55 protein-coding genes and 1 other annotated feature (1 of these 56 running past the window's edge) are annotated in these 57,671 nt (G+C 40.3%); of the genes, 38 read left to right on the forward strand and 17 right to left on the reverse strand.

Features of this window, described 5'->3' with window-relative positions:
* Positions 1–75: 75 nt before the first annotated feature.
* Genes CS060_RS04630 through CS060_RS04640 form a run of 3 tightly spaced genes read left to right on the forward strand, consistent with a single transcriptional unit; the run spans position 76 to position 2,113 of the window.
* On the forward strand, positions 76–453 hold the full coding sequence (locus CS060_RS04630) for a CidA/LrgA family protein (RefSeq protein WP_035048790.1): 378 nt from the start codon (positions 76–78) through the stop codon (positions 451–453).
* The gene (locus CS060_RS04635) at positions 450–1,121 is read left to right on the forward strand and encodes an LrgB family protein (protein WP_035048789.1); all 672 of its coding nucleotides are present in this window, start codon (positions 450–452) and stop codon (positions 1,119–1,121) included. Before CS060_RS04630 ends, CS060_RS04635 begins: the two co-directional genes overlap by 4 nt.
* Before the next feature lie 35 nt (positions 1,122–1,156).
* Positions 1,157–2,113: a glucanohydrolase gene (locus CS060_RS04640; RefSeq protein WP_099668730.1), complete on the forward strand. Its 957-nt coding sequence runs from the start codon at positions 1,157–1,159 to the stop codon at positions 2,111–2,113.
* A gap of 14 nt (positions 2,114–2,127) precedes the next feature.
* Here CS060_RS04640 and CS060_RS04645 read toward each other — a convergent pair whose 3' ends face one another.
* Complete coding sequence (locus CS060_RS04645) at positions 2,128–3,066, reverse strand: EAL domain-containing protein (protein ID WP_099668731.1); 939 nt, start codon at positions 3,064–3,066, stop codon at positions 2,128–2,130.
* An 80-nt stretch (positions 3,067–3,146) separates the two neighbouring features.
* Between CS060_RS04645 and pulA the strand changes: the two genes are divergently transcribed.
* Together pulA and CS060_RS04655 are read left to right on the forward strand one after the other, a co-directional pair.
* Complete coding sequence (gene pulA, locus CS060_RS04650; protein ID WP_035048787.1) at positions 3,147–5,267, forward strand: type I pullulanase; 2,121 nt, start codon at positions 3,147–3,149, stop codon at positions 5,265–5,267.
* Positions 5,268–5,348: 81 nt separating this feature from the next.
* Entirely contained in the window at positions 5,349–6,125 is a 777-nt protein-coding gene (locus tag CS060_RS04655) for a phosphotransferase family protein (RefSeq protein WP_035047497.1), read from the forward strand.
* Here the strand turns inward: CS060_RS04655 and CS060_RS04660 are convergent.
* A complete protein-coding gene (locus CS060_RS04660; protein ID WP_035047499.1) occupies positions 6,117–6,386 on the reverse strand; it encodes a YtzH-like family protein in 270 nt (89 codons plus the stop codon). The two genes, CS060_RS04655 and CS060_RS04660, sit on opposite strands and share 9 nt — an antisense overlap.
* 72 nt (positions 6,387–6,458) lie before the next feature.
* On the opposite strand from CS060_RS04660, the gene trmB reads away from it, so the two are divergent.
* Together trmB and CS060_RS04670 are read left to right on the forward strand one after the other, a co-directional pair.
* On the forward strand, positions 6,459–7,109 hold the full coding sequence (trmB, locus tag CS060_RS04665; RefSeq protein ID WP_035047501.1) for a tRNA (guanosine(46)-N7)-methyltransferase TrmB: 651 nt from the start codon (positions 6,459–6,461) through the stop codon (positions 7,107–7,109).
* A 79-nt stretch (positions 7,110–7,188) separates the two neighbouring features.
* A complete protein-coding gene (locus CS060_RS04670) occupies positions 7,189–8,028 on the forward strand; it encodes a YtnP family quorum-quenching lactonase (RefSeq protein ID WP_035047503.1) in 840 nt (279 codons plus the stop codon).
* A 24-nt stretch (positions 8,029–8,052) separates the two neighbouring features.
* On the opposite strand, the gene CS060_RS04675 is transcribed toward CS060_RS04670, so the two are convergent.
* The gene (locus CS060_RS04675) at positions 8,053–8,349 is read right to left on the reverse strand and encodes a PepSY domain-containing protein (RefSeq protein WP_035047505.1); all 297 of its coding nucleotides are present in this window, start codon (positions 8,347–8,349) and stop codon (positions 8,053–8,055) included.
* 107 nt (positions 8,350–8,456) lie between these two features.
* On the opposite strand from CS060_RS04675, the gene CS060_RS04680 reads away from it, so the two are divergent.
* The 8 genes from CS060_RS04680 (at position 8,457) to murC (ending at position 16,672) form a co-directional block, all read left to right on the forward strand.
* Positions 8,457–9,524 carry a M42 family metallopeptidase gene (locus tag CS060_RS04680; RefSeq protein ID WP_035047507.1) on the forward strand — a complete coding sequence of 356 codons (1,068 nt, stop codon included), beginning with the start codon at positions 8,457–8,459 and terminating at the stop codon, positions 9,522–9,524.
* Positions 9,525–9,536: 12 nt separating this feature from the next.
* Entirely contained in the window at positions 9,537–10,064 is a 528-nt protein-coding gene (locus CS060_RS04685) for a DUF84 family protein (RefSeq protein WP_035047509.1), read from the forward strand.
* A complete protein-coding gene (locus tag CS060_RS04690; protein WP_035047511.1) occupies positions 10,061–10,387 on the forward strand; it encodes a thioredoxin family protein in 327 nt (108 codons plus the stop codon). Before CS060_RS04685 ends, CS060_RS04690 begins: the two co-directional genes overlap by 4 nt.
* Positions 10,380–11,186: a DUF1444 domain-containing protein gene (locus CS060_RS04695; protein ID WP_035047514.1), complete on the forward strand. Its 807-nt coding sequence runs from the start codon at positions 10,380–10,382 to the stop codon at positions 11,184–11,186. The genes CS060_RS04690 and CS060_RS04695 overlap by 8 nt, the downstream gene beginning before the upstream one ends.
* Positions 11,183–11,788, forward strand: a complete 606-nt coding sequence (ytpR, locus tag CS060_RS04700) for a YtpR family tRNA-binding protein (RefSeq protein WP_035047517.1) — start codon at positions 11,183–11,185, stop codon at positions 11,786–11,788. The genes CS060_RS04695 and ytpR overlap by 4 nt, the downstream gene beginning before the upstream one ends.
* Positions 11,789–11,859: 71 nt before the next feature.
* A complete protein-coding gene (locus CS060_RS04705; RefSeq protein ID WP_035047520.1) occupies positions 11,860–14,028 on the forward strand; it encodes a DNA translocase FtsK in 2,169 nt (722 codons plus the stop codon).
* 71 nt (positions 14,029–14,099) lie between these two features.
* A complete protein-coding gene (locus CS060_RS04710; RefSeq protein WP_035047524.1) occupies positions 14,100–15,209 on the forward strand; it encodes a nicotinate phosphoribosyltransferase in 1,110 nt (369 codons plus the stop codon).
* A 161-nt stretch (positions 15,210–15,370) separates the two neighbouring features.
* Positions 15,371–16,672 carry a UDP-N-acetylmuramate--L-alanine ligase gene (gene murC / locus CS060_RS04715; protein ID WP_035047527.1) on the forward strand — a complete coding sequence of 434 codons (1,302 nt, stop codon included), beginning with the start codon at positions 15,371–15,373 and terminating at the stop codon, positions 16,670–16,672.
* Between the two features lie 11 nt (positions 16,673–16,683).
* Here the strand turns inward: murC and ytxJ are convergent, their stop codons facing one another.
* The 3 genes from ytxJ to CS060_RS04730 are packed head-to-tail and all read right to left on the reverse strand — an operon-like array spanning position 16,684 to position 17,755.
* On the reverse strand, positions 16,684–17,013 hold the full coding sequence (gene ytxJ, locus CS060_RS04720; RefSeq protein ID WP_099668732.1) for a bacillithiol system redox-active protein YtxJ: 330 nt from the start codon (positions 17,011–17,013) through the stop codon (positions 16,684–16,686).
* Complete coding sequence (locus tag CS060_RS04725) at positions 17,000–17,350, reverse strand: hypothetical protein (protein WP_035047530.1); 351 nt, start codon at positions 17,348–17,350, stop codon at positions 17,000–17,002. The genes ytxJ and CS060_RS04725 overlap by 14 nt, the downstream gene beginning before the upstream one ends.
* A 12-nt stretch (positions 17,351–17,362) precedes the next feature.
* Entirely contained in the window at positions 17,363–17,755 is a 393-nt protein-coding gene (locus CS060_RS04730) for a DUF948 domain-containing protein (RefSeq protein ID WP_099668733.1), read from the reverse strand.
* Between the two features lie 130 nt (positions 17,756–17,885).
* Here CS060_RS04730 and CS060_RS04735 point away from each other — a divergent pair, with 130 nt between their 5' ends.
* Positions 17,886–19,001, forward strand: coding sequence for an aminopeptidase (locus tag CS060_RS04735; RefSeq protein ID WP_035047534.1), 1,116 nt, complete (start codon positions 17,886–17,888; stop codon positions 18,999–19,001).
* Between the two features lie 23 nt (positions 19,002–19,024).
* Here CS060_RS04735 and CS060_RS04740 read toward each other — a convergent pair whose 3' ends face one another.
* The gene (locus CS060_RS04740) at positions 19,025–21,181 is read right to left on the reverse strand and encodes a cell division protein FtsA (RefSeq protein ID WP_035047538.1); all 2,157 of its coding nucleotides are present in this window, start codon (positions 21,179–21,181) and stop codon (positions 19,025–19,027) included.
* Between the two features lie 150 nt (positions 21,182–21,331).
* Between CS060_RS04740 and CS060_RS04745 the strand changes: the two genes are divergently transcribed.
* Both CS060_RS04745 and ccpA read left to right on the forward strand, forming a co-directional pair.
* The gene (locus CS060_RS04745; RefSeq protein WP_035047540.1) at positions 21,332–22,414 is read left to right on the forward strand and encodes a bifunctional 3-deoxy-7-phosphoheptulonate synthase/chorismate mutase; all 1,083 of its coding nucleotides are present in this window, start codon (positions 21,332–21,334) and stop codon (positions 22,412–22,414) included.
* A 150-nt stretch (positions 22,415–22,564) separates the two neighbouring features.
* Positions 22,565–23,563 (forward strand): catabolite control protein A, encoded by a 999-nt coding sequence (gene ccpA, locus CS060_RS04750; RefSeq protein WP_099668734.1) that lies wholly within the window; start codon positions 22,565–22,567, stop codon positions 23,561–23,563.
* A gap of 106 nt (positions 23,564–23,669) precedes the next feature.
* Here the strand turns inward: ccpA and CS060_RS04755 are convergent, their stop codons facing one another.
* From CS060_RS04755 to CS060_RS04765, 3 genes are read right to left on the reverse strand one after another with little or no spacing between them, the layout of a single operon-like run.
* On the reverse strand, positions 23,670–24,842 hold the full coding sequence (locus tag CS060_RS04755) for an acetoin utilization protein AcuC (RefSeq protein ID WP_035047544.1): 1,173 nt from the start codon (positions 24,840–24,842) through the stop codon (positions 23,670–23,672).
* The gene (locus tag CS060_RS04760; RefSeq protein WP_035047548.1) at positions 24,839–25,483 is read right to left on the reverse strand and encodes an acetoin utilization AcuB family protein; all 645 of its coding nucleotides are present in this window, start codon (positions 25,481–25,483) and stop codon (positions 24,839–24,841) included. Before CS060_RS04760 ends, CS060_RS04755 begins: the two co-directional genes overlap by 4 nt.
* A gap of 19 nt (positions 25,484–25,502) precedes the next feature.
* The gene (locus tag CS060_RS04765) at positions 25,503–26,135 is read right to left on the reverse strand and encodes a GNAT family N-acetyltransferase (protein WP_003398366.1); all 633 of its coding nucleotides are present in this window, start codon (positions 26,133–26,135) and stop codon (positions 25,503–25,505) included.
* A gap of 167 nt (positions 26,136–26,302) precedes the next feature.
* On the opposite strand from CS060_RS04765, the gene acsA reads away from it, so the two are divergent.
* A complete protein-coding gene (gene acsA, locus CS060_RS04770) occupies positions 26,303–28,021 on the forward strand; it encodes an acetate--CoA ligase (RefSeq protein ID WP_035047563.1) in 1,719 nt (572 codons plus the stop codon).
* A gap of 25 nt (positions 28,022–28,046) precedes the next feature.
* Here acsA and CS060_RS04775 read toward each other — a convergent pair whose 3' ends face one another.
* Positions 28,047–30,833, reverse strand: coding sequence for a transglycosylase domain-containing protein (locus CS060_RS04775; protein WP_099668735.1), 2,787 nt, complete (start codon positions 30,831–30,833; stop codon positions 28,047–28,049).
* Between the two features lie 138 nt (positions 30,834–30,971).
* Positions 30,972–31,197 (forward strand) — a binding site (T-box leader).
* Between the two features lie 51 nt (positions 31,198–31,248).
* Here CS060_RS04775 and tyrS point away from each other — a divergent pair.
* On the forward strand, positions 31,249–32,508 hold the full coding sequence (tyrS, locus tag CS060_RS04780; RefSeq protein WP_099668747.1) for a tyrosine--tRNA ligase: 1,260 nt from the start codon (positions 31,249–31,251) through the stop codon (positions 32,506–32,508).
* Between the two features lie 37 nt (positions 32,509–32,545).
* Here tyrS and rpsD read toward each other — a convergent pair whose 3' ends face one another.
* Positions 32,546–33,148 carry a 30S ribosomal protein S4 gene (gene rpsD / locus CS060_RS04785; protein ID WP_035047556.1) on the reverse strand — a complete coding sequence of 201 codons (603 nt, stop codon included), beginning with the start codon at positions 33,146–33,148 and terminating at the stop codon, positions 32,546–32,548.
* Positions 33,149–33,534: 386 nt separating this feature from the next.
* On the opposite strand from rpsD, the gene CS060_RS04790 reads away from it, so the two are divergent.
* Positions 33,535–35,382 carry a sensor domain-containing diguanylate cyclase gene (locus CS060_RS04790; protein WP_257211120.1) on the forward strand — a complete coding sequence of 616 codons (1,848 nt, stop codon included), beginning with the start codon at positions 33,535–33,537 and terminating at the stop codon, positions 35,380–35,382.
* A 26-nt stretch (positions 35,383–35,408) separates the two neighbouring features.
* Here the strand turns inward: CS060_RS04790 and msrC are convergent, their stop codons facing one another.
* Both msrC and hisJ read right to left on the reverse strand, forming a co-directional pair.
* Complete coding sequence (gene msrC, locus CS060_RS04795) at positions 35,409–35,894, reverse strand: free L-methionine (R)-S-oxide reductase MsrC (RefSeq protein WP_035047559.1); 486 nt, start codon at positions 35,892–35,894, stop codon at positions 35,409–35,411.
* A gap of 13 nt (positions 35,895–35,907) precedes the next feature.
* A complete protein-coding gene (gene hisJ / locus CS060_RS04800) occupies positions 35,908–36,696 on the reverse strand; it encodes a histidinol-phosphatase HisJ (RefSeq protein WP_099668737.1) in 789 nt (262 codons plus the stop codon).
* A gap of 163 nt (positions 36,697–36,859) precedes the next feature.
* On the opposite strand from hisJ, the gene ezrA reads away from it, so the two are divergent.
* Positions 36,860–38,551 carry a septation ring formation regulator EzrA gene (ezrA, locus tag CS060_RS04805; RefSeq protein WP_035050594.1) on the forward strand — a complete coding sequence of 564 codons (1,692 nt, stop codon included), beginning with the start codon at positions 36,860–36,862 and terminating at the stop codon, positions 38,549–38,551.
* A gap of 21 nt (positions 38,552–38,572) precedes the next feature.
* On the opposite strand, the gene brnQ is transcribed toward ezrA, so the two are convergent.
* On the reverse strand, positions 38,573–39,901 hold the full coding sequence (brnQ, locus tag CS060_RS04810) for a branched-chain amino acid transport system II carrier protein (protein WP_035050595.1): 1,329 nt from the start codon (positions 39,899–39,901) through the stop codon (positions 38,573–38,575).
* A 177-nt stretch (positions 39,902–40,078) separates the two neighbouring features.
* Between brnQ and CS060_RS04815 the strand changes: the two genes are divergently transcribed.
* The 11 genes from CS060_RS04815 to CS060_RS04865 all read left to right on the forward strand — a co-directional run bounded on the left by CS060_RS04815 (position 40,079) and on the right by CS060_RS04865 (position 52,494).
* Entirely contained in the window at positions 40,079–41,230 is a 1,152-nt protein-coding gene (locus tag CS060_RS04815; RefSeq protein WP_035050597.1) for a cysteine desulfurase family protein, read from the forward strand.
* Positions 41,227–42,420, forward strand: coding sequence for a tRNA uracil 4-sulfurtransferase ThiI (thiI, locus tag CS060_RS04820; RefSeq protein WP_099668738.1), 1,194 nt, complete (start codon positions 41,227–41,229; stop codon positions 42,418–42,420). The genes CS060_RS04815 and thiI overlap by 4 nt, the downstream gene beginning before the upstream one ends.
* 59 nt (positions 42,421–42,479) lie before the next feature.
* Positions 42,480–42,671, forward strand: coding sequence for an alpha/beta-type small acid-soluble spore protein (locus CS060_RS04825; RefSeq protein ID WP_006320794.1), 192 nt, complete (start codon positions 42,480–42,482; stop codon positions 42,669–42,671).
* A 133-nt stretch (positions 42,672–42,804) separates the two neighbouring features.
* Positions 42,805–44,379 carry an acyl-CoA synthetase MbcS gene (gene mbcS, locus CS060_RS04830; RefSeq protein WP_035050598.1) on the forward strand — a complete coding sequence of 525 codons (1,575 nt, stop codon included), beginning with the start codon at positions 42,805–42,807 and terminating at the stop codon, positions 44,377–44,379.
* 225 nt (positions 44,380–44,604) lie between these two features.
* A complete protein-coding gene (locus CS060_RS04835; RefSeq protein WP_035050600.1) occupies positions 44,605–45,375 on the forward strand; it encodes an ABC transporter ATP-binding protein in 771 nt (256 codons plus the stop codon).
* Positions 45,376–45,387: 12 nt separating this feature from the next.
* Complete coding sequence (locus tag CS060_RS04840; RefSeq protein ID WP_099668739.1) at positions 45,388–47,298, forward strand: AMP-binding protein; 1,911 nt, start codon at positions 45,388–45,390, stop codon at positions 47,296–47,298.
* Positions 47,299–48,183: a branched-chain amino acid ABC transporter permease gene (locus CS060_RS04845; RefSeq protein ID WP_035050602.1), complete on the forward strand. Its 885-nt coding sequence runs from the start codon at positions 47,299–47,301 to the stop codon at positions 48,181–48,183.
* A 3-nt stretch (positions 48,184–48,186) separates the two neighbouring features.
* A complete protein-coding gene (locus CS060_RS04850; protein WP_180271057.1) occupies positions 48,187–49,257 on the forward strand; it encodes a branched-chain amino acid ABC transporter permease in 1,071 nt (356 codons plus the stop codon).
* A gap of 57 nt (positions 49,258–49,314) precedes the next feature.
* A complete protein-coding gene (locus CS060_RS04855; protein WP_099668740.1) occupies positions 49,315–50,514 on the forward strand; it encodes an ABC transporter substrate-binding protein in 1,200 nt (399 codons plus the stop codon).
* A 61-nt stretch (positions 50,515–50,575) separates the two neighbouring features.
* Entirely contained in the window at positions 50,576–51,364 is a 789-nt protein-coding gene (locus tag CS060_RS04860; RefSeq protein WP_035050603.1) for an ABC transporter ATP-binding protein, read from the forward strand.
* A complete protein-coding gene (locus CS060_RS04865; protein ID WP_035050605.1) occupies positions 51,364–52,494 on the forward strand; it encodes a phenylacetate--CoA ligase family protein in 1,131 nt (376 codons plus the stop codon). The genes CS060_RS04860 and CS060_RS04865 overlap by 1 nt, the downstream gene beginning before the upstream one ends.
* A gap of 21 nt (positions 52,495–52,515) precedes the next feature.
* On the opposite strand, the gene CS060_RS04870 is transcribed toward CS060_RS04865, so the two are convergent.
* Complete coding sequence (locus tag CS060_RS04870) at positions 52,516–53,319, reverse strand: NAD kinase (RefSeq protein ID WP_035050608.1); 804 nt, start codon at positions 53,317–53,319, stop codon at positions 52,516–52,518.
* Between the two features lie 125 nt (positions 53,320–53,444).
* Between CS060_RS04870 and CS060_RS04875 the strand changes: the two genes are divergently transcribed.
* The 5 genes from CS060_RS04875 to CS060_RS04895 all read left to right on the forward strand — a co-directional run bounded on the left by CS060_RS04875 (position 53,445) and on the right by CS060_RS04895 (position 57,499).
* Positions 53,445–54,095, forward strand: coding sequence for a DUF2953 domain-containing protein (locus CS060_RS04875; protein ID WP_035050609.1), 651 nt, complete (start codon positions 53,445–53,447; stop codon positions 54,093–54,095).
* Complete coding sequence (ytfJ, locus tag CS060_RS04880) at positions 54,076–54,504, forward strand: GerW family sporulation protein (RefSeq protein WP_035050612.1); 429 nt, start codon at positions 54,076–54,078, stop codon at positions 54,502–54,504. The genes CS060_RS04875 and ytfJ overlap by 20 nt, the downstream gene beginning before the upstream one ends.
* A gap of 77 nt (positions 54,505–54,581) precedes the next feature.
* Positions 54,582–55,088 (forward strand): thiol peroxidase, encoded by a 507-nt coding sequence (gene tpx, locus CS060_RS04885; protein ID WP_035050613.1) that lies wholly within the window; start codon positions 54,582–54,584, stop codon positions 55,086–55,088.
* Between the two features lie 85 nt (positions 55,089–55,173).
* Complete coding sequence (locus CS060_RS04890) at positions 55,174–56,148, forward strand: class I SAM-dependent methyltransferase (RefSeq protein WP_035050614.1); 975 nt, start codon at positions 55,174–55,176, stop codon at positions 56,146–56,148.
* Between the two features lie 157 nt (positions 56,149–56,305).
* Entirely contained in the window at positions 56,306–57,499 is a 1,194-nt protein-coding gene (locus CS060_RS04895) for an acetate kinase (protein WP_035050616.1), read from the forward strand.
* Between the two features lie 28 nt (positions 57,500–57,527).
* Here the strand turns inward: CS060_RS04895 and CS060_RS04900 are convergent, their stop codons facing one another.
* Positions 57,528–57,671, reverse strand: the 3' end of a protein-coding gene (locus CS060_RS04900; protein ID WP_035050618.1) for a hypothetical protein. It continues 171 nt past the right edge of the window; the window shows 144 of its 315 coding nt (coding positions 172–315); the start codon falls outside the window, past its right edge — the gene reads right to left on this strand; the stop codon is at positions 57,528–57,530.

Here is a 57,671-nt window from a genome sequence, read left to right on the forward strand (position 1 = left end):
GCATAAAATCAATAAAAACTTAGGGTATGTCTTTAAAACTTTTGACAATACCATCGGACAAGAGGGGGAGAAGAGATGGGGATTACGATCATTCAAATTGGGGGATTATATATGTTGTATATGGTCGGTTCATTTATTCAGCAACTGTTACATATCCCCATTCCAGGAAGTATGATAGGGATGTTGATACTATTTTTATTGTTAATGACCGGAATAGTGAAGGAAGAGTGGATTTCCCAGGGGGCTAACATGCTTTTGTCTCATTTAACACTTCTGTTTATTCCGGCAACTGTTGGTATTATAGATTATGTTGAACTTTTTTCAGGAAAAGGGATATGGTCTATTTTCGTTGTCATCGTGAGCACAATGATCGTCATGTTGTTTGCTGGTTTCATCGGTCAGTGGGCACAAACACGTGAACAAAAGCGAGTGCGTGAGGTGAAAGGAGCATGATTGGCGCAAGTATGCTTTTGTGGACGATTGTCGTGTATATAGCGATGCGCAAATTGTATGCTCGCTTTTATTTTCCATTGCTTGTTCCAATTGCAACGAGCACAGTCGTTATTATTATTACATTATCACTTTTTCATTTATCGTATGAGCAATATATGCTTGGAGGAAAATGGCTTGTTCATTTGCTAGGTCCTGCGGTTGTCGCACTAGCTTTGCCACTTTATCAACATCGTCATACGCTCAAACAGTTTTTATGGCCGTTATTATGTAGCACCTTTTTCGGTACGATCATTGGGATGGGGAGCGGCTTATTATTGGCACGTCTTTTTCATTTACCTGAACAAGTTGTTCGATCAATTATTCCGAAATCGGTCACTTCGCCCGTTGCAATGGATATTGCAGCGCTCATTGGCGGCATACCGACACTTGCGGCTGTATATGTTATGGTTGCAGGGATTTTCGGAGCTATGTTTGGACCAACTATTTTTCAACGCTTGCGCCTGACCACAGCTTTAGGGGTCGGAAGCGGACTTGGGGCGGCTTCACACGGCATTGGTACTGCTAAAGCGCTTGAAATGGGTAAAAAAGAAGCAGCGATTAGCTCGGTAGCGATGACATTAAGTGCGATTTTTGCTTCCCTTCTTTGCCCGCTGTTGCTTTTGTTGTAGAATAAAGGTAACAATTGATTGCTGGAGGTTAAGGCGTGGGACAGCTCATTAAGCTTCAAGACTATATTTCGCGCTACGAGCTAGATATGTATCATTATCCAAGCGAGTTTATTCGTTTAAAGAAGAAGCAATGGGAACGAATGAAATATGCATGGGAGACGGGGCAACTTGCTACAAGGGTAGAATCACATGCATACGAATCATGGAAATGGCTTGAGGAAGAGCCGTCTCTTTTTGATAAAATTAAACGAATGTGGAAGAGAAAGAAAGTGGAAGATGTGACGGACGAAGATGAACAGTCGCAAGAAGAGGAAGACTTTATGTTTTCTATTACTTCTGAGCCGAAAACGCTTGAAGAATTAAAAATATTATTTTTAGAAAAACTGTTTCAACTGCAAATTCGTTGGGCCAGTTCAACGTTAACCGAAGAATCCATTATTGATCCGAAATATTATTATGATGTATATTTAAAATATTTTTTGCAACGTTTTCCAGATACATACTTATGCATGTATAAACCTGTGTTTTTATTAAAAAAAGCTCCCGTCGAGCTAAATACGATTTTAATTAGTCCAACGACAACGTGGTGCATTGCGTTTACAGAAGAACGAAAAAATAACATTGTCGTCGGTTCAGCTGAGCGGTTTTGGACGGAGATTGTCGATGATGTGGAGCGAAAAATCGTCAACCCGATGATTTCCCTTCATCGAACAGAAAAAGTTGTTCAAACGATTTATAAACAATTTGCAGTCTATATGCCGATAAAAAAAGTGTTAATCAATCGAGAAGGATATATTGATTATCGTTACGCACCAAGCGATCTTGAAATCATTGATCGGCGACATTATGAGGCATGGTTTATGTCGCTAAGACAATTGACGATGCCGCTGAAGCATATGCAGTTGAAGGCAGCTCAATCATTGCTGACATATTGTGATGCACGTTACTACGATCCGCTCGTTGTAGAACAATTTGAAGAGGCTGATGAGTAACGGTCAGCCTCTTTTTATAGCGGATCTGGACTCGGTTTGCCGATATAGTAGCCTTGGGCAAACGGAATACCAATTTCCCGGCAGTAGTCCAACTCCTCTTTTCGTTCAATTCCTTCAGCAAGTACGTGAATGCCGAGCGTGTGGGCGATTCGAGTTACTTCTTTTAAAAACGCTTGTTTCTCTTTTACTTGGTCGCAATGTTGAATGTAGTGGCGGTCAATTTTTACATAATCAGGTTGTAATAGCGTGAGCATATCGATTGTTGAAAAGCCGGCACCAACATCATCTAAAGCTACTTTCATTCCTGATCGTTTATATGTGGCAAATACGTTCTTTAAATGGTCGATATCCATAATTTTTTCGGTCTCGACAACTTCAAATACGAGATCTTCCGGTGCTACTTCATATTGTTCGACGATGGAAAACGTATGGCGAAGACAAAATTCGGGATTATAAATCGTTGATGGTAAAAAGTTAATGAAACTTTTTACCCCTTTTTTTATTTTTGTGCGTGCTCGAATGGCTTCTTCGCGTGCTCGTCGATCTAAAAATGTATGCAAACCTGTTTGTTGTGCAACAGAAAAAAGCTGTTTCGGTGAAAAGTGTTGTGAGCGCAATAAACATTCATAGCCGAAAATGTCGCCTGTTTTTGTATGAATAATTGGTTGTAAATAACTTGTGAGCGGTCCGTTTGTTATGCATTGGACAACATCTTCATGCTTAATTCGCATGCTTAACTCATGGAGTGGAACGAATGCTCCCGGTGAATCGGGATTTTTGCATAAAGCTGCTAATGCTTTTTCTTTTGGATCGATTGTTTCTAAATATGTAGCTAATTGTTGCAACGAATCATACGAATAACATAAATACTTTTTTTGTCCTTCTTGCATAATAAGTAAGTAACCAGATTGTAAAAGTGGAAATGGAACGTTACATGAGATGCATGAGTGCATCATTTCTCCCCCCTTTTTTTATCTTCATCCATTTTACAACAAAAATAATTGACTTCAAAATTGGAAGTTGGTGACGAATAATGATGACAAAACAACACACGTTTGAAGCCTATTTAGATGAATTGACGTTAATTACTGTTTTGGTACCGAACGATGTTGTTCACGAGCGTGCACCAATATTTTTTTTATGCGATGAAGAACAAACAGCATACCGTTTAACAGTTCGTTCAAGTGAGAAACAACACTTATTTACAAAATATGAGTGTCTCGCCCCTTTTATCGTTCCGTTAGGGAAACGATATGTCGTTTATACCGAAGAAGGATGGCAAACGCCTTTACAAGTCGGGGCAGTGATGCGAACAAAAGCGTTCGATGATTTATATGCATATGACGGAAACGATCTCGGTGCTACGTACAAACCGGAAAAAACGACGTTTAAAGTGTGGGCGCCGACGGCCACAAAGGTGTTATTAAAGCTTATTCATCCAAAGACGAAAGAAGAAACGACTTATGCCATGGTACGAGAACAAAAAGGAATATGGACATATACCGTTTATGAAAATATAGAATATTTCTTGTATACGTATAAGACATATATCAATTTTGTTTGGCGGGAAGCCGTGGATCCTTATGCAAAAGCAGTTTCAGTAAACGGCGCACACGGTGTTATCGTTGATCTGACGAAAACAAACATACCTAAACCAACGATGCCTCCGTTTATTTCTATGACAGACGCGATTATTTATGAAATGCATGTGCGAGATTTTACGATTCATCCTAAAAGTGGTGTGGAACATAAAGGGAAATATCTCGGTTTAACGGAGCAGGATACATTCGGACCGAACGAAACGGTGACAGGTCTTTCGTACGTAAAACAGCTCGGTGTTACGCATGTTCAACTCATGCCTGTCCAAGATTTTGAAGGAGTCAATGAGCTCGAGCCAGTTGAATATAACTGGGGATATAACACGGTGCATTACAATGCTCCAGAAGGAAGTTATGCAACCGATCCAATAGATCCATATGCGCGTATCATCGAACTAAAGCAGGCGATTCGGGCGTTTCAAAAAGAAGGAATTCGTGTCATTTTAGACGTCGTATATAATCATGTATATATTCGAGAAGCATCGTCGTTTGAACATCTTGTTCCTGGCTATTATTTTCGATACGAATCAAACGGTTATCCGTCAAACGGAACAGGAGTTGGGAATGATTTAGCATCCGAGCGGAAAATGGTACGAAAATTTATCGTTGATTCGGTGACATATTGGCTAAGTGAATATGGTGTCGATGGATTTCGTTTCGATTTAATGGGCATTTTAGATATAGATACAATGAGTGATGTTCGCCGTGCCATTGATGCAATTGATCCCACCGTTCTTGTTCTTGGTGAAGGATGGGAGTTAGCTACTCCATTACCTCAAGAAAAAAAGACAACGATTGCAAACGCGAAACATACGCCTCGTATTGCTTATTTTAACGATCGGTTTCGAGATTATGTAAAAGGAAGTACGTTTCAAGTGCGCGATCGAGGATTTGCGTTAGGAGATTGCTCATATAAGCAAGCGGTAATGGAAGTTATTCGAGGAAGCATTCATCTATTTTTTTCGCCAAGGCAAAGTGTCAATTATGTCGAATGCCACGATAACCATACATTATGGGATAAAATGATGATTGCCAATTCGCATGAGAGCGAATATATTCGTCGAAAACGTCAGAAGCTAGCTACAGCTATCGTTTTATTGTCTCAAGGTATTCCTTTTTTGCACAGCGGTCAAGAGTTTTATCGAACAAAACAAGGGATTGAAAATAGCTATAACGCTCCTGATGAAGTGAATCGAATCGATTGGGAGCGAAAAAGTGAATGGGAAGAAGATATTCGAGAGATGATAGCTCTCATTGCGCTTCGTAAAAAACATGGTGCGTTTCGTTTTTTTACTGCCGATCAAGTTCGGCGTCACATCAAATTTTATGATACACACCCATCTGTTATTGCTTATCAACTCGTTGACGTTGGTGCGTATGGTTCATGGGAGCAAATTGTTGTTGTTCATCATAATGAGGAGAAAAAAACGACATTGCCTCTTTCTGAAGGGAAATGGGAAATTGTATTTAGTTCAAATCAAGAAGGAATAGGAAAAATAAGTGAACAGTACATTGAAATAAATGGAATTGGTACGTGGGTATTAATTGAATGTTGACGGGGAAACGATGGGAAAGATAAAATCTAGTAAGATGACAATTGCAATTTTTATTTTGACTAAGTCGAAAGGTGAGCTCACTTGGAACAGTTACTAGGTAAGGAGTGGGAAATTTCCCCGGCAGGTGGTGCGACAGGGGATGCATATATTGCGGAGCACGATGGGAAGAAATTGTTTTTGAAGCGCAATTCTTCTCCATTTTTAGCTGTTTTATCAGCGGAAGGAATCGTCCCAAAATTAGTATGGACGAAACGAATGGAAAATGGGGACGTAATTACTGCTCAACAATTTTTACAAGCGCGCGAATTAAAGCCGCACGATATGACTAGCAAACAAGTTGCCCAATTGCTTCGAAAAATTCATCGCTCGAAAGAATTGTTGGGGATGATGGAGCGTCTTGGTAAAAAGCCTTTAGTACCTCATCGTTTGCTAGAGGAAGTCAAGCAGAATGAATATGTCGAGTTAAAAGCGCACTCGACTGTTCGGGACGCGTTTGCATTTTTAGAGCGACGTGTAGATGACGTGTATTGTACGGATTATGTTGTTTGTCATTGCGATATGAATCATAACAATTGGCTGTTAACAGAAGATAATCAACTATATTTAATTGACTGGGATAGTGCAATGATTGCGGATCCGGCGATTGATATCGGAATGTTGTTATATGCTTACATTCCAAGAGAACAGTGGGCGAGTTGGTTAGAAGAATACGGTATGGAGTTCGATGAACAATTACAGTTACGTATGAAATGGTATACTGTCGCTCAAACGGTTGTGTTGCTCGCATGGCATAAAGGGCGAAATAATGAAAAGGAAATGCAACGACTGTTGCACTTCCTTGAACATGTGCTACGTTAATTGGTCCATCCAATGAGCAAGTTGTTGTTCGTGTTGATCGATATGCGAAGAAAGGTCGGCCGCATTTTTGCCGTTTTGACTATACGTGTAAATATGGGACAATGTTTGTTTCAGTTCAGAATGGACAGCATCGTTCGTCATTAACGATTTGGCGAGCCGCTCAATTTGTTCACATTCTGCAACGGTTCCAGAACGGTCAAGTTGATGTTCCGATAAAATATCTTTTAATACAGTTAATTGATGTTCATGATTAATGGCCATGTTCATCCCCCTATTCGTTTATTAATATGGCCATTTTTATCTTTTTATATGCAAAGAAACGGAGGATGGGACGTGCGTTTAAGAAATAAGCCTTGGGCGAAAGAAAAAATTGTGGCATATCCACAATACATTATCCAGCAACCAGAACAATACAAAGGGCGTTGGCGTGAATTGTTTTCAAACGACCATCCGATCCATATCGAAATTGGTACAGGAAAAGGTCGTTTTATTACGGAAATGGCAAAAATGCATCCTCATATTAACTATATTGGAATTGAGTTGTATGAGAGCGTCATCGTATGTGCGCTTGACAAGTTAATTGAAAATGATTTGCCCAATTTGCGCTTATTAAATGTCAATGCGAAAGATTTAACAAATATTTTTGCCAAAGGAGAGGTTGAACGTATTTATTTGAACTTCTCCGATCCGTGGCCAAAAAAGCGACATGAAAAACGTCGCTTAACGTATCGCTCGTTTTTGGAGTTATACGAAAACATTTTAGTTGATGAGGGAGAAATTCATTTTAAAACGGATAACCGTGGATTGTTTGAATATTCTCTTGTCAGCTTCTCGCAATATGGTTTAGTTCTTCAATATGTCAGTCTTGATCTTCATCGGAGTGATTTTGAAGGAAATGTCATGACCGAATATGAACAAAAGTTTTCAGAAAAAGGAAATCCGATTTACCGTTGTGAAGTGAAGTATGGAAAGCCTATGTCATAATTAGACGTAGGTTTTTTTCTTTTCTGAATATTTTTGTAATGTTAAAATGGATCATGAGAGAGGACAAGGGGGAGAAAAGATGGAGAAATTAACGATTGGTCAAATAACAATGACGTGGCTCAATGGTGGGATCACACATTTAGATGGGGGAGCAATGTTTGGTGTCGTACCCAAACCGCTTTGGATGAAAAAATATCCATGCAACGAACAAAATCAAATTCCACTCCGAACGGATCCTATCTTACTGCAAGTAGACGGAAAAAACATACTTATTGAATCAGGTATTGGACGTGGAAAGCTGAATGAGAAGCAAAAACGAAACTTTGGGGTAACAGAAGAATCTTCTTTAACGGAGCAATTGGCGGTTCTTTCTTTAACACCTGAAGACATTGACATTGTATTAATGACACATTTACATTTTGATCATGCCAGCGGCTTAACAAAATGGGAAGAAAATAAACTCGTTCCCACGTTTCCACGTGCGCGCATTATTACGTCAGCGGTAGAGTGGGCGGAGATGAAAGAGCCAAACATTCGCTCGCGCAACACGTATTGGAAAGAAAACTGGGAAGCCATTATTGATCAAGTCGATACGTTTGCGGAACAGTTGGAAGTTGTTTCGGGTGTGACGATGATTCATACAGGCGGTCATAGTGACGGGCATGCCATTATTATTATTACATCTGAAGGAGAAACAGCCGTTCATCTCGGTGATTTAATGCCGACGCATGCACATCAAAATCCGCTTTGGGTGATGGCGTATGATGATTATCCGATGACGTCCATTTTCGCTAAACAAAAATGGCTCGCCTATGGAATGGAAAACGGTGCATGGTTTACGTTTTATCACGATGCGTATTACCGTGCTGTCCGTTGGAATGACGAGTTTCAAATCGTTGAATCGATTAAACGTCAATAAAAACCCAAGCGGCTTGCTTGGGTTTTACAATTTTCGTGCTTCAATAATTGTTCCTGTTTTTGCATCAATGAGACACTCATATGCACCAGTTGGACGAGTAATGCCACCTCGATAGACGTTGTAGCGTAGCCCATTTTTTTCAATTGTTTCAACGGTCGTTTGGATCCACGATCCTGTAATGTCACCCGTTTGTTGAAACGCTTCTTTCGCCTTTTGAAGCGCTTGTTCAGATGAAATAAAACGTTGATGTTGCCACTCATTCCATATGTATGCTGCCGTTGCACCGACAACGATCCCAGTAAGAAACGTTTTGACGCGCATAATCCATTCCTCCACTTTTTCTTTTAGTATACCGAATTGTTCGAGTGGAAACTACATGTAAAATTCGCTACAATGACAAATAGCGAGCAAAGAAAGGGGAAAAAACGATGGATTTGCAGTTATTTCAAACGTTAACCGAATTGCCGGGGGCACCGGGGAATGAACATGCGGTGCGTGCCTTTATGCGTGAACAGTTACAAAAATATGCTGATGATATTGTGCAAGATCGGCTTGGGAGCATTTTTGGAGTGAAGCGCGGAACAGAAAATGGTCCAGTCGTGATGGTTGCAGGGCATATGGATGAAGTAGGTTTTATGGTCACCGCCATTACAGAACAAGGAATGATTCGTTTTCAGCCGCTTGGAGGTTGGTGGAATCAAGTATTGTTAGCACAACGTGTACAAATTATAACAGATCGCGGTCCGATTGTTGGAGTCATCGGCTCGATACCGCCCCACCTGCTTGATGAAGAGCAACGAAAAAAGCCGATGGATATGAAAAATATGCTGATTGACGTTGGAGCAGATGACCGTAACGATGCAGAACGCATGGGCATTCGCCCGGGGCAACAAATTGTGCCTATTTGTCCGTTTACACCGATGGCAAACGAGAAAAAAATTATGGCGAAAGCATGGGACAATCGTTACGGCTGTGGTTTAGCCATTGAGTTGTTAAAAGAGTTAAAAGATGAAACGATACCGAATGTATTATATTCTGGAGCAACGGTCCAAGAAGAAGTCGGGCTTCGTGGGGCGCAAACGGCAGCAACAATGATCAAACCAGATATTTTCTTTGCGTTAGATGCAAGCCCGGCGAACGATATGACAGGAGACGAAAAAGAGTTTGGGCATCTCGGCAAAGGTGCACTTGTACGCATTTACGATCGTACAATGATTACGCATCGCGGCATGCGTGAATTTATTTTAGATATCGCAGAAACGAACAACATTCCATACCAATATTTTATTTCACCAGGCGGTGGAACGGATGCAGGAAGAGTACATATCGCCAATAGCGGCGTCCCTTCAGCTGTCATTGGCATTTGTGCACGCTATATTCATACACATGCTTCCATCATTCATGTGGATGACTATGAAGCGGCAAAACAATTATTAGTCGCTCTTGTGAAACGATGTGACCGCGCGACAGTAGACGCGATTCGTCATAACGCTTAAGGAGATCGAGAGATGAACATAGCTGTTGGAACGAAAAATAATACGAAAGTGAAAGCGGTAAAGGCTGTGTTTCATGAGGCACACTATACGATTATTTCGAGTGATGTGCAACCGAGCGTGTCAAAACAGCCGTTTTCCGATGAAGAAACGTTGCAAGGTGCGATTGAGCGAGCGACGTTAGCTGTTTGTGATCAACAAGCTGATGTCGGGATTGGATTAGAAGGTGGTGTATTTGTTGCACAAGATAGGACGATTTGGTTATGCAATTGGGGGGCGCTCGTTGATCGTGATGGAGCTGTCGTGGTTGCCGGAGGGGCGCGCATTCCGCTCCCCGCTGAAATCAGTGAACAGCTAAGACGTGGAAAAGAATTAGCTGAAGTGATAGATGAATACGCCAATCGTGGTGATGTTCGTTCAAATGAAGGAGCAATTGGCATTTTGACGAACGGAGCAGTCGACCGAACAACGATGTATACACATATCGTTCATATGTTAAAAGGGCAATATGAACATCAAAAGAAAGGATGGAGAAATGAATGAAAGCGATTGAACGGATTGAACAATATAACGACGCAATTCAGCATGGGAAAGTCATCATGATGTTTACGGCTGATTGGTGTCCGGATTGTCAAGTTATTAAGCCAATTTTACCAGAAATTGAAGCGCAGTTTTCGGATTATACGTTTTATGCAGTTGATCGAGATCAATTGCTTGACTTGCTTGCTGAGCATAACGTTTTTGGTATTCCGAGTTTTATTGCATATGAAAATGGGCAAGAACGTGGACGATTTGTCAGCAAAGATCGGAAAACGAAAGAAGAAATCGTTGCTTTTATTCAAAGCTTAGGTGAGCGTGATGAATAGTAAACAAATAAGTGAACATATTCAACAGCGGTTATCTCATTATCCATGGGAATTTCAATGGGATCGAAAAAAAGATACACTTCGTATTGAACATCGCGACACGAAAAAAGGGGTGACGATCTCGTTACCCCCTATTATCGCCAAATGGGAGGTTGAGAAAGAGCGTGCCATTGACGAAGTCGTTTATTATGTCGAACAAACGTTAACGGCATTACATGATGATTCGTCGTTACATGGAAAAGAAAAATATATATATCCGGTTATCCGCTCTACCTCATTCCCGACAAAAACGAATGAAGGCGCTATGTTTATTTATGACGAACATACAGCAGAAACACGCATTTATTATGCGCTTGATTTAGGGACAACGTATCGGCTTATTGATGAACGTTTAGTTAAATCGGAGCGTTGGGATGTGCAGCAATTAAAAGAGATTGCTCGCTTTAACGTTCGGTCGTTACCTACAACAGTGAAAGAGGACCGTGTAGCTGGCAATACGTTTTATTTTTTGAATACAAACGATGGATATGATGCAAGTCGCATATTGAATGATTCTTTTTTGAAAAGTTTTTCTAAACAAATAAAGGGAACGATGTTGCTTGCAGTTCCCCATCAAGATGTACTCATTATTGCTGACATTGAAAACGAAATCGGCTATGATGTACTTGCGCAGTTAACGATGAGTTTTTTTGCAAGTGGTAGAGTGCCTATTACTGCGCTTTCATTTTTATATGAAGATGGGCAACTTCAACCGATTTTTATTCTTGGAAAAAATCGTCGAAAGGATGAGAAAAAATGAATGTATTTTACAATCGAGAAGGCATTGGTGACACGTTGCTTATTACATTAAAGGCTGTTGATCCGCAAGTGCGAGCTTTTGAGAAAAAAGGAGATGTCGTGCGCATTTTCAATGAGCAAACAGGTGAGACAGTCGGTTACAATATTTTTCACGCGTCTACATACGGCACATTTGAAGGAAATGGAGTCGTTGAACTAACGGAACAAGTCATTGCGACAATTAATGACGTGTTGCGAAAAAATGGTATTAATGAACAAGTAACTGCTGATTTTTCACCAAAGTTTGTTGTCGGTTACGTGAAAGAAAAAGAAAAGCACCCGAATGCTGATAAATTAAGTGTTTGTCAAGTAGATGTTGGTACAGAAACGTTGCAAATTGTATGTGGGGCTCCAAACGTAGAAGCGGGACAAAAAGTCGTTGTCGCAAGAGTCGGAGCGGTCATGCCAAGCGGTCTAGTCATTCAGGAAGCAGAGCTTCGTGGCGTAAAATCTTACGGAATGATTTGTTCTGCCCGCGAACTAAACTTGCCAAACGCTCCTCAAGAGAAAGGAATTCTCGTTTTACAAGATGAGTACGAAGTAGGTCAACCATTTTTCAGCTGACTTCCGTTGCGGCAGTCAGCTTTTTTTGTGGTAAAATAAAACCGAATGTACAAAGAAAGAGTGAGGATCGAATGGGTTGGTTAAAGGCATTATTTCGTTATTTATTTGGGGAGAACGATGAGATAAAAGAGACGCGCAGACGACCTCCGGCACCAAAAAACGAATATAAACATGTGGAGGCAAAAGTCGTTTATGAATATCCGAAAGGGAAGTTTCGCTTTCCATTAATCCCAGATGAACCGAAGGAAAGACAAAAAGTACAAACAAATGAACAAAAACGTTCTTCGCTACAAATCGTTTCCTTTGAGAAAAAAACAGAGCGCATAGAGCGTACAGTAAACGAGTCACGTACGTTTCGCCCGACAGATGTGCCATCGCCTGTATTTGGTTATAAACGAATGGAGCGTGTCGAGCGAAAAAAAGAACATGATGCGGTTGTTGAATTTGAACTTTCGATTGCTGAAAAAGTCGAAACAAACGAACATGTGTATACACAAGTAGATGAGTCAGTAGGGAGACAGCCCGTTGATGAAACAAACGAACATGTGTATACACAAGTAGATGAGTTAGTAGGAAGACAGTCCGTTGATGAAACAAACGAACATGTACAGATGCCAGTAAGTGAGCCACTTCATCATGAAGAGCAAGATGTTGCTCATGAGAAGGAAGCTGCCGAAGAACATATGGAGCAAAATGAGGAGGAAGAAACGAAAGAGCAGGAACGAGAAGAAGAAAAAACACGACAACGAAGCGGAGTACCGTACAATGTCATCATGTTAAAACAAGATCGAGAAAAATGGAAACAACGGCAAGAAAAGCGATCCTATGCGTTCCCATCATTATCGTTATTGCGTGCTCCAACGATTCAGCATGAAGGCGATGAAACATGGTTAAAAGAACAAACAGATCGATTAAATGAGACGTTTAAAAATTTCAATGTTGGAGCAACAGTCGTTCATGTGACTCAAGGTCCGACGGTTACTCGTTTTGAAGTGCAACCAGAACTTGGCGTGAAAGTGAATAAAATTACGAATTTAGCGGATGATATTAAATTAAATTTAGCGGCCGTGGATATTCGTATCGAAGCGCCTATTCCGGGAAAAAACACGATCGGAATTGAAGTACCTAACCGATCAAGCCGCCCTGTTTTTATTCGTGAAGTATTACAAAGCGATGAGTTTCAGCAATCAGACTCCCCGTTAACCGTCGCTTTAGGACTAGATATTTCAGGAAAACCGATTGTAACTGATTTAAAAAAGATGCCGCACGGGTTGATTGCGGGGGCAACTGGATCAGGAAAAAGCGTATGTATGAATGCAATGTTAGTGAGCTTGTTATATAAAGCAACCCCACACGAAGTGAAGTTGTTATTAATTGATCCGAAAATGGTCGAACTTGCACCATACAACCATATTCCACATTTAGTTAGTCCCGTCATTACGGATGCAAAAGCAGCAACAGCAGCGTTAAAATGGGCTGTATCTGAAATGGAGCGACGATACGAACTATTCGCACATACTGGTGTACGTGATATTGTTCGTTATAATGGGTTAGTGCGAAAAGCACAAAAGCCGGAACAACATTTACCATATATCGTCATTGTTATTGATGAGCTTGCAGATTTAATGATGGTTGCGCCAGCTGATGTGGAAGAAGCGATTTGTCGTATTGCTCAAAAAGCGCGCGCATGTGGTATTCATTTGCTTGTTGCTACACAACGCCCATCTGTTGACGTCATTACAGGTTTAATTAAGGCAAATATCCCAACGCGTATTGCCTTTTCTGTATCGTCGCAAATTGATTCACGTACAATCATTGATATAAACGGTGCCGAAAAATTACTTGGACGAGGCGATATGTTATTTTTAGAAAATGGAAAAGCGAAACCGATTCGTTTACAAGGTAACTTCGTATCGGATGAAGAAATAGAGCGTGTCGTCGCCCATGTACGACAGCAAATGGAACCGTCCTATTTATTTCAACATGATGAGTTGTTGCAACAACATGTACAAGCTGATGAAGATGATGAGTTGTTTTATGAGGCATGTGAATTTGTTGTTCAACAAGGCGGTGCCTCAACATCAAGCTTACAACGTCGTTTTCGCATTGGCTATAATCGGGCGGCGCGCTTAATTGAGATGATGGAGCAACGTGGCATCGTATCGGCGCCAAAAGGAAGCAAGCCACGCGATGTTTTAATTGATGAACAAGATCTTGAACAACTACAAGACACAATTTAGATGGAGTAGTCGTGAAATAGAAAACATGCTATGCTAAATAAGTGAAAACGATGGCTGAAGGGGAAAGAAAAATGAAGGAAATCGAGTTGAAACTACAAGGGAAAATTAAACGATTAACAAATAAAACGTTTAAATTTGATGAGCGTGTGAGAGATGGCTGGTTTTCAGCCGTATATTTTTTAAAAACGCGTGAAATCGTTAAGGAATTTCGTCCGAATAATATTGTTACGATGCAATTTTTTCAAAAAGAACATGCTGTCTTATGTGGGACGGATGAAGTGATTGCCTTATTGCATACGTTTGCTGATGAGCCGGAAAAATTAGAAATTTATTCATTGAAAGACGGCGATAAAATTAGCCCATTCGAGACGGTGTTGACCATCACAGGCCCGTATCAAAATTTCGGGTATTTAGAAGGTATTATTGATGGGATTTTGGCGCGCCGAACATCTGTAGCAACAAACGTATATAACGTTGTCAAAGCGGCTGCATTATCTGGTGTGCAAAAGCCGGTCATTTTCATGGGAGATCGTGATGATCATTTTATGATGCAAGCTGGTGATGGATACGCAGCCTTTATTGGTGGTTCGACTGCTCAAGCGACACATGCGATGAACGAATGGTGGGGAAAACAAGGCATGGGAACGATGCCGCATGCGCTCATTCAATTGTTTGATGGGGATGTTGTTGCGGCGGCAAAGGCGTATCACGAAAAATATCCAGACGATGATTTAATTGTTCTTGTTGATTATAACAATGACTGTATTACAGATGCGCTGAAAGTGGCGCGAGAGTTTGGTGATAAGTTAAAGGCTGTTCGCGTTGATACGTCTCGAACAATGATCGACCAATATTTTATTCGCCATCCAGAAGTGCTCGGTACTTTTGATCCGCGTGGCGTGAATCCACCACTTATTTTCGCTTTGCGTGAGGCACTTGATCGCGAAGGATTTGAGCATGTGAAAATCGTTGTTAGCGGTGGATTCAACGAACAGCGCATTATTGAGTTCGAAAAGCAAGGTGTGCCGGTTGATATGTACGGTGTAGGAAGTAGTTTGTTAAAAGTACATATCGGTTTTACTGGTGATAACGTGTTATTAAACGGAAAACATCAAGCGAAAGCAGGGCGCCGTTATCGTCCAAATCCACGTCTCGAAAAAGTGGAGTATACTGGTCAGTAACACGGAAAAACTGATAGAAGAATGATGCTTCTATCAGTTTTTCTTATCATTGCTCGCAAACGATGGTATAATGAAGTTTGTTACATAAGATGAAAATAGCAAAACGGAATTTGTGTCATATACTGCTATATAGATCAACGATAGTTGGTGGAGGTTTTTTTATGACTACTTACCATTTTGTCGGCATTAAAGGTACTGGAATGAGCGCACTTGCTCAAGTGTTACATGATATGAAATGTGCTGTGCAAGGTTCAGATTACGATAAGCGGTTTTTTACGCAAGAAGCTTTAGAAGAACGAGGAATTCCCATTCTTCCATTTCGGGCGGAAAATATTCAAAAAAATATGGTTGTGATTGCTGGAAACGCCTTTCCTGATACACACGAAGAAATTATAGCCGCTCGCGAACTCGGCGTACCAGTCATTCGTTATCATCAGTTTTTAGGTGAATTTTTGCAGAAATTTACTAGTATCGCTGTGACTGGCGCCCATGGGAAGACATCAACAACAGGATTGCTCGCTCATGTGATGCAAGGAGCGCAACCAACGTCATATTTAATCGGAGATGGTTCCGGAAAGGGAAGAGAAGGGAGTAAATATTTTGTATTTGAAGCGTGCGAATATCGCCGTCATTTTTTAGCATATTGCCCGGATTATGCGATTATGACAAATATTGATTTCGATCATCCAGATTATTTTGCAAATATTGAAGATGTGTTTTCTGCATTTCAACAAATGGCGTGGCAAGTGAAAAAAGGAATTATTGCTTGCGGGGATGATGAATATTTACAAAAAATTCAAGCAAAAGTTCCTGTTGTTTTTTATGGGTTTGCTGAAGATAATGATTTTCAAGCACGAAATATTGTGAAAACATCAGAAGGGACATCGTTTGATGTGTTTGTGCGCCATACGTTCTTTGCTTCTTTCCATATTCCTCGATATGGCGATCATAATGTGCTTAACGCGCTCGCTGTCATTGCGCTTTGCCATTACGAAGGGATTGATGTGAGTATTATTCAAGAACGATTAAAAACGTTTCCTGGGGTGAAACGTCGTTTCCATGAGAAACCGTTTGGTTCACAAGTGCTTATTGATGATTATGCCCATCATCCGACGGAAATACGGGCAACGATCGAGGCGGCAAGACAAAAGTATCCAGATCGTCAAATTGTTGCGATTTTTCAACCGCACACATATACACGGACGCAAACATTTTTACAAGAATTTGCTGAAAGTTTATCGCTTGCTGATGCGGTATATTTGTGCGATATTTTTGGCTCAGCGCGCGAGCACCAAGGGAAATTATCCATCGAGGATTTGCGTGCAAAAATTGATGGGGCAAAACTGTTGCATGAGGAACAAGTTGACGTGTTAAAACACCATGATCACGCTGTCCTTATTTTTATGGGAGCAGGCGATATTCAAAAATTTCAAGAGAAATACGAACAATCGGTTCACGTATAAGCAAAAAGCAACTATGATTCGCTCATAGTTGCTTTTTTCATTTGGTCATATGTGACGTTCCAATGGGAAGCATGCCACGCCACCCCGTTATCAGTCACCCATAATACTTGAGGAGATTCGTGTTTAACATGAAACGTTTCTGCAATATGTTGCGACAATGGGCGTGCGTGTTGTACATGTAAATAATAGGCATGAATGTGTGGAAAATCTTTTACAAAACGTTCGAACTCCACCCATGCCCGATGGCTGATTGGACATGTCAGACTATGTTTCATCAATAAAAATGGACGGTGGGATGAATAAATTTGTTCAAATTGTTCAATTGTCTCAACTTTCTTCATGTGCATCAATTCCTTTATTCAAACGTTTTTCGACATCATGAACCGCTTGTTCGGTTTCTTTTAATAACTGTTCCACATCTGATGAAGGAAGGGGAATCGGGATAGATGAAATGGAATGCGATTTCTCTTGTTCGCTTTTTATCGGTTCTTCTTTTTCTTCACTTTTTCTCCATTCATTTATATTGCTTTCTTTGAAATCATTCAACAGTTGTTTTCCCTGTTGTGTTGATTCTGCTAATAATTGTTTTCCGCGTTCGCTCGACAAAAAGAGTGCTGCTGCTGCACCTGCAATTCCCCCAACAATTGCCCCGAGTAGAAAAGAACCATTTTTCGCCATATGAATGCCTCCTTACTTTCGTTTCTCTTTCCATTTTGTCCATATTTCAATGAGTGTTTGTCCCCACTGAATCGCCTGCGCAATTTTTTTTTCGTTTGTTGTTAACGTTTTAGAAATCGAGTCGCTAAATGTTTGAACGGTAACACCTACTTGTTTTACTGCATCGAATACGCTTTGCAAGCTTTCTGCTTTTTTATGCACGTCATCTGCAAGCGCGTTCGTCTTATGTAGTAATTGTGCCGTTTCTTTCCCAATTTCATGCATTTGTTTTTCAACTTCTTCTACTGTTTTTGCAACGTGTTGCAACGTTGCTTGAAGTGTTTTTAATGTTTGGACGACATAAATAACTAAAATGAGAAAAGCGATGGCGATGAGTGCAATGCTGCCATATAAAACAATGCTCATTGTAAAAACTCCTTTCTGTCTATCCTACGACTTTTTCGACAAAAAGAGAAAAAATCCTGCAAAAAACTCCAAATTTTTTGTAGATCGGTTACAATATACATGTACATACGATGGAATGGAGGAATACAAAATGAAAGATCCGCGCATTGAAAAATTAGCGAAAAATTTAATTCATTACTCGCTTCGCCTACAAAAAGGGGAGAAAGTATTAATCGAAAACTTCGGTTTGCAACGAGAGCTCGTCATTGCACTTGTGCGTGAAGCGTACGCTGTAGGAGCGTATCCGTTTGTTTCATTAAAAGATCATCAAGTCGATCGTGCGCTTCTGCTTGGTGCACAAGAAGAGCAGTTTCACATGATGGCTGAATTTGAAGCAAACGTCATGAAAGAAATGGATGCTTACATCGGCTTACGTGCAGGGGATAACATTAATGAGTTTGCGGATGTGCCAGCGGACAAAATGAAAATTCATGGGAAAACGATTATGCAAAGAGTGCATCGTGACATTCGCGTACCGAAAACGAAATGGGTCGTGCTCCGCTATCCGAATCCGTCTATGGCACAGCTTGCAAAAATGAGTACAGAGGCGTTTGAAGATTTTTATTTCAACGTATGTAACTTAGACTACGGCAAAATGGATAAAGCGATGGATGCCCTTGTTGAGTTGATGAATAAAACAGACGAAGTGCGCATTACAGGACCGGGGACAGATTTAACGTTCTCCATTAAAGATATTCCTGCTGTAAAATGTTCAGGTCAAATGAACATTCCTGATGGAGAAGTGTATACGGCTCCTGTTCGCGATTCGGTTAACGGTACTATTACATTTAATACGCCTTCACCTTATCAAGGATTTACGTTTGAAAATGTGAAATTAACGTTTAAAGACGGAAAAATTATTGAAGCAACAGCAAATGATACAGAACGTATTAATCAAATTTTTGATACAGATGAAGGGGCGCGTTATATCGGGGAATTTGCGATTGGGGTCAACCCATATATTCAACATCCGATGCAAGACATTTTGTTTGATGAAAAAATCGATGGCAGTTTCCATTTTACACCAGGGCAATGTTATGACGAAGCATACAACGGCAACCATTCAAACATCCATTGGGATATGGTTATGATTCAGCGTCCGGAATATGGTGGCGGTGAAATATATTTTGATGGTGTACTCGTTCGCAAAGATGGGCGTTTTGTCCTCCCAGAGTTAGAGCCGTTAAATCCAGAAAACTTAAAATAAAAGAAAAAGCAACTATGGCTTATTCATAGTTGCTTTTTCTTATGCCAAATAATTTCAAGCTGATCCCCTGGAGTAAGTGGTTCATAAAATGTTGTCGGTTCTCCGTTTTTCAGTAATGTAAATGTTGTTGACGCTCCTTGAGGAATATCAACTTGGACGTATTGAAATATATCTTGAAAAATAAACGGCTCGATTTTTCGCTCGCTAAATTGAAGTTCGTCTCCATGTTGAACGAGATCGTCCTCATGAAGCTGTTCACCGTTACGATAAAACGTACCAATTTGTTTTGTTAATGTTAACGTTTCACCGTTAAACATAATTGGAAGTGAGTAATGAATGTTCAACTGTCTTGCTTCAGCGATTTGGGCGATTGTCCGTTGCTTTTGTTCATGAACAATAATATGATCGCCGTCTTCAAACGTTGTATAACGTTGGCACTCAATCCCATTTCGATACATTGTTCCGCACCATTCAGGAAATTTTATTTTTTTCCCATTTAACGTGATTGTAAACGGTTCGAGCTGTTTGAGTAGATGATCGTTTTTTGTTGCTTGTAAAAGCTGTTCTATCGTTTCAGGCATATGAATGACAATATCATCACGATCACATAAAACAGCATCGAGAGAAACGTGCTCCCCATTCCGTAATACAATCGGTTCAATCGTGTATTGTTGTCCGTTGATTGTTACATGTTTGATCGGCAATGATTCGAGCAAATCACGAAGTTGAATAGTTGCTTGCTGCCCATCTTTTCCTTTTTCAATAACAATCTCGTCATGATTTTTAATTGGTGTATCAAATGTCGCTAGCTCACCATTTTTTATAATTGTTGGTGGTTTCCCATGTGTTCCAGGAACTGTAATAGTATGTCCATTCAATGTGACGACACAAGCTAAGCCCGGTTTCCCATATAGCTTATGTAATTGAATGCCAGCAGCTAGTAAGGCATCACCGATTGTCAGTTGTTTCATATCAAATAAGCGAATTGTTTGTCCATTTACATAAACTGTCACGTATTGGATCGGTGTTTGCTTTGCAGCGATCGCAATGCCAATTGGGGTGACGAGTTCAGGACGATGCTTCATTTCTTCTTGATCGATATGCAATTTTTGAATGGCATCAATGCCACGAATAGCGACGCGATTTTCAGGAAGATGGAGTTTTTGGGCAAGCCGTTTTGGCAGTTCAGGCGTCAAACTTCCTCCCCCAACAAGCATGACCGCTTTTGGAGATTGATGATTATTTAATCGTAAAATTTCTTTGCTGATTGCATCAGCAAGTCGATCAATTGCATCTGAAATCATTGCGATCATTTGTTCGCGAGGTACTTCTGTTTCAAAACCGAGAATGTCTGTAATTGTTATCGTTTCTTTTGCATGTAAGTCACGCTTCGCTTGTTCAGCGAGAGGAAAATCAAGTAAGTATGCGTCTGAAAGCGCTTCAGTAATTTCATCTCCTGCCATCGGTACCATTCCGTAGGCAATGACTGTACCGAGATCCGTAATAGCAATGTCAGACGTTCCTGCACCAATATCCACAAGCGCAACATTTAATCGTCGCATTGTTGGAGGAATAAGCACGTTTAATGCAGCGATCGGTTCAAGTGTTAGCGCCTCCATTTCTAAATGAGCACGTTGTAATGCTGCAAGAAGTGATTCAACGACAAGTTTCGGTAAAAATGTGGCGATCACTTCAACGCTTGCTTCATCTCCTTGTTGATCAATTAAGTTACCAATTTCCTCTCCATCAATTTCATAGCGCGTTACCGAATAGCCGACACAATAGTAGTGATGGCTTTTTTCGTTGGATGATTGTTCAGCCAACGTCATTTGGGCTTGTTGAACTGCAGCAAGTTCTAAGTATGTCACGTCTTCATGTGTGAGTAGAGGCTTTCCCTTAATGGAGATATTTGCTCTTCCTTTTTCTGTTTTTAATGAACGTCCTGCGGCTGCAACGCATACGCGCGTTAGAGGTCCGTGTCTCTCCTCTAACGTTTTTTTTATGTCGAGAATGACGTTAGAAACAGCCAGCACGTCGTGAATTTGCCCATCAAGCATCGCCCGTTCTTCATGTTCTTTTATGACAATGTCTTCAACTTGATATTGTCCGTTTGTTTCCTTTAAAATAATCCCAACTACTGAACGCGTACCAATGTCTAGTGCAAAAATCAAGCTTCCCACCTTCTTTTTCGAAAATTAAAAAATTCTTTATTGCTTAAACGCGTTTTATAAATAAAGGGGTGACAACTTTATCCACTTCGTTTATAATAATCTCTAATTATATAGAAATGTATCATATTTTTTAGCTTATATAAAGAAAGGATGAGATGTATGAGTAACGAACGATTAGATGAGCTGAGAGCAAAGGTTGATGAGTTAAATTTACAGTTGTTAAAGTTAATCAATGAACGCGGGCGTGTTGTTCAAGAAATTGGGAAAATTAAAGATGCTCAAGGGACGTATTTTTATGACCCTGTTCGTGAAAGAAAAATGTTAGATTTAATTTTAGAACATAACGACGGACCGTTTGATACGGCGACGTTAAAACATATTTTTAAAGAAATTTTTAAAGCAGGTCTCGATTTGCAAGAAGACGATCATAAAAAGGCATTGCTTGTCTCAAGAAAGAAAAAGCCAGAAAATACGATTGTCGATGTAAAAGGAGAAAAAATCGGCGACGGTAATCAATATTTCGTTATGGGACCATGTGCTGTTGAAAGCTATGAACAAGTGGCGGAAGTGGCGCAAGCGATCAAACGACACGGACTAAAATTATTGCGCGGTGGTGCTTACAAACCACGTACTTCACCATATGACTTCCAGGGACTTGGCGTAGAAGGATTGAAAATTTTAAAACGTGTAGCAGATGAGTTTGATTTAGCAGTGATTAGTGAAATTGTAACGCCAGCAGATATTGAAACAGCGCTCGATTATATTGACGTTATTCAAATCGGAGCGCGCAATATGCAAAACTTTGAGTTGTTAAAAGCGGCTGGTCAAGTAAATAAACCGGTATTGTTAAAACGGGGATTAGCTGCAACGATTGAAGAATTTATTCATGCTGCTGAGTACATTATGTCGCAAGGCAACGGACAAATCATTTTATGTGAGCGAGGCATTCGCACATATGAAAAGGCAACGCGTAACACGCTTGATATTTCAGCCGTACCGATTTTGAAAAAGGAAACGCATTTACCTGTTTTTGTCGATGTAACACATTCAACCGGACGACGAGATTTACTTTTACCTTGTGCGAAAGCTGCGCTTGCCATTGGGGCGGACGGGGTCATGGCTGAAGTACATCCAGATCCTGCTGTTGCATTATCTGATTCCGCACAACAAATGGATATTGATCAATTCAATGAGTTTATGGAAGAATTAAAATCGTTCCAAAAACAATTTGTCAAAGCATAAAAAAGCTGGTGATTGTTCACCGGCTTTTTCTTATGAATTTATTTGTGAAAACGTTGCACTTAGGTAATCATTTATCGTATGATAATTTTACATAAAATTGCGATGTACGACAGTTTTCGATATATAGAGTGCAAAAAAGGAGTGTATGTGATGAATGTAACAATTTATGATGTAGCAAGGGAAGCAAACGTGTCGATGGCAACCGTTTCACGTGTCGTAAATGGGAACCCAAACGTAAAGCCGTCGACGCGCAAAAAAGTGTTAGAAGTGATTGAACGGCTCGGTTATCGTCCAAATGCGGTCGCGCGCGGATTAGCCAGCAAAAAAACGACAACAGTTGGTGTTATTATTCCAGATATTTCAAGTATCTTCTTTGCAGAAATGGCACGTGGAATTGAAGACATTGCAACGATGTACAAGTATAACATCATTTTAAGCAACTCCGACCAAAATAAAGAAAAAGAACTACATTTATTAAATACGATGCTCGCCAAACAAGTTGATGGTATTTTATTTATGGGCGGCGATGTAACGGAAGAGCATGTCGAGCAGTTTAAAAAGTCAGATGTACCGATCGTATTAGCTGCGACCATTGAAAAAAATAATATTATTCCATCTGTTAACATTGACTACGAGCAAGCAGCGTATGATGCGGTGCGTATGTTGATCGAAAAAGGACATAAACGCATTGCTTATGTAACAGGACCGTTAAACGATCCGATCAACGGACTGAAAAAATTAGCTGGCTATCGTCGCGCTTTAGAAGAAGTGAATATTGCTTATGATGAGGCGCTCGTTGTGGAAGGAGATTATACATACGATTCAGGCATCGAAGCATACGAAAAGTTAGCCGAACTTCCACAGCAGCCAACGGCAATTTTTGTTGGAACCGATGAAATGGCGCTCGGTGTTATTCACGGGGCACAAGATCGTGGTGTTCGCATTCCTGACGAATTAGAAGTTGTCGGTTTTGATAATACGCGCTTGGCAACAATGGTTCGTCCAAAATTGACGACGGTAGTGCAGCCGATGTACGACATTGGGGCTGTGGCGATGCGTTTATTAACGAAATATATGAATAAAGAGCATGTCGACAATCACATCGTTGTGTTGCCACATCGAATTGAATATCGCGATTCGACAAAATAGGTGACTAACTAGACTTTTTCTTTTTCTTAAAGAAGAGCGCATATTTCACGCGCGAACAAACATAGAAAAGGGTGTCCGCTACTTTCGGAACACCCTTATTATTTTGTTATAAGTTTAACCGTTGTTTATTACTTCGAATTGGCTGAAGTGCTTTCATGACAGTTTGGGCATTTTTTTCTGTAATTTCTGCCTTTCTTGGAATGGGCGGATATAAGTCTTCTGGGTCATCCCATTCGAGTGGCAAAGAAACAGGAGCATGAGGTTGCCAACGGGCAATCCATTCTTTCGGTAAAGGTCCAGAAATATCGGATTGTTCTGTCATTTCAAGCCACAATAGTGCCCATGCACGCGGAACGACGCGCCAAATGTCGTATCCGCCGCCACCAACTGCGATCCAACGACCGTTACAATATTGATGTGCAATTTGATGTGCCAGTTTTGGAATTTCACGATAAATGCGCATGGATGCAGATAAATGAGTTAGCGGATCGTAATAATGAGCATCGACACCGTTTTGCGTTAAGATCACGTCAGGGCGAAAAAAATCAGCGATTTCAATCAGAGCTTCCGTATATGCAGCGAGCCATGACTCATCTTCAGTAAACGCATCAACAGGAATGTTGAACGAGTAGCCGTATCCTTTCCCCTGTCCCCGCTCATTCACGTTTCCGGTTCCCGGAAATAAATAGCGTCCTGTTTCATGAATCGAAAATGTACACACATTCGGGTCATCATAAAATGTCCATTGTACTCCATCGCCATGATGGGCATCTGTGTCAACGTATAAGACGCGAACACCGTATTTTTCCTGCATATATTTAATGGCAACAGAGCTATCGTTGTAAATGCAAAAACCGGATGCTTTCCCGCGGAATCCATGATGAAGCCCTCCGCCCAAACTGAGCGCGTGTTCAGCTTTGCCAGAAAGCACATAATCAACGGCTGTTAACGTTCCGCCAACAAGAAGAGCACTCGCTTCATGCATATGTGGAAAAATCGGTGTATCTTCCGTACCGAGACCATAATTGAGCGCAACATCTTCGGATAGTTGGCCCTTTCCTGCTTTTTTTACAGCTTCAATGTAATCTGAATCATGCACAAGCGCTAATTCTTCGTCTGTTGCTAGGCGTGGTGCTACAATTTGTCCGTCATGTAGAGCGCCGAGTGTTTGTAATAAATCATATGTCAGTTTCACACGTAGTTGGTTAAACGGATGGCGATCATGGAATTTATACGTTTGAAACGCATCGGAATAAACGAATACACTATTTTTACTCATGATGAAACCCCCGGCAAGTTCGGCCATAATACGTCGTATCCTTGTTCTTTTAAATCATGAATAATCGCCATCGGGTTCATCGTTTGAATGCGAAACACAAGCACTTTATACATGTCGTCTCGATCAGGATAGACAAGAACACTTAAAATATTAATGTTTCTTTTTTGAAAAACAGAGGCGACTTCACTTAACATACCGGTGCGGTTTGGCACTTTAATTTCGATTTGTGAACCTGGCTGATGGGCCCCTGTTAATTGTACGAGCGTATATAGCAAATCGCTTTCTGTAATGATGCCGACAAGTTTATTTTCTTTAACGATGGGCATACAGCTAATGCGATGTTCGTAAAATAAAGCTGCCACTTCTTCGACGAAATCAAGCGGATGCCCTGTGATGACGTTTGTTTTCATAATGGTGCTTAACGGTTTTTGTAAATCTTCAAGATGTTCGTTCGCATGAAAAATAGATGGACGTGCATCGCGCAAATCCCGATCCGTAACGATGCCAACGACACGATATTCATCATCAACAATTGGTAAATGACGAATATTTTTTTGCTTAACAACGTTTAGTGCATCAGCAATTGTATTTGACGGCTTTAATGCGATAACATCCGTTTTCATCATTTGTTCGACAATCATTTCCCCATCCCCTTTGTTTTTAGTACATAAAGCGGTTCATAAAGCGTAGCTGATCGAATTTTTGAATGGATTGTTGATCGACGCGTTTTCCGATTCGAGCCATTAAGCAATTTGCCGGGTGCGAGCAAATTTCCGGATCGTCGGTTGCGTACCAAACAAGCCCACCTGCATTCATCATTTTCTCCATTACTTTTCGATATTCCCATACGTTTAATCCGGTTCGTTTTAAATCCCAATGCCAATAGTACTCTGTTGTAATAATGATGTAATCTTCCATCGCATCGTCCATCATAGCCACTTTCAATAAATTTTTTCCGACACCGCAACCTCTAAAATCTGGAATGACCTCAATTGCACCAAGCTCGATTAAGTTTTCCATCTTCCCTTGTGACCATCTTTCAAGCGGGTCCGGATATAAAAACGTGACGTAGCCAACGATCGTATGACCGTGGCGGGCAATAATAATTCGTCCTTCTGGAAGACCGGCAATCTCGATGAGCGCCTGATGCTGTTGATGAGGCTGCCGAAATGCTGTTAAATCATGATGAAATTCATAGCTAGCCAATTTTTCTGGAGAAATTGGTCCCTCAATAATTAACGTTCCTTTCGGTGTTTTTAATTGTTTTGCGTTATATGTTTTTTTATGCTCCATTGCCCCACCGCCTACTGAAATAATCTCACTTCAATTATACATAAAAAAATAAAAATTAAATCGTTTTCACAATAAACATAAATGAAAATTTTTTAAAAATTGAGAAATTGTTTATAGTATAATATAATACGAGTGTAGAAACTTCAAACAAGGGGGAGTTTGGGATGATTAAAGTGGAAACGCTACCAGTCATTCAAGGGGATTTCAACTTAAAAAATTATGAAGAAACGTATCGAACGTTTGACTGGTCTGAAGCAGAAAAACATTTTTCGTGGTATGAAACAGGAAAAGTAAATATGGCGTACGAAGCGATTGATCGCCATGTAGAAACGTTTCGAAAAAACAAAGTAGCCTTGTACTACCGCGATGCGACAAGAGAAGAAAAGTACACGTTTAAAGAAATGAAGGAGTTTTCAAACAAAGTAGCCAACGTGTTAAAAGAAGTAGCTGAAGTAGAAAAAGGTGACCGCGTCTTTATTTTTATGCCTCGCTCGCCTGAACTATACTTCTCTGTGCTTGGTGCGATTAAAATTGGCGCAATTGTTGGGCCTCTTTTTGAGGCGTTTATGGAAGGTGCAGTCCGTGACCGTTTAGAAGATAGCGAGGCAAAGGTGATTATTACGACGCCTGAACTATTACCGCGTGTACCTGTAAATGAGTTGCCGGCATTAAAATACGTATTTTTAGTTGGAGATGACATTAAAGAGGAAGGGCCATTTTTTGATTTGAAAAAACGAATGAACGAAGCAAGCAAACATTTTAATATTGAATGGGTCGGACGTGAAGATGGACTCATTTTACACTATACATCTGGTTCAACAGGAAAGCCAAAAGGTGTATTACATGTGCATAACGCCATGATTCAACATTATCAAACGGCGAAATGGGTATTAGACTTAAAAGAAGACGATGTATATTGGTGTACCGCTGATCCAGGCTGGGTGACTGGAACATCATACGGCATTTTCGGTCCGTGGCTTTGCGGAGCATCCAACGTCATTGTTGGTGGTCGCTTTAATCCTGAAGCGTGGTATAAAACGATTGAAGATTATGGTGTAACGGTATGGTATAGTGCACCGACAGCATTCCGCATGTTAATGGGTGCTGGGGACGAACTTGTGAAAAAATTTGATTTACGTTCACTTCGCCATATTTTAAGTGTCGGTGAGCCGCTCAATCCAGAAGTTGTACGCTGGGGAATGAAAGTATTTAATCGTCGCATTCACGATACATGGTGGATGACAGAAACAGGGGCACAACTTATTTGCAACTATCCGTGCATGGAAATTAAACCAGGATCAATGGGAAAACCGATCCCAGGAGTGAAAGCAGCGATCGTTGATGATCAAGGAAATGAGTTACCGCCATATCGCATGGGGAATTTGGCGATTAAAAAAGGTTGGCCGTCGATGATGCGCGCGATTTGGAACAATCCGCAAAAATACGAATCATACTTTTTACCTGGTGATTGGTATGTTTCTGGAGATTCTGCATATATGGATGAAGATGGATATTTCTGGTTTCAAGGTCGGATTGATGATGTCATTATGACCGCAGGGGAGCGTGTTGGTCCGTTTGAAGTAGAAAGTAAGCTCGTTGAACATCCTGCCGTTGCAGAAGCTGGTGTCATCGGAAAGCCAGATCCGGTGCGCGGTGAAATTATTAAAGCGTTTGTCGCTTTACGTGAAGGGTACGAGCCGTCTGAAGAGCTAAAAGAAGATATTCGCAACTTCGTGAAAAAAGGTTTAGCTGCGCATGCCGCACCACGTGAAATCGAGTTTCGCGATAAACTACCAAAAACGAGAAGCGGAAAAATTATGCGTCGCGTCTTGAAAGCTTGGGAACTAAACTTACCGACAGGCGATTTATCAACGATGGAAGATTAAAAAAATCGGGCATGGCCCGATTTTTTTAGTTTGTTGATGACTGTTCTTCTGTTGGTATTTCTATCGGTTGTTCATCGGTTGATTGTTCGGGTGGTGTCACAGGTAACAGACGAACGATATTTGACGGATTTGATTCCAATCCAGCAATATCAACAGCAGTAACGTAATATATACCCTGTTTTAACGGTACGTTTTTTTGTTCTCCTTTACGTATCGTTGTCATGACTTGAAACGGAGCTGTTTCGGATGAAGCGTAGTATACCCGATAACCGATGACGTCTTGTTCATGATGTTCGTTCCAAGCTAGCGTCGTTCCTTTTTGTTGTACTGCTAGTGGATCAGGTTTTTTTCCGTTTTCTTGAAGTTTTTTTGCGACAAATACATGTTTCCATTGATCGTTTTGCGGGAGTAATTGGCTCATATCTTTTATATGTTGAATTCCCCATTGTTCAAGTAACGAAGCATCGATCATCACGCCTTCTTTTGTGAATTCTTTTGGTGTTGTCGGTAAAGAGGCGTATCGTTCCCCGTTTAGCTCAACGAAAGTTCCGCTCATTAAATAAGGGTCTTCTTCTTTCGGTACAAATGCGACATTAAACAAGTCGCTTTCTATAAGTCCGAATCGTTTACACGTTTCCGATGGAAGCAATCCAGAAATAGCGCAATATGAACGTTTAACAATTCCGCCTGGCATGTTGAATCGTTCTTTTGGAGCAATCAGTTCTGGGCGAATATCGTATGCTCCGTTCATTAACTGTGCCCATAACAATAAGTTTCTTTGGGAATATGACAGTCCTTTGTAGCTTTTTTCGAGCGGCTTTGGTGTATCATATCCCATCCAAGTGCCGAACGTCACATTTGGATTTGTTGCGACAAACCAAGCATCTTTTGTATTTTGACTCGTTCCTGTTTTTCCAGCCCAATCGGCAGAAAATTTTAGTTTGCCATTTAAGAAAGCGGCTGTGCCGGAACGAATGACGTCACGCATCATATCAATTGTTAAATAAGCAGTCTGTGGTGAAAATACTTCCACCGGCTTTGTTTTGTGTTCATACACGATTTTCCCATTTTTATCGACAATTTTTTCGATTAAATATGCGTCAACGAACTTCCCACCATTCGCAAACGTAGCATATGCGTTTACGTTTTCCTCAATCGTTACCCCTTTTGTTAAACCGCCAAGTGCAAGGGCTAAGTTGTTTCCGTCCCCTGTCGTTAAACTCGTAAAGCCCATTTTTTCTAAATATGAAATGGGGCGTTGGTCGATGATGCGCGCATATGTCCGAATCGCGGGGATGTTATATGATTTTTTCAATGCATGACGAACCGATGTTAAGCCGTGCGTTTTTCCATCCGCATTTTTTGGTCGGTATGGACCTTGTCTTGTTGGAATTTCCAAATCGATGTCTGGAATAACAGAGCCAGGTTGAACGATCCCCATTTCCATCGCTGGTGCATAAACAAGAAGTGGCTTCATTGTTGAACCGTTTGAACGATACGCTTGTGTTGCGTGATTGAGTTGCTCTCGTTTATAATCTCGCCCGCCCACGAAGCTAATGATCCGACCTGTTTTGTTTTCAATTAAAATAGCCCCGACTTCGACTGGTTGCCGGACAGAAATGATTTGGCCTGTTTTTTCATCTTTTTTCCGTACAACCGTATCACTTCCAAAATAAGGATATTTTTCAACTATTGCTTTCATTCGTTCATATATGTTTTTATCAATTGTTGTATAAATTGTATAGCCATTTTGACGTAGTTGCTTTTCTGCTTTTTCAGCATATTCTTTATATAGTTGATCGTTTGAGCGTACATCTTTTCGTTCATATCCGTCTTTTTTCGCTAATAGATCAATAAAAATATCTTTTGCACGTCGTTCAATTTCAAACGTGAGCCACGGATACTTTTCAATAGGAGAAGGCAAAGAAGACACAAAATCTTTCGTAATATCATACGCCAGCGCTTCTTTATATTGTTCTTCCGAAATGTATCCTGCTTTTTTCATGCGGGATAATACGGTTTTCATCCGATTTAGCGCTGGGGATAAATCGTTTTTTAACTCCCCGTCGCTTGTAAATGGTGTATAGCGAAACGGACTTTGTGGTAATCCTGCTAAAAAAGCTGCTTGTGGCAACGTAAGTTCCTTCGCGTCGATGCCAAAAACGCCTTTTGCAGCAGCTTGGATGCCCGCAATATTTCGTCCAGATGCGTTTCGTCCAAATGGTACAACGTTGATATATGCTTCTAAAATTTCATCTTTTGAAAAAAACTTCTCAAGGCGTAAAGCAAGCAACACTTCTTTTGCTTTTCGCTCAAATGACACTTCACTCGTCAAAATTTGATTTTTTACAAGTTGCTGTGTTAACGTACTTCCTCCGCTACGTGTGGAGGAGTTTGTCGCTTCTTGAAAAATGGCACGTATAATAGCTTTTGGTACAACGCCCTTATGTTCATAAAAATGTTCATCTTCTGTCGCAATGACCGCTTGAATGAAATAAGGTGAAACTTGTGAAAGTTTGATTTCGTCACGTTCTAAATCTGAACGAAAATAGCCGAGATATTCACGATTAGCGAAATAAATATGTGTTGTTTCTTCATAGTTATAAATATCTTTTTTCATCTCTTTGTACGGAATCGGTTTGGCATCTTTCACAAGTGAGGCGAAATACCCTGCACCGACACCGAAGGCAAAGCTGAACGCACATAAACTTACGATCAATATGATTAAACATACATTCCAAATAACCTCATATGTAATCGTAAAATGACGCCATAGTTTTTGCCATGAAAATCGGACTTTTTTTTCTGACATAGTGACCTCCCATCCGTATTGTATTTTCATTATTATATCATAATTTGTATTTTCGTATCGGATAATGTCTAAATTTGTTTGAAGATCTTGACAATGATTTATCGTTTATGATAAAAGAGAGTATGCTGACATGTAAATAATCGAGCGATGAACGGAATGAGTAGTGCTTATCTCCCTGCGAACAGAGAGCTAGTGGTTGGTGCGAACTAGCGCATAGGTGAGCATGAATTACCTCCGTGAGCATCTTTTGCGAACCGCTTATGCGAAAAGTAGCAAAAGACGGTGTAGACCGTTATGTCAATGAAGTGAGAGAACATGTATGTTCTCTAAGTAGGGTGGTACCGCGATGAAACTCGTCCCTTCGTGTGAAGGACGAGTTTTTTTGTTTGAATCTAAAACAGAAAGGATGGTTGAGATGGATTTACTTCAAGACTTACAATTTCGTGGTTTAATTAATCAAATGACAGATGAAGATGGGCTAAAAGCGCTGTTGGCAGGAGAAAGTGTAAAAGTATATTGCGGTTTTGACCCAACAGCAGATAGTTTGCATATTGGCCATCTTCTCCCGATTTTAATGTTACGTCGCTTCCAACAAGCAGGGCACCAACCGATTGCGCTAGTCGGAGGAGCAACAGGACTCATTGGAGATCCAAGCGGGAAAAAAGCAGAGCGGAAATTGAATGAAAAGGAAACTGTTGCATATTACAGCGAGCGAATTAAACAACAGTTAAGCCGTTTTTTAGATTTTGATACTGACAATAATCCAGCCATTATTGCAAATAACTATGAATGGATCGGTTCGCTTGATGTCATTACGTTTTTGCGTGATGTGGGCAAAAACTTTGGGATTAACTACATGCTTGCGAAAGAATCTGTACAGTCACGATTAGAAACGGGAATTTCATTTACGGAATTTAGCTATATGATTTTACAGGCATATGATTTTTTAAAGCTGTATGAAATGTACGGATGTAAGTTGCAAGTAGGTGGTAGTGATCAATGGGGGAACATTACGGCAGGATTAGAGCTCATTCGGAAAACAGAAGAAGATGCGAAAGTGTTCGGATTAACTGTTCCTCTCGTAACAAAAGCAGATGGAACGAAATTCGGTAAAACTGAAGGAGGAGCGGTATGGCTTGATGCTGACAAAACGTCGCCGTATGAGTTTTATCAATTTTGGATTAATACAGATGATCGTGATGTTGTAAAATATTTGAAATACTTTACGTTTTTATCTCATGAAGAAATTATACAGTTAGAAAAACAAACTGCGGAAGCACCGGAAAAACGTGCAGCACAAAAGGCGTTAGCTGCCGAAATGACACGTCTCGTTCATGGAGAAGAAGCGTTGCAGCAGGCGATCAACATCTCTGAAGCACTATTTAGCGGGGAAGTATCCAAACTAACGGCAAATGAAATTGAGCAAGGGTTTAAAGACGTACCATCGTATGTATGTCATGAAAAGGAAGTAGCACTTATTGATTTGCTTGTTGCAAGCAGCATTTGTCCATCAAAGCGCCAAGCGCGTGAGGACGTCACAAATGGAGCTATTTACGTAAATGGTGAGCGTGTACAAGATGTGAATAAAGTGATGACAAAAGAAGATCGCATGGAAGGTCGATTTACAATTATTCGTCGCGGTAAGAAGAAGTACTACTTAATTCGTTACGAATAAAAAATCCTCTCTGCTACAAGCAGAGAGGATTTTTTCATTAACGAGAGTAGAACTCAACGATTAATGCTTCGTTAATTTCTGCAGGCAATTCAGAGCGTTCAGGTAAACGAGTGTAAGTACCTTCTAATTTGTCTGCATCGAGCGTTAAGTAGTCAGGTACGAAGTTGTTCACTTCAAGCGCTTCTTTAATAATTTGAAGGTTGCGAGACTTTTCGCGAACAGAAATCGTTTGACCTGGTTTTACGCGGTAAGATGGAATATCAACGCGGCTGCCATCAACTAAAATATGACCATGGTTAACTAATTGACGAGCTTGACGGCGAGTGCGCGCGAAACCTAGACGGTAAACAAGGTTGTCTAAACGAGACTCAAGTAGGATCATGAAGTTTTCACCATGTTTACCAGGCATTTTGCCTGCTTCTTCGAACGTTTTACGGAATTGACGTTCGTTTACACCGTACATATGGCGAAGCTTTTGCTTCTCTTGAAGCTGCATACCATATTCAGATAGTTTTTTGCGTTGTCCTGGACCATGTTGCCCTGGTGGGTAAGGACGTTTTTGTAATTCTTTACCTGTTCCGCTCAATGAAATGCCGAGGCGACGAGAAATTTTCCATGTTGGACCTGTATAACGAGCCATAAATGCTCCTCCTTTGTTTTTATTTTTGGTAAAATAAAAACAGTCGTGCCTCACCATTTATCGCCATTTTGTTTTCATGTATCCTCGCCCTAGCAGCTGAGAGTTACACGATACAACCTCCGATTAGAGAATAACGCTCTCTATGGGGAACAAAATGGACATACAAATGTGAGCACAAAGGCTGCAATATTTTACACAAAGGCTATTATAGTTTTTTTTTTCGCCCGAGTCAATCATTTTTGTATAGTCTTTATCATAAGGATTATGGTATGATATAATCAGTAGGTCTTGAGCTTTAGAAATATTACAGAAACTCTCATTTTTTTATTTATATGGTTTTTACATATCATATAAAGAGAGGAAGTACGTGCGGGTGAGTGAAAAAAATGAACGTTCAAGAACGCGATCAATACGCTATATTTAAACAAAAGTTTTTTGATTGGTTTTTAAGTGAAGAAGATTTTTCAGATTTACCTCGCATGATTCAAGCACTGATCACCCTATTGAAACACGAGTTTCGTTTATTAGATGTTACGTTTTACACGCTTAACCCGTTTAAGCATGCCTTTGAGCCTGAAATGACGACAGACCAAACGATTGAACAGCATCGAGAAAAACATATCATTCCGTTTGATGATCAGTTGAAAAAACAATTTGATGATGTTGTGATTTTGGATGCTGGAAACGAAATCAAGACGGTTCAGTTCGGTATACATTTTTCAGAAGATTCATGCGCACTTGTTCGTTTTCGGCTACATGAACGAGATATGTTACCGAAAGCGTTTATCAAACAAATAAAACGTGACTTTTTAAAAGTGTTTGCTCGCATTCGTAAAGTGTCCGAAGTGTTAAGTGAAGAAAAAAGATATGAACAATTGCATCGGGCGGCAACAAAAATTCACGCGTCGATGAATATTGGAGATGTGCTTGAAGAAATCGTAAAAACGTTAAAAGAAGTGTATCCGACGTTTACATGCCATTTGTTTTTATCTTATGATAGCACGACAGATCGTGATTTGCCGATTAAATTACTGACGTTTGAAAATGAAGATGAGCATATGGGTGCGATGCAGGCATATGTGACGGGACAAATCCAATTGCACGATTCGCTCGTTTATAAAAAGTCTGTCATTTATGCTCCGATTAAAGGAGCACAAGGAATTTACGGCGTCATTGAAATGATTGCTCCGACGATCATGGAGCTTCCAGAGCGAGAAATGCGCTTTATTTCCTTATTGGCAAATACGGCTGGCAGCGCATTAGAAAATGCAAAATTATATGAACAATCGAGACGATTAATCGCCGATTTACAACTTATTAACGAGACGATTCATCACTTAAATACAAATTTACGTTTCCAAGATGCCCTACAGTTTATGATTGAAAAAATTAAAACATCGTTTGATGCGGAGGAAGTCGGTTTTATTATTTTACAAGAAAAAGAGCGAAAAGTACTTCCGGGTAGTACAGATTTTTTTCAGTCACGTGAAGCAAAGCCATATGTTGATTTCGTTTTTCATCGCATTCAACATCCGCGTGATACGTTATTTTTGGGTGATGTAAAAATTCATAGCACCTATACGAAACGTTTTCGTTCGCTCATGGCTGTACCAATGATGCGCGGGATGATGAAAGGTGTAGCGATTGTTTTACATCAAGAGGCATATCATTTTTCGTTTGATATGTTCAAATTGTTGCAGTCGCTTATTCATCATTCGACATTGGCATTTACAAACGCAGCGTTGCGTGAAGAACTCGAACGTATGGTCATTACAGATCGACTAACAAATTTATATGCACGTCATTATTTAGATGAACGCATTCAACGTTCGATGGAAGAGGACGGTTTAGGGACATTTATTTTAATAGACATTGATAATTTCAAAAAAATAAACGATACGTACGGACATCAAGTAGGCGATGAAATTATTATTCAAGTAGCGAATATTATTAAAGCAAACATCCGTCAAAATGATATTGGGGCTCGATGGGGTGGAGAAGAACTTGCTATTTATTTGCCAAAAGTGTCCATTAATGCAGGTTTATCGATTGCAAACCGTTTAGTACAAAAAGTTCGCGAGTTAACAAACCCATCGGTGACCATTTCTTGTGGTGTATCGTACTGGAAGAAAAATCGCGCAGACTCTGTGAAAGAGTTATTCAATCGTGCCGATGAAGCGTTATATACGGCGAAACGGACAGGAAAAAACCGCGTTGTTGTGCAAGAATATTAAAAAGAGGCCATTTGTCGGCCTCTTTCTTATATGTTGAGATAGTGAACGAGCGTTTCAACAAAACGTTGTAAATACTGTTCATCTATTTCATCAAAGCGATTTTTGATCGGGCTGTCAATATCGAGAACACCGATGACAACACCGTTTTTCATCATTGGGACGACAATCTCAGATTGAGATGCCGCATCGCATGCGATGTGACCCGGAAACGTATGAACGTCAGCAACGCGTATTGTTCGTCTTTCAGCGGCGGCTGTTCCGCATACCCCTTTACCGAATGGAATGCGTACACATGCCGGCAATCCTTGGAATGGTCCGAGAACGAGTTCATTTCCTTCAGCTATATAAAAACCGACCCAATTAATGTCGTGTAAAAAGTAATTCAATAGGGCGGAAGCATTGGCTAAGTTCGCCACAACATTTTTTTCATCCGAAATTAACGCTTTTAATTGATCGATGACAAGTGCATAATTTTCTTCTCTTGTCCCTGTGTATGTTTGTGCATGAAACATGTATTCCACTCCTTTATATCAACATATGTTCAATTCCTTGGTGAAGGCCAGCGACCGAGTGAGCATCCGAGCCGTACACGAGCGGAATGCCGCGTTTTAACGCTTCTTTTACGACCCAATGAGGCGGATACGGCTCTAAGCAGAGCGGTTTTACTACACCAGCCCCGTTATAATCGAGTTCTAATTGCCTATTTTTCATTTCGTCAAGAATACGCGCAATAATTTTTTCTTCATCGTATTCACACGGATAGGCGCGTTGAAACTTGTGAATAAGCGTGGGGTGACCGATGCGTTTTGGTTTATATGTCCCCAAATCAGCAACGATGGAAGCTAAAACGGTTTTGTAATATGCATCATATACTCGTTCAATAGAATGAAAAGCTACAATGATGTCGCCAAACATTTCTTCGCTATAATCAATACACATGTATCGATCGTCAATGAGTAAAAAATGAACAGATAAAATACTGTCGTCTAATTGCGGACCAATTTCATTTAAAAATTCCTTCGTTTTTTGCTCATATCCGATGATAAAATCAACTTCTAATCCGATGCGGATGCGAATATGTCTTTCGTACTGTTTTTTTAATGATTGTAAAATTGATACGTACGATGCTAGCTGTTCCTCTTTCATCGCGCTATCTTGATAGGGGGTGGGGTCTATAAATCCTTTTGGAAGCGGTGCGTGTTCGGTAAATGAAATATCTGTATAACCAAGCGAAATCGCTTTTTCGATGTATGCATGCAACGCATCATCGCTTCCATGAGGACAAAACGGTGTATGAATATGTCCGTCACGCACATTGTTCACCTCTTTAGGCGCAAAGTTCGACAAAAATCACGTTTTTTAGGAAAAAAATTAAAATTTTTGGTCAAAAAATGTTGCTAACATGGTATCATAAAATCATTGAAAAGAAAATGCCTTCTCCATAAAAAAAGAAAGCTTGACAACAAGGAGGCCCATTATGGAATTTGTAGCGATTAGTGCGCTCCTCGTCATCGGAGGACTTACATATACATATGTGTACCGAAAACGTTTATATAAACAAATCGATCAGTTAGAACAGTGGAAAATTTCTTTAATGAATCGCCCTGTGCCCGAGGAACTGTCAAAAATTAAATCGTTAAATATGATGGGAGAAACAGAGCAGTTGTTTGAAAAATGGCGAAATGAGTGGGATGATATTGTTGCTGTGCAACTGCCGAATATCGAAGAAAAGTTGTTTGATATTGAAGAATCGGTTGTCAAATATCGGTTTATGAAAGCGAAAGAAGCGTTACATCAAACGGAGCGACAGCTAAAAGATATTGAAGGAAATATTCAACGTATTTTATTAGAGTTACAAGAATTAGTTGGAAGTGAAGAAAAAAATCGTGAGGAAATTGAACAATTCAAAGAGAAGTATCGTCAAGTCAAAAAGGCGATGCTTACCCAGCGACATACATTTGGTCGCACAGAAGCTGCCCTTGAAGCGCGATTAAATGCCCTTCATCAACAATTTCAAACATTTGAACAGTTAACAACAGAAGGGAATTATTTAGCAGCTCGTGAAGTCGTATTACTCATTCAAAACGAACTAAATGAATTACAACGTTTTATTGAACACATTCCGCTTTTGTTAAGTGATGCACAAGTTGAAATTCCAGCACAATTAGATAATATTATTGAAGGATATCGTGAGTTGGTGGAAAAAGGGTATGTACTTGATCATCTTCCGATAGAAAAAGAAGTGGAAGCGATCCGTGGAAAAGTATCCCAAGTGCTCACGTTGTTAGAAACGCTTGCTGTCGATGAAGCAGAAAAACTGCTTCGTGAAGCGCAAGAAGATGTAGATACGCTGTACGATTTATTAGAAAAAGAAGTGTATGCAGAACGTTTTGTTGATGAGGAAACAGAAAAAATTGAGCAAACGCTTTATGAGTTAGAAGAAGAAACGAAAGAAACGCGGGATGAAACATTGTTTGTCCAGCAAAGTTACCATTTATCACAAAATGATCTTGATAAATATCGCCAAATTGAAAAGCAAGTGCAACAGTTAACGAAACGGTTTATGTTAATTCAAACGAAAATGATCGAAGAACGTTTAGCTTATTCGCTTATTCGTGAAGAGTTAGAGGAAATTTTGGCGCAAATTGCTGCGGTGAAAGAAAAACATGTTCAATTTCGTGAACATTTATATGCGTTGCGTAAAGATGAGTTAGCGGCACGTGAGAAGTTGGCAGAAATGAAAAAACAATTGTCGGAAGCGATGCGGCTTGTGAAAAAAAGCAAGCTTCCTGGCTTGCCAGAATCTTATATGCTACAAGTAAGTGAGGCGCGTGAAAGTTTAACGCGTGTATCGCTTACGCTAGATGGAAAGCCGCTAAATATGGAAGCTGTTCATCAAGCGTTGGACGAAGCGATTGTTTTCGTGGAAAATGTATGTGATCAAACAAAAGAACTAATTGAACAAGCTCAATTAGCGGAAAGAGTGATTCAATACGGCAACCGCTATCGTCGCCGTTTTCATGCGGTGAATGCGGGACTAGAAGAGGCGGAACAACTATTTCGACGATACGAATACGAACTAGCTTTACAAAAAGCGATTGCTGCAGTCGAGCAAGTGGAGGAAGGAGCATTTGAACGTATTCGTGAGTGGCTAAAAGAAAACGAGTGAAGGAATTTCCCTCACTCGTTTTTAGCTTGCTTTTTTTTCGGTACGTGCAACGTGATTTGTCTTGTTAAATAATAAACCAATCACCCCACCGATGAGCGCTGGTGTCAGCCAACCAATTCCTTGTTCAAAGAGTGGCAATGTTTTTTCGTATACGTGTAAAATGGCTGATACGTCAAATCCTGCTGTTTTTAGCCCATCCACGATGCTAACAAAGGACGTACCAACCATCGCTCCGATATAAACAGTTTGTTTACCATCAAAATAGTCATGTAAAAATGATAAAACGACAAGAGTGATGGCTAACGGATAAATGATAATAAGCACAGGAATCGATAATGAAATAAGCTTTGTTAAGCCGACATTTGCAATGACGGCACTGAAACCGCTCATCACGATGACAAGTGTTTGATAAGAAATTTTTGGCGAAATTTTCGAAAAATAACTTGCACATGATGATAATAAACCGACCGATGTTGTTAAACATGCTAGCATAATAATGATCGATAAAATGACTGTACCCGCTTGTCCGAATAAATAAGTGGCTGCTTGACTAATAATTTCCCCGCCGTTATTCCGATAGCCGATTGCCTGTACGCTTGATGCGCCGATGAAAGCGAGCGATAAATAAACGAGCGTTAGTCCAGAGGCAGCAATAAGCCCAGCTTGAATGCAAAGTTTTGTCAATTGTTTTTTGTTTGTTATTCCTTTTTGTTGAATGGCTTGAATGACAATAATACCAAAAACGAGCGCTGCAATGGCGTCCATCGTTAAATATCCATCAATAAACCCTTTAAATAGCGGAGCGTCTGCATACGTATCCGTCGGTTTTTGGATTGTGCCCATAGGCGTCCATATGCTTTTTATAAAAAATAATGTAAGACCAACGAGCAAAAGTGGCGTTAACAACTTTCCGATCCGATCAACTAATTTCGATGGATTTAATGCTAACCAAAGCGATATGCTAAAATAAACAACAGAATACACCGCTAACATTGTAGATCGATCAGTTGCTTCAGGTAAAAATGGAGTCACGCCAATTTCAAACGATACCGTACCTGTCCGTGGAATACCAAAAAACGGACCGATTGCTAAATACATGACAGCTGTAAAAATGACACCAAATACAGGATGAACTCGGCTAGCTAATTGTTGCAAATCGCTTCCTGTTCTTGCGATGGCGCTGACCGCTAATATAGGTAATCCAACGCCGGTTATTAAAAAGCCTGCAATCGCAATCCATACGTTTTCTCCTGCCGCCTGTCCGAGCGCAGGAGGAAAAATCATATTGCCGGCGCCAAAAAATAAAGCGAATAACATAAAACCGACAGCCATTAAATCTTTTTTCGACATGATGATCCTCCTTTGTTGTCTCCGTACCAGCCTATATACTACCATACAAAATAGAAATTTTGTCGTTTTTATCAAAAGTTTCAATCTTTAAAATATTCTTTGATTATTTCTTTTTTGAATAAAGATGTGATAATATAAAAAGGCTGTTTGTATACGAACGTAATGGAGGCAAGGCCGATGCTGTATTTAGATAATAGCGCCACAACAAAACCGTTTCCAGAGGCACTACAATCTTTCTTAAAAGTAGCGACTGATTATTTCGGGAACCCATCTTCACTACACGGATTAGGCATGCAAGCAGAACGACTGCTCACGCAAGCACGAGAGCAAATTGCCCGTCTGCTCGAGGTAAAAACGACAGAAGTGATTTTTACATCTGGAGGGACAGAAGGAAACAATTTAGCCATTAAAGGTGCGGCTTGGCAATATCAACAACGCGGTCGCCATATTATTACAACAGCAATTGAACATCCGTCTGTCACCGAAGCGTGCAAACAGCTTGAACAATTCGGTTTTCGAGTTACATATGTGCCGGTTGACGAACGTGGTATCGTGTCTGTAGCACATATTGAACAAGCGCTGCGTGATGATACGATTCTTGTTTCTGTTATGCATGTAAATAACGAAGTGGGTTCTATTCAACCGATTGAACAGATTGGTGAGATGTTAAAAAAATACCCAAAAGTGCTGTTTCATGTTGACGGAGTACAAGGTGCGGCGAAGGTGCCGCTTCACTTAAAACGTGCAAATGTGGATTTATATACGATATCTGCTCATAAATTTCATGGGCTAAAAGGAGCAGGAGTTTTGTACGTTCGTGAAGGCGTGCGTCTTTCTCCCCTTTTATCAGGAGGAGCACAGGAAATGCAATTGCGTTCAGGAACAGAAAATGTTGCTGCTATTGTTGCGATGGCGAAAGCGTTACGGTTATCTATTGAACAGTATCGCGAATCATATGCTCGACTCGAGAAAATGAAACAGGCGATCATCGGACGTTTACAAACGATTAAAGGCATTTCTGTCCACACGCCGCTAGAGCAATCTGCTCCACACATTATTCATTTTTCTTTAGAAGGAATAAAATCAGAAACGTTTGTTCACGAACTGGAAAAACAACATATGTATGTATCGACAACATCAGCTTGTTCATCTCGTAAAAAAGCGCCAAGTAAAACATTGTTAGCGATGGGAGTTGAAAAAACGCGGGCAGAGCGTTCGATTCGCATAAGCTTATCATATGAACAACAAATGGAGCATGTTCCGATCATTATTGAAGCAATTGAGCAAGCATATGAACGATTAAAAATAGTAGCGAGGGGAACGAAATGACGTACGATCATATTGTAATTCGTTACGGTGAAATGTCGACAAAAGGAAAAAACCGCTTGCAATTTGTGAGATGTTTAAAACGAAATATAGCAAAAAAATTAAAACATTTTCCGAACCTTCAAATTGAAGCATCGCGTGATCGAATGTACATTCGCTTACATCATACACCACCGCAACCTGTCATCGAAAAACTGCAAGAAGTGTTCGGTATTCAATCGTTAAGTTTAGCGTTAAAAACGGAGAGCGATTTAGAAAAAATAAAAGAGGCAACGCTTTATTTTGTGAAACAATTTCCACATGAAGGAAAAACGTTTAAAATATCCGCAAGAAGAGCCGATAAACAATTCCCGATCACAACAAATGAATTAAACTACGAGCTCGGGAGTTATGTGTTAAAAAATACAACAGGTTTAACGGTCGATGTCCATCATCCTGACATTGATGTTCGAGTGGAAGTTCGAAAAGAAGGTACGTATATTACAGCGTACGATGTACCTGGAGCAGGTGGTTTGCCTGTTGGAACAAGCGGAAAAGCGATGCTTATGCTTTCAGGCGGAATTGATAGTCCAGTAGCAGGATATTTGGCGATGAAACGCGGATTGCAAATTGAAGCCGTTCACTTTTTTAGCCCGCCGTTTACAAGTGAGCGGGCCAAACAAAAAGTGATTGATTTAGCACAACGTTTGACCGAATTTGGTGGAACGATTCGTCTTCATATTGTGCCGTTTACGGAGTTGCAACAAGCGATTTATAAACAAGTTCCAGAAAATTACTCACTTATTTCAACACGTCGTGCAATGTTGCGCATTACAGATGAAATTCGTAAAAAAGAAAACGGACTGGCGATTGTAACTGGGGAAAGTTTAGGGCAAGTGGCTAGTCAAACACTTGAAAGCATGGTCGTTGTCAACGATGTAACAACGACGCCTGTTCTTCGCCCGCTCATCTCGATGGATAAAACGGAGATTATCGCGATTGCTGAACGAATTGGTACACATCATATTTCCATTCGTCCATATGAAGATTGTTGTACAATTTTTACGCCAAAAGCACCAAAGACGAAGCCAAAAAAAGAAAAAATTATTCAATACGAAAAGTTTTTACCTTTAGATGAAATGATTGCAGAAACGGTTGCGCGTGTTGAAACGATCACGTTAAAACCAGATGAGCCATTGGACGAGCTCTTTTAACGATATGTATGAAGTCCATTTGTTTTGCACAAGCTATAAGTGCGAGGGGGTGAAAACAAATGGCAAATCGAAATCGATTGCTCGTCCCTGGTGTACAACAAGCGATTGATCAAATGAAATATGAAATTGCTCAAGAGTTTGGCGTGCAGTTAGGCCCAGATACAACTGCGCGGGCAAATGGCTCTGTCGGTGGCGAGATTACGAAACGCCTCGTGAAAATGGCAGAACAACAATTAGGCAGTCAAAAATAAATGTTAGATGACAAAACTCGGTAGCTCGTTCTACCGAGTTTTTTATTTTTTAAAAATTTTTAGAAAAGTTATACAAAAGCATTCGATTTTTTTGTATAATTTTTTTGTATCATACGGTAAGGGGGAGAGGAAAATGAATTTAATTGCACCAGAAAAGTACAATTTGACAAGTGAATTTGAAAAATATGCGGGCGATCCAAACCGAATGGCGTTAAAATGGGAGAATGAAGCGGGAGAAACAAAAGAGCTTACATATGATGAGCTAATGAAACAGGCGAATAAAATTGCAAACGCTTTCGTTAGTCATGGGTTGCAAAAAGGAGATAAAGTACTTGTGATGCTCCCGCGTTTGTTAGAAGCGTATGCGGTATATATTGGAGCGTTGAAAGCGGGACTTGTCATTATTCCTAGTTCCGAAATGCTGCGCACAAAAGATTTGCAATATCGAATTTCCCATGGGGAAGTAAAAGGGGTTGTTGCTTATTTTCCGTATATTGAACAATTTATTCCTGTTGAGGGGATGGAAAATATCGTAACATTTTCGATCGGCGGTTCGACTGAGCGCTGGCTCGATTTACACGAAGAAATGGCAAAGCAAAGCGATATATTTGTTGCTGTAGAGACATCTCGGGAGGATATGGCGTTTCTATCTTATACATCAGGAACGACAGGCAATCCGAAAGGTGTTGTGCATACGCACGCTTGGGCATATGCGCATTTACGAACAGCAGCGAAAAATTGGCTTTGTATTGAAGAAGGAGATCTTGTTTGGGCAACAGCAAGCCCAGGATGGCAAAAATGGGTATGGAGTCCGTTTCTATCAACACTTGGATCTGGAGCGACAGGGTTTGTGTACTACGGTCGATTTGAACCAGAAAAATATTTGCAGCTATTAGAAAAATACAATATTAATGTGCTTTGTTGTACACCGACAGAATATCGTCTTATGGCTAAAGTTCCAACGATTTCTCAATATAAGTTACCGCACTTGCATAGTGCTGTATCAGCAGGTGAACCGTTAAACCGTGAAGTGATTGATACGTTTGAGCGATATTTTGGCGTGCAAGTGCGCGATGGATATGGACAGACAGAAAATACGCTACTTGTTGGGGTTATGAAGGGAATGAAAATTAAACCAGGTTCGATGGGCAAACCGACACCGGGTAATCGAGTTGAAATTATTAATGAATTTGGCGAGCCTTGTGAGGTTGGGGAAGTCGGAGATATTGCTGTTCATGTTGAAACGCCAGCTTTGTTTAAATGTTACTATAAAGATCCGGAACGAACAGCGATGCAGTTCAGAGGGGAATATTATATTACTGGCGATAAAGCGAAAAAAGATGAGGAAGGGTATTTTTGGTTTGAAGGTCGTGGCGACGATATTATTATTAGCTCAGGTTACACGATTGGTCCGTTTGAGGTAGAAGATGCACTAGTAAAACATCCATTCGTGAAAGAATGTGCGGTTGTCGCTAGCCCAGATGAAATTCGGGGGCATGTTGTGAAAGCGTTTATTGTGTTGCGTGAAGGGGTAGATAAAAATGACCCGACTTTAATTCCGCAACTTCAAGAGCATGTAAAGCAACTCACAGCGCCGTATAAATATCCGCGTAAAATTGAGTTTGTTGACGATCTGCCAAAAACGACTTCTGGAAAAATTCGTCGTGTTGAATTGCGCGAGCGTGAAATGAGAGCTATGCAAAAATAACATGTTCCGCTCCGATTCATTCGGAGCGGAAAAAAGCTTGACGATCTAAAAAAAATCGTGTACTATTCTTTTTAGAATTTTCTTAAAATTAAGAAATATTTTTTCGTGAACTCTTTTGGTAACGCTTACATTCTTGTTTTTTCGTTGTGTAAAGTCATAAAGATATAAAAACGTCCATAAAGTGTTATCGAAAGAGAGAGAAATAAAGAAAAAGGGGGGAGTGAAGTGGATATATTGAACGTGCAAAACGTATCCATTCGTTTCGGTGGTGTTTTAGCGCTTGATGCAGTTTCTTTTGAAGTAAAAGAAGGAGAGATTTTTTCCCTCATTGGACCAAACGGAGCAGGAAAAACGAGTATGTTAAACTGCATTAGTGGCCTGTACAAACCAACAGAAGGGGACATTTTCTTCAAAGGGGAGCGTATTACGCATATTAAACCACATAAACGCGCAGCATTAGGTATTGCGCGAGCGTTTCAAAACATTGAATTGTTCCCTCATTTATCCGTTTTGGACAATCTTATGCTAGGAAGACATGTGCGCATGAAAACAGGTGTACTTGCAGGTGGATTGTACTGGGGGAAAGCGCAAAAAGAAGAAGTAGAGCATCGTTATAAAGTTGAGGAAGTGATCGATTTTTTAGAGCTCGAGCATGTACGCAATGTGCCTGTTGGTACGCTATCTTACGGTTTACAAAAGCGGGTAGAAGTCGGTCGCGCATTAGCGATGGATCCTGATTTACTATTGCTTGATGAGCCAATGGCTGGCATGAACAACGAAGAAAAAGAAGACATGGCGCGTTATATTATTGATATTCACGAAGAAAAAAAGACGACGATTATTTTAATTGAACACGATATGGGCGTTGTGATGGATTTATCCAATCATATTGCTGTGTTAGATTTTGGGAAATTGATCGCGTACGGAACGCCAAAAGAAGTGCAAACAAATCCGCGCGTCATTGAAGCGTATTTAGGAGAAGAACATGCGGTGTAAAGGGGGAGTTTTATGGAACAAATGACGTTTCCGCAGCTATTAACCGCTCGTGCGCGACAAAAAACAAATCAAGTCGCATTGCGCGAAAAAGATTACGGTATTTGGAATGAATATACGTACGGGGATTATTACGAGCAAGTGAAAGCGTTCGCATTAGGAATTGCTTCGCTTGGGTTTCAACGCGGCGATAAACTGGCTATTATCGGCGATAACCGACCAGAGTGGGTATTTAGTCAGCTAGCGGCTCAAAGTTTAGGGGGTATTTCCGTTGGTATTTATCAAGAATCGTTACCAAATGAGCTAGCATACATTATTGACAATTGTGACGCAACGTTTGTTGTCGTTGAGGATCAAGAGCAAGTTGATAAAGTGTTAGAAGTGGAACAAGAACTTTCGAAAGTGAAACATATTATTTACTACGATTCACGCGGTATGCGAAACTATAAGCACGATAAATTATTGTATTTTCAAGATGTACAAACGCTTGGTCGACAATTTGAACAAATGCATCCGACATATTTTGATGATGAAGTGCAAAAAGGGTGCTACGATGATATTGCCATTTTATCGTATACATCAGGAACGACGGGAAATCCAAAAGGAACGGAACTTTCTTATCGCAATTTATTTGAAATGGCAAAGAACCTCGCAAAAATCGATCCACTTGACGAACAAGACGAATACCTTTCATTTTTACCACTCGCTTGGATAGGCGAACAAATGATGACCATTTCAATGGCATTCCACTGCAACATAGTTGTGAACTTTCCAGAAGAACCTTCAACCGTATTTGAAAATTTACGAGAAATTGGACCGCACGTCATGTTTTCACCACCGCGCATTTATGAAGACATTGTCTCAAAGTTTCAAGTGCGCATTCAAGATGCAAGTTGGTTCAAACGAAAAATGTATGAATGGTGTAAGCCGATTGGTGAAAAAGTAGCAGAAGCTCATTTTACAAAAAGCGATGTTTCATTCTGGACGAAATGTTTGTATAAACTTGCGGATTATTTCATGTTTAGTGCCATTCGAGACCATTTTGGTTTGTTGCGTTTAAAGCGGGCATATACAGGTGGTGCTCCATTAGGTCCAGATGTGTTTCGCTTTTTTCATAGCATTGGTGTGAATGTGAAAAGCATTTATGGCCAAACAGAGGTATCAGGCATTGCGATCGTTCATCGCGATGGGGACATTAAAGTGGATAGCGTCGGCATGCCGATTCCAGAAACAGAAGTGAAAATTTCTGAGCAAGGTGAAATTTTGCTAAAAAGCCCGAGTGTATGTTGTGGCTATTATAAAAACGAAAAGGCAACGAGAGAGACGATCGAAGACGGCTGGCTTCATACAGGTGATGCGGGGTATGTAGATGACTCAGGCCATTTGTATGTTATTGATCGTTTAAAAGATGTCATTCGTTTACAAACGGGTGAGATGTTTTCGCCACAATTTATTGAAAATAAACTAAAATTTAGCCCCTACATTCAAGAAGCGGTCGCCATTGGTCGCGATCGTCCGTACGTTGTGGCGATTATTAATATCGATATGGCTAACGTCGGGCGATGGGCAGAAAAAAATCAGCTTGTGTATACGACATATTCCGATTTGTCCGCAAAACAAGAAGTGATTCAACTCATTCAAGAACAAGTGAATGAAATTAATCAATCATTGCCAGAAAAGGCGCGTGTGAAAAAGTTTGTTTTGCTTTATAAAGAGCTTGATGCAGATGATGAAGAATTAACGAGAACGAAAAAAGTACGTCGTCAATTTATTGCCAAAAAATATGCCTCGCTTATTGAAGGGATGTACTCAGAAACAGATCACATTGATGTAGAAGGAACAATTAAATATCGTGATGGCAAGGAGCAAGTCATTAAAACGACGTTGAAAGTCGTCTCGATTGATGAAGGGGAGGGAGCAGCGTAAATGGCTTTTTTCTTACAAATGCTTGTAACGGGTATCGTCGTCGGGAGCGTATATGCGCTCGTTGCGCTAGGGTTTGTACTCATTTACAAGTCGAGCGATGCTATTAACTTTGCTCAAGGTGAATTTTTGCTCATCGGGACGTACGTTTGTTTGACGCTTGTGGCTAGCTATAACGTTCCGTTTATTGCTGCGTTATTGCTTGCTTTAGCGTTTAGTGCATTGCTTGGTTGGAGCGTAGAAAAAGTTGTGTTGCGTCCTTTCATTGGAAAACCAGTCATTTCTATGATTATGGCAACGATTGGATTATCGAGCGTACTTGCAGGAATTGTTCATATTATTTGGGGACACGAAACACGCGTATATCCACCTGTTTTTTCAGAAAAACCGTTGCAGTTCGGAGAAGTCATTATCGCACCTGTATACGCATGGTCGTTTGTCATCGTTATGATTTGGCTCGTGATTTTTACGTTATTTTTCAAATATTCGCGGTTTGGAATTGCTATGCGAGCGACAGCAGACGATCAACAAGCAGCTTTGTCTATGGGAATTAGCGTAAAAACAATTTTTGCGATTGCTTGGGCAATTGCAGCCATCGTATCAGCTGTTGGCGGGGTGTTACTAGGAAATATTAACGGAGTCAACTCTTCCCTTTCACTTATCGGATTAAAAGTGTTACCTGTCGCTATTTTAGGTGGGCTTGACAGCATCCCAGGGGCGATCATTGGCGGTATTTTAATCGGGATTATTGAAAGTATGACAGGAGGATATTTAGACCCGCTTGTCGGCGGTGGCTTAAAAGAAGTGATTCCATTTGTCATTTTAGTTATCATTTTAATGGTTAAACCTTACGGACTATTTGGAAAGAAAGAAATCGAAAGGGTGTGAGAAATGGTGCGAAATCCGTTTGTGATGCAATGTGGTGAATTTCATGTTGATTATAAGCAAGATATGGCCATTTGGAAAATTGCTCGCGTGCGTTGGCGTATTTTTATGATTGTAGCACTATTTGCTCTTTTTCCTATGGTCGCGACAGACTATGTAGTCGGTTTGGCAACATTATGTGGGATTGCAGCCATTGGAGCGATCGGATTAAATATTTTGACAGGGTTTACTGGTCAAATTTCGATCGGAGTGGGGGCGTTTTTAGGGGTAGGAGGTTATACATCAGCGATTTTAACAACGAAATTAGGGCTTAGCTTTTGGGTTGCTTTTCCGCTTGCTGGGTTAATTACTGCGCTTGTCGGTGCTTTGTTTGGGATCCCATCACTGCGCTTAAAAGGGTTATATTTAGCCATTGCGACATTGGCGGCGCAAGTCATTATTTTGTTTGTCATTTCACGTTGGGATTCGTTAACCGGAGGTACAGCAGGGCTCGTATTGAATCGTCCACAGATCGGTTCGTTTACGTTCATGAGCGAAATGAGCTATTACTATTTAATGTTTGTCGTTTTACTGATCACAATCGTCTTCTCACTCAACTTATTTCGTACGCGTGTTGGGCGAGCGTTCATTGCGATTCGCGACCGCGATATTGCAGCAGAAGTGATGGGCATTGATTTGTTTAAATATAAAGTGCTCGCCTTTTTCGTTAGCTCGTTTTTCGTTGGTATTGCCGGTGCGCTTCTCGGTCATTACACGATGATTGTCAGCCCTGAGCTTTACAGCATTTCCGTTTCAATTGAATATTTAGCAATGATTTTAGTTGGCGGTTTAGGAAGCGTGTTCGGTTCATTGTATGGGGCTGTATTCATTACGCTCATGCCTGTTGTGTTACGAAGCGTTGTCGATGTATTGAGCGGCACGTTTCCAGGACTAGAGGGCGTGCTTGTTGGAATGAAGGAAGTCGTCTTCGGTGTTGTCATCATTTTATTTCTCGTGTATGAGCCAGATGGATTAAATAAAATGTGGTCCAATATAAAAAATTATTTTCGTCTCTGGCCATTTTCTTATACGAAGTAGTATAAAGCGGCATATCCGCTTTATATAAAATGAAAAACAGATAAGGGGGATGAATGAATGAAGAAAAAAGGTGCACTGCTCGCTACATTGCTCCTTGGAGCAAGCATGTTATTCGGATGTTCAGGAGGTGACAAAACAGCGACAGAACCGGCAAAAGAAGGAGGAAAAGAACAAGGAACGATTAAAATTGGTGCATTGTTTGATATTACAGGTGCAACGGGGGATGTTGGTACACCGTATGCTGAAGGAGAAAAAGCGTATATTGAATACATTAATTCAAAAGGCGGTGTGAACGGCTATAAAATTGAGCTTGTCGGGCAAGATTACGCTTATAAAATTCCTGAAGCGCAAAAGCTGTATCAAAAATATAAAGCGAGCGATAAAGTGTCAGCGATTTTAGGATGGGGAACAGCAGATACGGAAGCGTTGCGACAACAAGTTGCAGCAGATAAACTACCATTTTTCTCAGCTTCTTATTCGGAAAATTTAAAAAATATTAAAGAAAGCCCGTATAACTTTTTAACAGCGGCATCTTACTCCGATCAAGCACGTTCCGTACTTCGTTGGATTAAAGAAAATCATACAGGTGGAACACCAAAAGTTGCGCTCATTTATAATGACACGGCATTTGGAAAATCGCCAATTCAAGATGCAAAAGACTTTGCAAAAGAAATTGGTGTAGAGATTGTAGACGAACAAATTGTTGATTTAAAAGCGCTTGATGCGACGTCACAGCTTCTAAATATGAAGAAAAAAGCACCTGATTATGCGATCATTCAACAAACATGGGGTGCGACAGCAACGATTTTAAAAGATGCAAAAAAATTAGGCATTGAAACGCAATTTATTGGATTAAACTGGACAACTGGTGAGGGATTGCTCCCGATTGCTGGAGATGCAGCAGAAGGGTTTATCGGCGTCGTGACACATGCGTTTCCATACGAAGATTTACCAGGCATAGCTGAAGTGAAAGAGTATTTAGCAAGCAAAGGTGAGAAATTAGAGGATAAAAACCAAAAGTTTATTCAAGGGTGGGTCACAGCAAAAATTTTAGTAGAAGGAATTAAGCAAGCGGACGATCCAACGACGGGAGAAGGCATTCGCCAAGGATTAGAAAAATTAAAAGATCTTGATTTAGGCGGCCTTGCTGCACCAATTACGTTTACAGCGGATAATCATGCCGGGACGAATCAAATTCGTTTAGCAAAAGTAGAAAATGGACAGTTTAAGGTGTTTACAGACTACTTCGGATACTAAAGTGAATGAAAGGGTGTTTTCAACAGGAAGCACCCTTTTGCCTTCAGAAAGGGGGAGACGGATGCTTACATTAAACAATGTAGAAGTGATGTATAATCGAGTCATTCTCGTGCTTAAAGGGATGTCGATGGTCATTCCGGAAGGGAAAATTGTTGCTTTACTTGGTAGCAACGGGGCAGGGAAAACAACGACGTTAAAAGCCATTTCGGGATTATTAAAAAGTGAAGATGGTGAAGTAACAGATGGCTATATTGAGCTATATGGAGAACGAATTGAAGGAAAAGATGCAGAAGAAATTGTAAAGAAAGGTATTTTTCAATGTATGGAAGGAAGACGAGTGTTTGAACATTTGACGGTAGAAGAAAATTTAATTGTCGGTGCTCATACACGAAAAGATCGCCACAATATTAAAGCAGATTTACAAAAAGTATATCATTACTTTCCGAAGCTTCATATGTTACGCCATCGGCAAGCTGGGTATTTATCAGGTGGAGAACAACAAATGTTAGCTATTGGTCGTGGGATGATGGCGAAACCGAAAATTTTATTGCTTGATGAACCATCGTTAGGAATTGCTCCGTTACTTGTGAAAGAAATCTTCTCAATCATTAAACGAATTAACGAAGAAGAAGGAACGACCATTCTCGTCGTTGAACAAAATGCGAATATCGCCTTATCGATTGCGCACTACGGATACATCATGGAAAACGGACGCATTGTCATGGACGGCCCTGTTGAGAGATTACTTGAAAATGAAGATGTAAAAGAATTTTACCTTGGGATGAGCGAGAAAGGGCGAAAAAATTATCGAGAAGTGAAGTCGTATAAAAGAAGAAAGCGGTGGTTGTAATGGAAAGATGGAAATCATTTTTAATTGAGGCGTATGAACAGTCATTAGCATTGCGTGAGAGATTAGATGCAGCAAATATGAGTCCGTACGAATTAGAAACGATTGAGCAACTGAATCGCATTCCCGTATTGAAAAAAGAACAATTGCCTCTTTTACAAAAATATCTGCTACCATTTGGAAATATGACTACAAAACGATCAAATGAATTGGCACGCATCTTTATGTCCCCAGGACCGATTTACGACCCACAAGGAGACGACCAAGATGATTGGGGATTTGCCGAAGCGCTTCAAGCTGCTGGATTTACAAGCGATGATATTGTACAAAATACGTTTTCATATCATTTATCCCCAGCAGGCTTTATGTTTGATAGCGCTCTTCGCCGGATCGGCGCAACAGTTGTGCCGGCAGGACCAGGTAATCGTGAATTGCAAGTGCAGCTTATGAATGACTTGCAAGTGACTGGATATGTTGGTACGCCAAGTTTTCTACATTTATTGCTGCAGTATGCCGATGAAAAAAGGATGCATGTTGGGATGAAAAAAGCGTTTTTTACCGCAGAAAAGCTAACAGAAAGTATGCGTGAACAGTTTGAACAAAGAGGTATTCGCGTTTTTGAAGGATATGGCACAGCTGATTGTGGTTGTGTTGCGTTTGAGGATGGGAAAGGTCCGGGTTTAAAAATTAGTTCACGTGCGATCGTTCAACTATGCGATCCAGCTACAGGCGTGCCGCTTGATGAAGAAGGAGAAATCGTTGTTACAATATTTGATCGCACGTATCCGCTCATTCGGTTTGGTACGGGAGATGTTTCACGTTGGGTTGATGGCTACAAAGGACAGCGTATCGTCGGTGTGCTTGGACGTGTCGGAACAAGTGTAAAAGTGAAAGGCATGTTTGTTCATGAACAACAGTTAAAGCAAGTGATGACTGAAGTAGGATGTCCAATATTTCAAGCGGTTGTGACGAAGGAAAATGATCGTGACCAATTAATAATTTACACCGAAAAAGAACTTGATGAAGAAGCAAAACAAAAAATTAACAACGTGATTCGTGTCACGCCAATATTCGTTCACGTACATCGTGTAAACGAAGAAGAGCGGTGTCTTGTTGATCGTAGAAAATGGTAAAAAGAGGCGTTATGCCTCTTTTTACAAAAATGTTCGTTTGACTTTTTCCCAAAATGAGTTGTCTTTTAGTTTAACTGTTTTAATTACTTTTCCACTTAATACAATATCAATTTTTTCAACATGTTGAATGCTTAGCGCTTCATTATCCATGCCGATAATTGGATAATCGTTCCCATCTTGTACCACTTTCAATGTGAGTTTACGATTTCCGCTTAAAATAAATGATGAACCGAGCGTACGATAACGATTGTTGTTTAGTGACGCTAATTCGCTCACTTGAAAACATGGGAGCATTGGGTCAACGACTGCACCATTGACCGATTTATTATAAGCAGTACTTCCTGTCGGTGTAGCAATGATCATTCCATCGCCTCGAAATGTTTCAAAATGCAAATGGTCAATAAATACGTCCATGACAAACGTTTTAATAATGCTCGAACGAATGGAGCATTCATTCAAACAATAAAATGATGTAGAATCATTGACTGTAACATAAATCGTTGGATATTTACGTACTTCAATTTGTTCTGTTGTCATTGCTTCAATCATTTTTTCTGTATCGTAAATATGAAAATCACAATACATACTTAGTGAGCCTGAGGTTGAAATACCAGCATATAAGCAGTCGTCACGAAAACCTGTTTTTCTGACAGCTTGCAAAAATGTCCCGTCTCCACCGACGCTCACAATAATGTTTGCATGTTTAGCATCGTCCACGACTTGAAATTCATGTTGTTTAGCAAGTTCAATGAGCGGTTGCACTTGTTTTTTCGTTTCTTCATCATGTTTATGAAAGAAGTACATGCGATTACGGCGTTCAGTCATCGTTTTCCCTCCGTTAAAATGTCCTCATATTTATTTTATCATTTATTTTCCATTCATAGCGAGTTTATTCGTTTAATTTTGCTCGTTTTTGTCGAAAATGTCATCGGGAAGGAAGTGAAAAACCGGTGATTTTCGTTATTGTCATCATCTTTATTGCCTTCTTAGTGATTATCCCTTTTTTACACGTACACATGACCATGCGTTTTCAACATGCACAAGATAATGATCAATTCACGATTGATGTTCGTATCCTTCGTATATTTCACTACCGTTTTGCTGTTCCGCTCATTGAAATATCGAAGAAGGAAGCAGGAGTGGTGACAGAGCAAAAAACAACGACCGGAAAGGATGAAAAAACAACGTTTACCGTTGCAGATGCCCGCCAACGTCTAGCACAATTGCAACAATGGTTAAATCGAATTGTTCACTTACATACGATTGTTAAAAAGTTTTTACAAAACGTTTCGATTTTACAGTTCGAGTGGCATACACAAATCGGTGTTGGGGATGCAGCAAAAACAGCGATGCTTGTTGGGTTCGGTTGGTCAATGAAATATTATATATTGGCGGTAGTGAGTAAATATATGAATGTTTGTATCACTCCTTCCATTTCTATTGTTCCTTTTTTTCAAGGAGCTGTATCGCGGACGTCGTTTACATGTATGATCCGATTTCGAATCGGTTATGCTATATTAGCAGGACTGAAGATCGTTAAACATTTGAAAAAAGGGGAAAAAGTTTCTGGGAGGAATGAAAATGAGTGGACATCCAATTGAAGGATTAATGACGACAGCGATGGAAAACTTAAAACAAATGATCGATGTGAATACGATTATCGGTGATCCTGTCGAGACACCTGACGGAAGCGTCATTTTAACCGTTTCAAAAGTCGGTTTCGGCTTTGCAGCAGGTGGTAGTGAATTTATGTTAAATGACGGACATGAACAACAAAAAGAAGCCCATCCGTTCGGTGGAGGAAGCGGTGGGGGCGTATCCATCACGCCAATTGCTTTTTTAATTGTAAACAGCTCTGGAGTGAAACTGTTGCATGTAGATGAAAGCACGCATTTATATGAGAAAATTTTAGATCTAGCCCCACAAGCAATTGAAAAGATTCAACAAATGTTTGAGAAAAAAGAAAAGCCGAAGCCACAACATAGCGAAGCTTCAGACTTTGATATTTAGTCTCAATCGAAATAATTGAATTTTTCATCTAATTACGTTATGATGAGCCTGTATCTTATATAAAGAGGAGGCTTACTATGGCGAATGTTACATTTAAAGGAAATCCTGTCACGTTAATTGGTAATGAAGTGAAAGTCGGTGATGCAGCTCCGAATTTTACTGTGCTTGCGAACGACTTATCACCGGTGACATTAGATGATACAAAAGGATTTGTTCGTTTAATTAGTGTTGTGCCGTCAATCGATACAGGGGTTTGTGATGCTCAAACACGTCGTTTCAACGAAGAAGCAGGAAGCATCGAAGGAGTAAAAGTATTAACGATTAGCGTCGATTTACCATTTGCCCAAAAGCGTTGGTGCGCGGCAAACGGATTAGAAAACGTTGTTACATTATCCGACCATCGCGATGTGTCTTTTGGTCAAGCATACGGTGTGCTCATCCAAGAGCTACGCTTACTTGCTCGTGCCGTATTTGTCGTTGATCGCAACGATCGTGTGACATATGTCGAGTATGTATCGGAAGCGACAAATCATCCAAACTACGAAGCGGCCATCGAAGCAGCAAAACAAGCAGCTCAACAATAATGATTTAAGGCTATCTCAAAAAGGGATAGCCTTTTTCGTTTACATTCTCTAAAATAAAATGTCGGACAGAAAGGAGTGAAACACATTGGAAAAGCTATTTACAGTCATCGATGAAACGGCGACATGGCTTCAAGAAGAATTAAAATGTTCGTACTTAGAGGCAGTTGCGGAAACAGGTGAAAACTTATTTCATGAAGACGTCTTGCAAGAAGAAGTGAGCGAGTTATTAAAAAAACGGTTAAAAAAGGTGTATGCATCTGTTCATTTACATGAATGGAAAAATGAGCACATTCGTAAAGCGTTGCAATTAGCGATGTTGAAAGGAATGAAGGAATACGTACAGCCACATCATCAAATGACGCCGGATGCAGTATCGGTATTTATTGGATATTTAGTTGATGAATTTACAAAAACGTATTTTTCACTATCGCTTCTCGATCCTGCCATTGGAACAGGAAATTTAATGACGGCTGTATTAAATCAACTGACGAATAAAAACGTAAGAAGTTACGGAGCGGATGCAGACGATTTACTATTGAAGCTCGCTTATGTGAATGCAAATTTACAACAACATGAAATTCAACTGTTTCATCAAGATAGCTTAAAGCCATTGTTTATTGAGCCGGTTGATGTAGTTGTGTGCGATTTGCCGATCGGATATTATCCAGACGATGAAAACGCCAAATCATTTCGCTTACATGCAAAAAGTGGTCATTCATACGCTCATTATTTGTTTATTGAGCAAAGTATTCGTTACACAAAAGAAGGCGGATATGTATTTCTCTTAATTCCAAATACACTGTTTACATCAGACGAATCAAAACAACTACATGCTTTCATCAAAGAAGAAACGTTTATTCAAGGTTTGTTGCAGCTTCCGCTTTCGATGTTTAAAAATGAAGCAGCAGCGAAAAGTATTTTTATTTTGCAAAAGAAAGGTGCGCATGCAAAAGCGCCAAAACAAGCATTGCTCGCACAGCTTCCTAGCTTTTCAAATAAAGAGGCGATGCAAGCGATGGTCGTGAAACTCGAACAATGGCTCAAAGAAAATCGTTCATAACCTTCTGAATATAACAAATATGAGAAGAAAACGTTTTCGTTAAGTTTGTGTACTTGAAAAGAGCGATGAACGACCCGTAAAATGAGAAACGTACCGATGAAATTCGCATATTTGCATACAATAATTGTGAACGATGTTAAAGGAGCTGTTTAGTCAAATGCCAAAAGTCATTGCGATCAATGCGGGAAGTTCTTCGTTAAAGTTTCAATTGTTCAACATGCCGAGTGAGGAAGTATTGACAAAAGGTGTTGTTGAGCGAATTGGTTTTGAAGATGCGATTTTTAATATTACAGTCAATGGTGAAAAAATAAAAGAAGTGACGCCAATTCCAGATCATGCGGTTGCTGTAAAAATGTTGCTTGATAAATTAATTGAGCTTGGTATTATTCAATCGTTTGATGAAATTGAAGGAATCGGTCATCGCGTTGTGCATGGTGGTGAAAAGTTTAGCGACTCCGTTTTAATTACAGATGAGACGTTAAAAGAAATTGAAGATTTATCTGATTTAGCTCCATTGCACAACCCAGCAAACGTTGTTGGCATTAAAGCGTTTCGCGAAGTGTTACCGAATGTACCAGCGGTTGCAGTATTTGATACAGCATTCCATCAGACGATGCCAGAGCAGTCGTTTTTATATAGCTTGCCATACGAGTATTATGAAAAGTTTGGCATTCGTAAATATGGGTTCCACGGCACATCACATAAATATGTGACACAACGTGCAGCTGAGCTATTAGGACGCCCAATTGAGCAACTTCGTTTAATTTCTTGTCATTTAGGAAATGGAGCAAGTATTGCAGCAGTAGAAGGCGGAAAATCGATTGATACATCGATGGGCTTTACGCCACTTGCAGGTGTAGCGATGGGAACACGTTCTGGTAATATTGACCCAGCGTTAATCCCATACATTATGCAAAAAACAGGAAAAACAGCAGAAGAAGTGATTGATATTTTAAATAAAAAGAGCGGTATGCTTGGCTTAACTGGTTTTTCAAGCGATTTGCGCGATATTGAAGAAGCGGCAGCAAAAGGCGATCAACGTGCCGAATTAGCGCTTGAAGTATTTGCAGGGCGTATTCATAAATATATTGGTTCATACGCAGCGCGCATGTGCGGTGTCGACGCGATTATTTTCACGGCGGGCATTGGAGAAAATAGTGATGTCGTGCGTGCGAAAGTATTGCGTGGTCTTGAATTCATGGGCGTATACTGGGATCCGGCATTAAATAAAGTGCGCGGCAAAGAAGCGTTCATTAGCTATCCGCACTCGCCTGTAAAAGTATTAGTCATCCCAACAAATGAAGAAGTGATGATTGCTCGCGACGTCATGAGATTAGCGAACTTAGCGTAAGAAAGGGTGTCCATACGGGCACCTTTTCTTATTGATGTATGCGATTTGTTACTGTTTGATTCATTCGATACCAGATCCATAAATCGTTAATGATTGAAGCGAGAGCTGCAATTTCAAAGTTGAGCATGCATGAGCGGTTAAAATCGTTTTCTTCTCCGAGTTGTCTTTGTTT

The organism is Anoxybacillus flavithermus (assembly GCF_002742685.1).
GTDB lineage: Bacteria > Bacillota > Bacilli > Bacillales > Anoxybacillaceae > Anoxybacillus > Anoxybacillus flavithermus_E.

What these genes read in the sequence shown, in the direction of transcription:
- CS060_RS04660 (WP_035047499.1), bottom strand. Translation starts at nt 6,386, where the DNA reads ATGGCCATTAATCATGAACATCAATTAACTGTATTAAAAGATATTTTA.
- CS060_RS04670 (WP_035047503.1), top strand. Translation starts at nt 7,189, where the DNA reads ATGGAGAAATTAACGATTGGTCAAATAACAATGACGTGGCTCAATGGT.
- ccpA (WP_099668734.1), top strand. Translation starts at nt 22,565, where the DNA reads ATGAATGTAACAATTTATGATGTAGCAAGGGAAGCAAACGTGTCGATG.
- tpx (WP_035050613.1), top strand. Translation starts at nt 54,582, where the DNA reads ATGGCGAATGTTACATTTAAAGGAAATCCTGTCACGTTAATTGGTAAT.
- CS060_RS04895 (WP_035050616.1), top strand. Translation starts at nt 56,306, where the DNA reads ATGCCAAAAGTCATTGCGATCAATGCGGGAAGTTCTTCGTTAAAGTTT.
- CS060_RS04730 (WP_099668733.1), bottom strand. Translation starts at nt 17,755, where the DNA reads ATGAGCATTGTTTTATATGGCAGCATTGCACTCATCGCCATCGCTTTT.
- CS060_RS04745 (WP_035047540.1), top strand. Translation starts at nt 21,332, where the DNA reads ATGAGTAACGAACGATTAGATGAGCTGAGAGCAAAGGTTGATGAGTTA.
- CS060_RS04705 (WP_035047520.1), top strand. Translation starts at nt 11,860, where the DNA reads ATGGGTTGGTTAAAGGCATTATTTCGTTATTTATTTGGGGAGAACGAT.
- CS060_RS04855 (WP_099668740.1), top strand. Translation starts at nt 49,315, where the DNA reads ATGAAGAAAAAAGGTGCACTGCTCGCTACATTGCTCCTTGGAGCAAGC.
- ytfJ (WP_035050612.1), top strand. Translation starts at nt 54,076, where the DNA reads ATGAGTGGACATCCAATTGAAGGATTAATGACGACAGCGATGGAAAAC.
- CS060_RS04725 (WP_035047530.1), bottom strand. Translation starts at nt 17,350, where the DNA reads ATGGCGAAAAATGGTTCTTTTCTACTCGGGGCAATTGTTGGGGGAATT.
- mbcS (WP_035050598.1), top strand. Translation starts at nt 42,805, where the DNA reads ATGAATTTAATTGCACCAGAAAAGTACAATTTGACAAGTGAATTTGAA.
- CS060_RS04630 (WP_035048790.1), top strand. Translation starts at nt 76, where the DNA reads ATGGGGATTACGATCATTCAAATTGGGGGATTATATATGTTGTATATG.
- pulA (WP_035048787.1), top strand. Translation starts at nt 3,147, where the DNA reads ATGATGACAAAACAACACACGTTTGAAGCCTATTTAGATGAATTGACG.
- ezrA (WP_035050594.1), top strand. Translation starts at nt 36,860, where the DNA reads ATGGAATTTGTAGCGATTAGTGCGCTCCTCGTCATCGGAGGACTTACA.
- CS060_RS04765 (WP_003398366.1), bottom strand. Translation starts at nt 26,135, where the DNA reads ATGGAGCATAAAAAAACATATAACGCAAAACAATTAAAAACACCGAAA.
- CS060_RS04840 (WP_099668739.1), top strand. Translation starts at nt 45,388, where the DNA reads ATGGAACAAATGACGTTTCCGCAGCTATTAACCGCTCGTGCGCGACAA.
- CS060_RS04645 (WP_099668731.1), bottom strand. Translation starts at nt 3,066, where the DNA reads ATGCACTCATGCATCTCATGTAACGTTCCATTTCCACTTTTACAATCT.
- rpsD (WP_035047556.1), bottom strand. Translation starts at nt 33,148, where the DNA reads ATGGCTCGTTATACAGGTCCAACATGGAAAATTTCTCGTCGCCTCGGC.
- CS060_RS04825 (WP_006320794.1), top strand. Translation starts at nt 42,480, where the DNA reads ATGGCAAATCGAAATCGATTGCTCGTCCCTGGTGTACAACAAGCGATT.
- murC (WP_035047527.1), top strand. Translation starts at nt 15,371, where the DNA reads ATGACTACTTACCATTTTGTCGGCATTAAAGGTACTGGAATGAGCGCA.
- brnQ (WP_035050595.1), bottom strand. Translation starts at nt 39,901, where the DNA reads ATGTCGAAAAAAGATTTAATGGCTGTCGGTTTTATGTTATTCGCTTTA.
- CS060_RS04680 (WP_035047507.1), top strand. Translation starts at nt 8,457, where the DNA reads ATGGATTTGCAGTTATTTCAAACGTTAACCGAATTGCCGGGGGCACCG.
- CS060_RS04760 (WP_035047548.1), bottom strand. Translation starts at nt 25,483, where the DNA reads ATGATTGTCGAACAAATGATGAAAACGGATGTTATCGCATTAAAGCCG.
- CS060_RS04790 (WP_257211120.1), top strand. Translation starts at nt 33,535, where the DNA reads ATGAACGTTCAAGAACGCGATCAATACGCTATATTTAAACAAAAGTTT.
- msrC (WP_035047559.1), bottom strand. Translation starts at nt 35,894, where the DNA reads ATGTTTCATGCACAAACATACACAGGGACAAGAGAAGAAAATTATGCA.
- CS060_RS04865 (WP_035050605.1), top strand. Translation starts at nt 51,364, where the DNA reads ATGGAAAGATGGAAATCATTTTTAATTGAGGCGTATGAACAGTCATTA.
- CS060_RS04870 (WP_035050608.1), bottom strand. Translation starts at nt 53,319, where the DNA reads ATGACTGAACGCCGTAATCGCATGTACTTCTTTCATAAACATGATGAA.
- CS060_RS04860 (WP_035050603.1), top strand. Translation starts at nt 50,576, where the DNA reads ATGCTTACATTAAACAATGTAGAAGTGATGTATAATCGAGTCATTCTC.
- thiI (WP_099668738.1), top strand. Translation starts at nt 41,227, where the DNA reads ATGACGTACGATCATATTGTAATTCGTTACGGTGAAATGTCGACAAAA.
- CS060_RS04710 (WP_035047524.1), top strand. Translation starts at nt 14,100, where the DNA reads ATGAAGGAAATCGAGTTGAAACTACAAGGGAAAATTAAACGATTAACA.
- CS060_RS04845 (WP_035050602.1), top strand. Translation starts at nt 47,299, where the DNA reads ATGGCTTTTTTCTTACAAATGCTTGTAACGGGTATCGTCGTCGGGAGC.
- CS060_RS04850 (WP_180271057.1), top strand. Translation starts at nt 48,187, where the DNA reads ATGGTGCGAAATCCGTTTGTGATGCAATGTGGTGAATTTCATGTTGAT.
- CS060_RS04675 (WP_035047505.1), bottom strand. Translation starts at nt 8,349, where the DNA reads ATGCGCGTCAAAACGTTTCTTACTGGGATCGTTGTCGGTGCAACGGCA.
- CS060_RS04735 (WP_035047534.1), top strand. Translation starts at nt 17,886, where the DNA reads ATGAAAGATCCGCGCATTGAAAAATTAGCGAAAAATTTAATTCATTAC.
- CS060_RS04775 (WP_099668735.1), bottom strand. Translation starts at nt 30,833, where the DNA reads ATGTCAGAAAAAAAAGTCCGATTTTCATGGCAAAAACTATGGCGTCAT.
- CS060_RS04685 (WP_035047509.1), top strand. Translation starts at nt 9,537, where the DNA reads ATGAACATAGCTGTTGGAACGAAAAATAATACGAAAGTGAAAGCGGTA.
- CS060_RS04690 (WP_035047511.1), top strand. Translation starts at nt 10,061, where the DNA reads ATGAAAGCGATTGAACGGATTGAACAATATAACGACGCAATTCAGCAT.
- ytpR (WP_035047517.1), top strand. Translation starts at nt 11,183, where the DNA reads ATGAATGTATTTTACAATCGAGAAGGCATTGGTGACACGTTGCTTATT.
- CS060_RS04755 (WP_035047544.1), bottom strand. Translation starts at nt 24,842, where the DNA reads ATGAGTAAAAATAGTGTATTCGTTTATTCCGATGCGTTTCAAACGTAT.
- CS060_RS04635 (WP_035048789.1), top strand. Translation starts at nt 450, where the DNA reads ATGATTGGCGCAAGTATGCTTTTGTGGACGATTGTCGTGTATATAGCG.
- CS060_RS04815 (WP_035050597.1), top strand. Translation starts at nt 40,079, where the DNA reads ATGCTGTATTTAGATAATAGCGCCACAACAAAACCGTTTCCAGAGGCA.
- tyrS (WP_099668747.1), top strand. Translation starts at nt 31,249, where the DNA reads ATGGATTTACTTCAAGACTTACAATTTCGTGGTTTAATTAATCAAATG.
- ytxJ (WP_099668732.1), bottom strand. Translation starts at nt 17,013, where the DNA reads ATGAAGAAAGTTGAGACAATTGAACAATTTGAACAAATTTATTCATCC.
- CS060_RS04695 (WP_035047514.1), top strand. Translation starts at nt 10,380, where the DNA reads ATGAATAGTAAACAAATAAGTGAACATATTCAACAGCGGTTATCTCAT.